Raw genomic sequence first — 55619 nt, 5'->3', positions numbered from 1 at the left:
TACAGCGACCGCATCATCGAAGGCAGCCCGCAGAACGCGGTGACCGCCATCCCGATCATGCCCTGGCCGACGAAATAAAAGCCTTTTGCTTTTCGTAGGAGCGAGCTTGCTCGCGAATCCGCCCGTCACTGGATTCCCGCGTTCGCGGGAATGACGGGGGATGGTTAGGCGTTTCAGGATGACTCCAAACTCCTCACCCACTCCGAACAGCCCCCTCTCCAGGGAGAGGGTTGGGGAGAGGGCGCTCTTAACTCCAGCACCTACGCCACCGGGAAGCACCGTTCGCGAGCAAGCTCGCTCCTACAGGTCCGGGGCCGGGTTTGGGCTTTTCGCGGGCAATAAAAAACCGGCCACCAGGGCCGGTTTTTCAAGAACGCAACGCTTACGCGGTGGCCAAGGCCTTCACGTGGGCGTTCAGGCGGCTCTTGTGGCGAGCGGCCTTGTTCTTGTGGATGATGCCTTTGTCAGCCATGCGGTCGATGACCGGTACGGCGGCAACCAGAGCGGCCTGGGCCTTGGGCAGGTCCTTGGCATCGACTGCCTTGACTACGTTCTTGATGTAGGTGCGGACCATGGAACGCAGGCTGGCGTTGTGGCTGCGACGCTTCTCAGCCTGTTTGGCGCGTTTTTTGGCGGAAGGTGTGTTGGCCACCGTCGAGCTCCTCGAGAAAAACTTGGGATGTAGCGAATAAATTAAGGCCGCGAATGATGCCGTCGAGTCCGTGCCTTGTCAAGGGTATGAGCGGCCGCCGACGAGCGGCATGGCCGGGGATTCGCGGTATGGGTGGGTGATTTATTCGACCGGCGGCCATACACTCGACGCCCTTTACTGGCCGCCGGGCGATCCGGCCGCCCCGCGGGCAGGGCCACCCTGCGCTGACAAGTCCCGGATGCAATGAACCTACTCAAATCGCTGGCCGCGGTCAGCTCCATGACCATGATCTCGCGGGTGCTCGGCTTCGTCCGGGACACCATAGTAGCGCGCATGTTCGGCGCCGGCATGGCCACCGACGCCTTCTTCGTCGCCTTCAAGCTGCCCAACCTGCTGCGCCGCATCTTCGCCGAGGGCGCCTTCTCCCAGGCCTTCGTGCCGATCCTCGCCGAATACAAGACGCAGCAGGGCGAGGAGGCCACCCGCACTTTCATCGCCTATATCTCCGGCCTGCTGACCCTGGTGCTGGCATTGGTCACCGTGCTGGGCATCCTCGCCGCGCCCTGGGTGATCTGGATCACCGCGCCGGGCTTCGCCGACACTCCGGAGAAGTTCGACCTGACCACAGCGCTGCTGCGCGTGACCTTCCCCTACATCCTGCTGATTTCCCTGGCCTCGCTGGCCGGGGCCATCCTCAATACCTGGAACCGCTTCTCGGTGCCGGCCTTCGTGCCGACCCTGCTGAACGTCAGCATGATCGTCTTCTCGCTGTTCCTCACGCCGTACTTCGACCCGCCGGTGATGGCCCTGGGCTGGGCGGTGCTGGCCGGCGGCCTGGCGCAGTTGCTCTACCAACTTCCGCACCTGAAGAAGATCGGCATGCTGGTGCTGCCGCGCCTGAACCTGCGCGACAGAGGCGTGTGGCGCGTGCTCAAGCAGATGGGCCCGGCGATCCTCGGCGTGTCGGTGAGCCAGATCTCGCTGATCATCAACACCATCTTCGCCTCCTTCCTGGCCGCAGGCTCGGTGTCCTGGATGTACTACGCCGACCGCCTGATGGAGCTGCCCTCCGGCGTGCTGGGCGTGGCCCTGGGCACCATCCTGCTGCCGTCCCTGGCCAAGACCTACGCCAGCGACGACCGCCATGAATACTCGCGCCTGATGGACTGGGGCCTGCGCCTGTGCTTCCTGCTGGTGCTGCCCTGCGCCCTGGCCCTGGTGCTGATCGCCGAGCCGCTGACCGTGTCGCTGTTCCAGTACGGCAAGTTCAGCGCCAACGACGCGCTCATGACCCAGCGCGCGCTCATCGCCTACGCCGTGGGCCTGCTCGGGATCATCCTGGTCAAGGTGCTGGCGCCGGGCTTCTACGCCCGGCAGAACATCCGCACGCCGGTGAAGATCGCACTCTTCACCCTGGTTTCCACCCAGGCGATGAACCTGGTGTTCATCGGCCCGCTCAAGCACGCGGGCCTGGCCCTGGCCATCAGCCTGGCGGCCTGCCTCAACGCCGGCCTGCTGTACTGGCAGCTGCGCAAGCACGACCTGTTCGAGCCGCAGCCGGGCTGGGCGAAGTTCCTCGGCAAGCTGGTGCTGGCGGTGCTGGTGATGTCCGCTGTGCTGCTGGGGCTGATGCATTTCATGCCGGCCTGGGACCTGGGCGGCATGCCGCTGCGCCTGGCGCGCCTGGGCGTGCTGGTGGTGGCCGGCATAGTGGCCTATTTCGGTATGCTGGCGCTGCTGGGCTTCCGCCTGCGCGACTTCTCGCGGCGGGCGGTGAGCTAGCCCGGCGCCGGCACTTGGGTGCATCCGTGACGCACGGCGGCTTTGTGCCTGTCGCGCGGCGGCGGGTGCAGGTATAATCGACCACTTTCTGAGCAATACGCGCGCTATGCAGCTGCTTCGAGGCCTCCACAACCTGCGGCCCCTGTCCGGGGGCTGCGTTGCCACCATCGGCAATTTCGACGGCGTCCACCTTGGCCACCAGGCGATCCTGGCGCGTCTGCGCGAGCGCTCGCAGGAGCTGGGCGTGCCTAGCTGCGTGGTGATCTTCGAGCCGCAGCCGCGCGAGTACTTCGCCCCGGATGCCGCGCCGGTGCGCCTGACGCGCCTGCGCGAGAAGCTCGAACTGCTGCGCGAGCAGGGCGTCGACTTCGTCCTGTGCCTGACCTTCAACCGCCGCCTGCGCGAGCTGTCGGCCGCCGAGTTCGTCCGCCAGGTGCTGGTGGACGGCCTGGCGGTGCGCCACCTGGAAGTGGGCGACGACTTCCGCTTCGGCTGCGACCGTTCCGGCGACTTCGCCTTCCTGGTCCGGGCCAGCGCCGAGCAGGGTTTCACCGTCGAGGCCGCCACCACGGTGGAAGTCGACGGCATGCGGGTGAGCAGTTCGCGCATCCGCAAGGTGCTCGCCGACGGCGACCTGCACCAGGCCGAGCGCCTGCTGGGCCGGCCGTTCCGCCTGAGCGGGCGGGTGCTGCACGGGCAGAAGCTCGGCCGCACCCTGGGTTCGCCCACCGCGAACATCCAGCTCAAGCGCCGCAAGGCGCCGCTGAGCGGCGTCTACCTGGTCAGCACGGAAGTGGCCGGCCAGCGCGTCAACGGGGTGGCCAACATCGGCACGCGGCCGTCGGTCAACGGCGACGGCCGGCCCCACCTGGAAGTGCATCTGCTGGACTTCGCCGGCGACCTCTACGGCCTGCACCTGGATGTGACCTTCCACCAGAAGCTGCGAGATGAGCAGCGCTTCGCCTCCCTCGAGGCACTGAAGGCGGCGATCCTCGCCGACATAGCCGCCGCCCGGGCCTACTGGCTGGGCCAACCGCTTGATTGAAGAGATTCCGAACAGGCCCTGAGATGACCGACTACAAAGCCACGCTGAACCTTCCCGATACCCAGTTCCCGATGAAAGCCGGCCTGCCCCAGCGCGAGCCGGAAACCCTGAAGTTCTGGAACGACATCGGCCTGTACCAGAAGCTGCGGAAGGCCGGCGAAGGTCGCCCGAAATTCATCCTGCACGATGGCCCGCCCTACGCCAACGGCAGCATCCACATCGGTCACGCGGTCAACAAGATCCTCAAGGACCTGATCGTCCGCTCGCGCACCCTGGCCGGCTACGACGCCCCCTACGTGCCGGGCTGGGACTGCCACGGCCTGCCCATCGAGCACAAGGTCGAGACCACCCACGGCAAGAACCTGCCGGCGGACAAGACCCGCGAGCTGTGCCGCGCCTACGCCACCGAGCAGATCGAGGGGCAGAAGGCCGACTTCATCCGCCTGGGCGTGCTCGGCGAGTGGGACAACCCCTACAAGACCATGAACTTCGCCAACGAGGCCGGCGAGATCCGCGCCCTGGCCGAGATGGTCAAGCAGGGCTTCGTGTTCAAGGGCCTGAAACCGGTGAACTGGTGCTTCGACTGCGGCTCGGCCCTGGCCGAGGCGGAAGTCGAGTACGCCGACAAGAAGTCCGACGCCATCGACGTCGCCTTCCCGGTGGAAGACGCCGACAAGCTGGCCGCCGCCTTCGGCCTGCCGAGCCTGGCCAAGCCCGCCGCCATCGTCATCTGGACCACCACCCCCTGGACCATCCCGGCCAACCAGGCGCTGAACGTCCACCCCGAATTCACCTACGCCCTGGTCGACACCGGCGCGCGCCTGCTGGTGCTGGCCGAGGAACTGGTCGAGTCCTGCCTGCAGCGCTACGGCCTGGAAGGCCAGGTCATCGCCACCGCCAAGGGCGAGGCGCTGGACCTGATCCGCTTCCGCCACCCGTTCTACGAGCGCTTCTCGCCGGTCTACCTGGCCGAGTACGTGGCCCTGGACGCCGGCACCGGCATCGTCCACTCCGCGCCGGCCTACGGCGAGGACGACTTCCGTACCTGCAAGCAGTACGGCATGAGCAACGACGACATCCTCAGCCCCGTGCAGAGCAACGGTGTGTATGTTCAGGACTTGCCGTTCTTCGGCGGCCAGTTCATCTGGAAGGCCAACCCGAACATCGTCGCCAAGCTCGAGGAAGTGGGCGCGCTGCTCAAGCACACCAGCATCAACCACAGCTACATGCACTGCTGGCGCCACAAGACGCCGCTGATCTACCGCGCCACCGCGCAGTGGTTCGTCGGCATGGACAAGCAGCCGGAGAGCGGCGCGACCCTGCGCGAGCGCGCGCTGGAAGCCATCACCCAGACCGAATTCGTGCCCAGCTGGGGCCAGGCGCGCCTGCACGGCATGATCGCCGGCCGTCCGGACTGGTGCATCTCGCGCCAGCGCAACTGGGGCGTGCCCATCCCGTTCTTCCTGCACAAGGCCACCGGCGAGCTGCACCCGCGCACCGTCGAGCTGATGGAAGCAGTCGCCCAGCGCGTGGAGAAGGAGGGCATCGAGGCCTGGTTCAAGCTCGACGCCGCCGAACTGCTCGGTGACGAAGCCGCGCAGTACGACAAGATCAACGACACCCTGGACGTCTGGTTCGACTCCGGCACCACCCACTGGCACGTGCTGCGCGGCTCCCACGCCGAGCTCGGCCACGCCAGCGGCCCGGCCGCCGACCTCTACCTGGAAGGTTCCGATCAGCACCGCGGCTGGTTCCACTCCTCGCTGCTGACCGGCTGCGCCATCGACGGCCACGCGCCGTACCGCCAGCTGCTGACCCACGGCTTCACCGTGGACGAGTCCGGCCGCAAGATGTCCAAGTCCCTGGGCAACACCGTGGTGCCGCAGACCGTGATCGACACCCTGGGCGCCGACATCCTGCGTCTGTGGGTCGCCTCGACCGACTACTCCGGCGAGATCGCGGTCTCCCAGACCATCCTGCAGCGCAGCGCCGACGCCTACCGGCGCATCCGCAACACCACGCGCTTCCTGCTCTCCAACCTGACCGGCTTCGACCCGGCCAAGGACCTGCTGCCCAACGACCAACTGCTGGCCCTGGACCGCTGGGCCGTGGACCGCGCCCTGCTGCTGCAGCGCGAACTGGAAGAGGCCTACCGCGACTACCGCTTCTGGAACGTCTACTCCAAGGTGCACAACTTCTGCGTGCAGGAGCTGGGCGGCTTCTACCTGGACATCATCAAGGACCGCCAGTACACCACCCAGGCCGACAGCGTCGCCCGCCGCTCCTGCCAGACCGCGCTGTTCCACATCGCCGAGGCGTTGGTGCGCTGGGTCGCGCCGATCCTCGCCTTTACCGCTGAGGAAGTGTGGAAGTTCCTGCCCGGCGAGCGCGCCGAGTCGGTCATGCTGACCACCTGGTACGACGGCCTGTCCGAACTGCCGGCCGACGCCGAGCTGGGCCGCGCCTACTGGGAGCAGGTCATGGCCGCCAAGGCCGCGGTCAACAAGGAACTGGAGAACCAGCGCACCGCCAAGGCCATCGGCGGCAACCTGCAGGCCGAGGTCACCCTCTACGCCGAGGACGACCTGGTCCGCAGCCTGGGCAAGCTGGGCAACGAGCTGCGCTTCGTGCTGATCACCTCCACCGCCACCCTCGCGCCCCTGGCCGAGGCCCCGGCCGATGCCGTGCAGAGCGAACTGCCCGGCCTCAAGCTGAAGGTGGTGAAGTCGGCCCACGCCAAGTGCGCCCGTTGCTGGCACCACCGCGAGGATGTCGGCAGCCACGCCGCGCATCCGGAAATCTGCGGCCGTTGCGTGGAGAACATCGAAGGCGCCGGCGAGGTTCGCCACTATGCCTAACCGCTTCGGCCGCCTTGGCTGGTTGTGGATAACCGTGCTGGTCCTGGTCCTCGACCAGGTCAGCAAGGCCTACTTCGAGGGCACACTGAGCCTGTACCAGCAGATCGTGGTCATCCCCGACCTGTTCAGCTGGACCCTGGCCTACAACACCGGCGCGGCCTTCAGTTTCCTGGCCGACAGCTCCGGCTGGCAGCGCTGGCTGTTCGCCCTGATCGCCATCGTGGTCAGCGCGGTGCTGGTCATCTGGCTCAAGCGCCTGAAGCCCAGCGACACCTGGCTGGCCATCGCCCTGGCCCTGGTGCTGGGCGGCGCGCTGGGCAACCTGTACGACCGTATCGTGCTCGGCCACGTGATCGACTTCATCCTGGTGCACTGGCAGAACCGCTGGTACTTCCCGGCGTTCAACCTGGCCGACAGCGCCATCACCGTAGGCGCCATCATGCTGGCGCTGGACATGTTCAAGACGAAGAAATCCGGAGAGACCGCCCATGGCTGACAGCAACAGTGATATCCAGCGCATCGGAGCGGATACCGAAGTCACCCTGCACTTCGCCCTCAAGCTGGAGGACGGCAACGTCGTCGACAGCACCTTCGACAAGCAGCCGGCCACCTTCAAGGTCGGCGACGGCAACCTGCTGCCGGGCTTCGAGCAGGCGCTGTTCGGCCTCAAGGCCGGCGACAAGCGCACCCTGAACATCGAGCCGGAGCAGGGTTTCGGCCAGCCGAACCCGGCCAACGTGCAGGTGATGCCGCGCGACCAGTTCCAGGACATGGAACTGGCCGAAGGCCTGCTGGTGATCTTCAACGACGCCGCCAAGACCGAGCTGCCCGGCGTGGTCAAGGCCTTCGACGAACAGCAGGTGACCATCGATTTCAACCACCCGCTGGCGGGCAAGAGCCTGACCTTCGAAGTGGAAATCATCGACGTAAGGGCGCTCTGAGGGCCCTTCGCAGGCGTAGGATGGGTATCGCGAAGCGATAGCCATCGCGCCATCCCCTCTGCGCGCCGAGACAGACCGACCATGCAAATCAAACTCGCCAACCCCCGCGGCTTCTGCGCCGGCGTCGACCGGGCGATCGAAATCGTCAACCGCGCCCTGGACGTGTTCGGCCCGCCGATCTACGTGCGCCATGAAGTGGTGCACAACAAGTTCGTGGTGGAGAACCTGCGCAACCGCGGCGCGGTGTTCGTCGAGGAACTCGACCAGGTGCCGGACGACACTATCGTCATCTTCAGCGCCCACGGTGTCTCCCAGGCCGTGCGCAAGGAGGCCGAGAACCGCGGCCTGAAGGTCTTCGACGCGACCTGCCCGCTGGTCACCAAGGTGCACATGGAAGTGGTGCGCTACAGCCGCGACGGCCAGGAGTGCATCCTCATCGGCCACGAAGGCCACCCCGAGGTGGAAGGCACCATGGGCCAGTACAACCGCGACAACGGCGGCGACATCTACCTGGTCGAGGACGAGGAAGATGTAGCGGCGCTGGAAGTGCGCAACCCCGAGGCCCTGCACTTCGTCACCCAGACCACCCTGTCGATGGACGACACCTCCAAGGTGATCGACGCCCTGCGCGCGAAATTCCCGCACATCAAGGGCCCGCGCAAGAACGACATCTGCTACGCCACCCAGAACCGCCAGGACGCGGTCAAGGAACTGGCCGACCAGTGCGACCTGGTGCTGGTGGTGGGCAGTCCGAACAGCTCCAACTCCAACCGCCTGCGCGAACTCGCCGAACGCATGGGCACCCCCGGCTACCTGATCGACGGCGCCGAAGACCTCAAGCGCGAATGGTTCGAAGGCAAGCAGCGCATCGGCATCACCGCCGGCGCCTCCGCCCCGGAAGTGCTGGTGCGCGGTGTGATCGAGCAACTGCGCAAATGGGGCGCGGAGCCCGAGGTGGAGCTGGATGGGCGGGAGGAGAACATTACCTTCTCGATGCCCAAGGAGTTGCGGGTGAAGGCGGTTTAACTCCGAACCGATACGTCTCTTCCAACGAAAAGGGCCGACAATGTCGGCCCTTTTCGTTTACCAGCAGGTGGCTAACGTTCCGCTGCCGCTTTCCGTCTTGATACCGGTGCTGTCGAGCGTCAAGGTGCCGCATTCGCTATCGTTGGCCTGACCTCCGACCGGCGCGGCGCTCAGGACCACGCAGCTGGCGATGGTCTTGTTCGCACAGGCGGCGGCAGTGATGTTGTACTTCCGGTTTTCGCTGGCCACGGCACCGTTGGCATCGGCCGAGTAGCCCAGGCCACCATTTCCCGTGCCGAGTGTTGCGGTATAGGTCTGGTTCTGGGAGAAGAAGCGTTCCTGGGCCTGCATGACTTCCATCAGCTTGGCTTTCCCGTCCGCGCGTCCGGAGCGCAACACGTACTGCTGATAGCTGGGATAGGCGATAGCGGCGAGGATGCCGACTATCGCCACTACTACCATCACCTCGATCAGGGTGAAGCCCTTTTGTCGCATCAGTTCTCTCTCCAGTAGGTGCCATTCACCGCATTGTTCGTCTTGCAGAACCCGGAACTGGTGAAGGTGCATTTCAGGTCGCCGCCTGCGCCATCAGCCGATGGCTTCTCCGAGCCCACCAGAACCGTGGTGCCATTGTCGCCGAGAATGATGGCCGGGGTAGGCGGAATACCGCCGCGTACCAGGTCGAAGCTGCGGCTCGGTGTTTCCGCGCCGTTCACCGTTTTGGTAAAGACGGCGGAGGCATCCACCAGGTTCATGGCATACAACCGTCCATGTCCGACGTCCGGGCCACAAGTGGTGACTGTCTGGCCGTTGGGGCTGAAGGTGGTGAATAGCACGGCGCCCTGGAAGCTGATCGAGGCCGACAGGACCTTTTCGCCCTGGGGGAAGCGTACGAACCAGCCGCTGCTGGCGTTCAGCAGGTCGGAGTTCACGGTATAGCTGTCACCCGGGCTCAGCTGCTGGTAGAGCGAGTTGATATCGCTGCGCAGGGTCGGAATCTGGGCCAGTGCATTGCTGCGGGCCTTGTTGCGCAGGTAGTCGTAGGCTTCGAATGTCGTCAGCGGCGGGCTGCTGTCCTGCTGCGTGGCTTCCTGCAGTTGCTCGGAAGTCAGCAGATTGCTCGCGGTATCGTACGCACTGTTGGACAGTGCATTCAGCTCGGCTTGCAGTGAAGACGCCTGCCCGGCCAGGGCGAGACGCTGGGTTTCCAGGGTATTGGCCAGTTGCACGAGGCCATTCTGGCTACTCGCCTGGTCGCTCAGGGTGGCAGCTTTGCCTGCCTCGTCCAGGCCGTTCAACGTGGGTACATCGACGCTGGCTGGAATATCCGTGAGCGCCAACTGCGTAGTGATCTGCTGGATGGCAGTGTTCGCAGCGGTGCTGTCGTTGGCTTGTATCGCCAGGTTCAGGTTGTTGATGGCTGTGCTGAGGTCGAGGCCACCGATGGTCATTCGCTGGGTATATGCCGCTGAAGCCTGGTAGTCGGTGCGGGCCTGGTCCAGATCCGTCTGCAGGGCCGCGACGGTTTCCTCCGATGCGCCGCTCGCTTTCGCATCCAGGAGCGCCTGCTCTTTCGCCGTGACGCCGGTAGCGGCATTTTCCAGTGTCTTCTGCACGATCATTACGCCGGCCATCTGCTGCCCCAGTGTCTGGGCGAGCTCCGGAGAGAAGGTGTAGAGCGGTTTCAAGGCGTTCTGCAGTGTCAGCAACTGGTTCTGCAGGGCGCTTTGCTGGGTGGATTCCGGGGCGTGCTCGTTGAGGTAGGGATTCTCCTTGTAGATGGCGTCTATCTGCGCCTGGCGTTGGTTGGCGTCGCTGTTGGCCTGGGTCATCTGGTTGAACTTCTGCGTGTAACCGATGCTGTTCTTGTACGCCTCGAAGTTGCTGTCAGCGGTACTGGTCGCGGTGTTCAACTGGTCGATCAGCCCCAGTTTGGTGTTGATCTGCTGCTGGATCTGCTGGGCCTGTTCGGTCGTCAGGTTGACGCTGGTGACGTCCACCAGGCTCGATTCGGTCAGGGTGGTATAGCTGCTGGGCTGCATATAGACATTGCTATCGCGCAGGACGTAGAAGCGATCGATGGTGTCTTCGTTGAGCGGATGCTCCCGATATCCGCTACCCAGGGCGATGGTGAAATAGGTCTTGCCGCCGCGTTCACGGATCAGGGATACGTCCGGAGCATTGTAGAAACGGCGGTTGCTTGCCGCAGTCGTGCCCCCAAGGGAGGCAATGCGCCCGCCCGTGGCAAAGCCTGTGGCGCCGGTGTTGCCCGAGTTGATGTCGATGCGGAAGACCTGGCCACGGGTATCGGCCATGAAAATGGTATCGATCAGGCCGTCGCCGGTGATGTCGACCAGCGTGGGGTCGGCCGGGATGCTATTGGTCAGGGTGGATATCTTCAGGTTCGCGGATTCTTCGCTGGTCACGCCAGCGTGCCAGAGCAGCGCACCGGTGTCGGCGTCGACCATGTACAGGGCGTTGCCGATGGTGTCGTCTGCTGGTGTATTGGGCGACTCGGTATCCTGCCGGGTGTCATAGCCGCCGGTGAAGAAGAGCACTTTCTTCACCGAGCCATTGAACTTCACTTTCGCCAGCTTTGGCGTGGACCAGGTCTGGCCAAGTTTTTCGAAGCCTGTCGAAGTGCCTCCCTTGATGATCCACTTCATCTTCGGCGTGATGGTCACCGAGCCAGAGGTTCCGGAAGGGCTGACATCCAGCGCGTAGTAATTGCGCCCGCCGCGCCGCATACCTGCATACAGGGTTGCCTGGCTAACCGTACGCGTCTGGGAAGTCGCGTTGAGGGCGCCATAAGTGATGCTCATGTCGAACTGGCCATCCATCCCGTAGCGCTTGTTGGCAGTGCCCTTGGGGTCGTTCATGTAGAAGTTGAGGTTGGGCAGCAACTCTCTGGGAATGAACGAGAAAATCTCATTGCCGGTGGCTGGGTCCACGGCGTTGATAAAGCCTTCGTTGGTGCCATAGAAGAGCACCAGTTTTTCCGTCGAGGTCGCGGTGGCTGGAGTGGCTTGAGAGTTGGCGACCCTTTGCAGGTCTTCGTCGGTGACGTAGGCGACCAGTCTGGGTTCGTTATGAAGCACGTCAGCCAGCGCGAGGCGAGCACTGTTGTCGCTGGGGTTGATTCCCCGTCCCCACTTGAGGGTATCGGTCCTGGACTGGTCGGTGGCATTGCTGGGCAGGCCCAGCATGGTCTTGGTAATCGCAGTGTTGTCAGGGGACAGGGCGGTCAGTGCGACCGTGCCGCTCGAGCCAGGTGCGCGTGCGTCTTGGTCCGTGTACGTCAGGACATTGCGGGTGGTGGGGGCGGTCAGGCGTCCGGCGGCACCGCCAAGCATCACGTCCTTGCCGTCGGTCACAGTGCTCCAGTAGCTCACCGAAGTTGAGTTGAAGAAGCCCGTGGTGCTATCCACGGCGTTGCGCCCGGCACTGTCCATGACGATCGAGTTGCCCGAGGAGTCCTTGCCGAGCTTGTATTTCTTGACGTTGCCAAACCAGCGGGCGCCTGCTGCCGGACGGAACAGGGCGTAGTAGAGGTCATTGCGGTAGCCGAGGTTGTTATAGGCGCTTACCGAGACACTGGGGGTGGCGAATGTGGTGTTCTCGGCCAGGATGTCCACCGCGATCGAGCGTAGGGCATCAGCCAGTTCCGAGGTATTGCTAGTAGTGAAGAAGCGGCCACCGCCCAAGCTGGCGGTATCCTGCAACAAGGTAGTGTCGCTGATATTGCCGAAGCCAATCGTGTAGGTGTTGACTGTTTGCTTGCCTGTCTGGCTCGAACTCATGTCCTGGTTGGCCATGTATTCGGCAAGACCCGGCAGCCAGCATCCGGAGTTGGAGTTGGAGGTGCCATCATCCGTCGGATATCTTTTGCAGGACTTGTAGACTTGGTTGGACGATGAGACCAGGCTGCTGATGGCGCTATTGCTCCCCGTGTCACTACTCGGGAGCCCGTCTGTCAGCAAAATGATGTTGCTTTTCTGACATGAGTATTGAATTGGGGATATGTATTTTCCTCCACTACGTGATGAAGGATCGCTTGACCAGGGGTTTTGGAGATCTGACGTGAATACTCTGTTGCCCCGCCTGTCATAGCCGTTGTCCTCAATATACCCACGCGAAGACAGACCCCAGGCTGGAGTGCCGCCTGACATATACAGATAGGTCTCGTATAGAGATTCCGATAGCGGGGTTCCGCCGTTGGCATAATAGCTGTTCAACGAGTTCTTGAAAGTGCTGGCAATATTGCCTGCTCGTTGAATTGGAATGTTGATAAATCCGCCATTGCTGGAGGAGTCAAAGCGCGCCAAGCCTATGTTCACGTCATTGCTAGTGGCAAGTTCGTCAACCAAGGAGTTTACGACCTCTTTCACCACCTGAATGCGGGTTTTCTGAGCGCTATTACTGTTCTTGTTACTATCGCTCGTGCACCAGTTTCGAGGAACCTCCTTGCTACCATCGAAGTCGAGCGATTTACAGTTGGTTCCAGGTACTCCATCGAGCATGGAACCGGAAGTATCAATCAAGAACAGAAGATTGGGGCGGATACGTTGATCGGCAGGTAAGTCGCGAGTTACATAGATTTCTGTATCGTCGGCCATGGCCGATTGCAGTCCACAGAATAGATAGGCGAAAGCAGAGACTCCAACAGCCAGACTGTGTTTAAGTTTCATTTTCTGGACTCCGGCTGATTCAGAAACACCTCGATGGCGTGGTTGGGATCGCTAGGAGAGAAGCTGATCATTCCGCGCCAGTCTATTTTCTGCCCAACTGCCTTCAGTTCGATGGAGGCTCCGTTCAGGTAGAACTTGGTGTTTCTATCGAAAGAGAATCGCCGGCTTTGGCATTCCGGACAGGGGAGGGCGAGAATGACGCCAGAGGTTCCGCTCGTGCCGGGTGTTGCATTGATTATCATCTGTGTGTCTTCGATATGGGCGCTGTTTTCGTCACCCTCGGCGTAGGCCGCGCCATGAAAGATGAGTACGCAGAAATAAAAGACCAATGTAAGTAAGCGTTTCATATTTCGGCCTATTTAAGATTGAGGAAGTAGATGCCCTGGGTCTGGTTGGACGAAGCACCGTTTTCCAGCTGTGATTTACTGTTTATCTCGTATGCCGAGCATTCGAACTTGCCGATACTGGCACCTTCACAAACCCCTCTGTTCATGAAGCGAATGGTGTCGGTTGTGATCTTGGCGTTGTCGCCCAGAGCTACTGTCAACGTCTGGGTCTGGCGCCGGTCTGGAAAACCAGTGATCGAATCGGCAGGCCTGTTCTCGGCATCCTGCAGGGCCTTGCGTCCCACTATGCCGGAGTTGTAGAGCGCCATTTGCGCCCGTATCTCGCTGTGGGCGTTCTGGTGGGTGATGCCACGGAACTGGATGTTGCTTGCCATCCGCTCTTCCATGCTGGTTAGGCGGGCAGCGGTAATCCCGGCGATGGTCAGTACCGCGAGGAACACCAGCGCCACGATCAGGCCTGCGCCCTTTTCGGCTTCAAGAGAGATGCGCTTGCGCATACGAACCTCAGTAAGTGTTCTTCAATTGGATGGTCGTGCTGAATATCTGCCTGGCGAGGCTGTCGTTCGGCGCCAGCGGCGGCGCATCCAGCAGGTAGTAATTGCGCTGCGGTGGCTTGGGAGTGACGTTGTTCTGCGAGTTGGCCAGGACGGCGACACGAACCGCTTTCACATCACTCCAGCGACTGACGCGGTTGGCGGAAACGTAGCGGGTCACACTGTCCGGATTACCGTCGGTGCTGATGCCGTAGAGGATCTGCATCGAGTCGATGCCCGGTACCAGATCCTGGTCCTGAGTCAGCCAGGCGGTTTCGCCCAGGAAATAGGAACTGCAGCTCAGGTTGCCGTTGTGAATGCGGAAGACGTTCACCAACACCTTGTTGGCGTTGGCAGTGGTAACTTCCGTGCCGGCGCAGTCCCTGCGTTTGTTCCCGTCGGAGCTGTCCTGTGGTGCTTGGTAAGCAACGGCCAGGGTATCGGAGGCAGTACCGGTCCCGTTGCTGGTGCAAGGGGTATCGTCCGGTCCCGGACAGTTCGGCCCTTGTATGGGCATGGGCTTGGGTAGGAGCGAGCCTGGTTCCAGGTAGCCTCCCAGGCGCACGCTATTGGAAATGAACGTCAGGGCGAAGCGTCCGCTTTCCTGCATGCGCGATGCCGCGTCATTGGTGCTGTAGGTTTGTCGCGCCGAGAGGAAGACCTGGATGACCCCGAGTATCAGCAGCAGGCTGAGTGTCATTGCGATCATGAGTTCGACCAGCGTCAGACCATCCTGTTTATGCCGCCAGAACCTTGCTCTGCTCATCGACGGATCTCCAAAGCACTGCTGAGGACCGACTCCGTGGATTGCTGCTTGGCATCGTCGCCCCTGCTGCGCCAACGGCTGGTCAGCGTCAGGAGATGGCTGCTGTTGGCCTGGACGCTGAGAGTGCTGCCCTGTGACGGGGGAATGAGGAAGTCAGAGCTTGTATAGCGACCGGCAGCTGCTGTGGCGTTGGCTGCATAAGTCGTGGTGGCTGCATATGAGCATTGTGCTTCCCAGCGATCGAAGGCAGCCATTTCGGCGCTGGTGCAGGTAGCCGCATTCACCTTGGCCCCGGAGATGGGGTTGTAATGGTCGGCACACCAGGGCGAAGGCAGGCTGGTACAAGTGGCTGCAGTGGTGTAGTTGGATTCGTTGGAGCCTATGTTGTTGGCTCTCATTCGTTCGGCCAGCTCCTGTAGTACCCAGGTTGCCTGGGAGCGTTGGGCGCTATCGGCGGTTCCCTTGAGTGCATTCAGTTGCAGGGCGGCGACGCCCAGCAGCCCCACGGTGAAAACCAGGAGCGTCACCAGGACCTCGATCATGGTCATACCGTGCTGACGTGTTGATGCCATGCTCGTTGTCTCCTCAGCACGATGTGTCGCGGGTGATGGAGCGGACCGCGGCGCGGCCGACGGCATTGATATCGATGCAGCGCGCATCTGGCACGCTCGAAGAGGCGGAGGCATTGATCTTGAAGGGGTTGGCGCTCAAGCCACTGAGCAAGCTCCCGTCGCGGCGGAAGGTCAGCTTGTTGGCGCTTAACTGGTAGGCGCTGGTGATCTGGATGCCGCTGGTTGCATCGTAGTGCTGTATGACATTGCCATCCTGGCAATTGGCGATCGACGAAGGGCCGACGCACCACCCGCTGCTCCAGCCGTCAGCGCCGCCCGCGGCGGGCAGAACCACGATATTGGCGTTGCGTTTTGCGGCTTCCGCGCGAGCCATGGCGAGGCTGGCCACGAGATCGGTGGTCTGGCCGGAGATCCGTTGTCGAGTGATGAAATCACCCATGGATGGGGCGGCGATGGAGATCAGGATGGCTAATACGGCAATCGTCACCATCAACTCGATCAACGTGAACCCCGCCATTTCCTTGGGGCGCGACATGGCGCATTCCTCCAGTTTGTCTTGAAGGAAATGCTGCCAATTTGTGTGGGAAATGTCCCTTTTTGTTGGATGGCCGATACAAATCGCGCGATGTCCGGTCATGTCCGCTGGTCTTCTGTGACCTCGGTCGCAGAGCGGTTGTGCGCTGGTCAGCGTGGGCAGAGGCTGGCGCTGGGGGCGCTTTCGTTGCGGATGCGGCCGCTGCGGTTGATCACGATCCGGTGGGCTGTGGCGTGTTGGGTACAGATCCTGAAATGGCCGGCGTGGAAGGCGCCGTTGGGGCGGATGGCCTGGCCCTGGGGGCGGTAGTGGATGTAGCTGCGGGAGGTTTCGTCTGGGTATATCTGCACGCCTTCCAGGGGTGGGTGGAGGCGCAGCCGGGGTTCGCCGGATTGCTGCTGGCCGTCGTTGTTGTCGTCGTGGAACAGCGCCCAGCCTTTGGCCCAATCGCCTTCGTGGGCCACGACGCTGACCGGGCGGCCGGTCAGTACCGCGGTTTGCCGGGCATGGCTCAGGGCGCCATGCAGGCTGTGCAGGGCGACAAGGGCGCGATTTGACTGGAGCAGGTTGTTGAAGGCCGGTACGGCCAGGCTGGCGAGCAGCGAGAGCAGGAGAATCGAGAGCAATGCTTCCAGCAGGCTGAATCCGCGATTCTTGGGCATGAGGAGCCGTCCCTGGCTTTGCCTTGCTGCCGCAGTATCTTTCTTCTGGTCCGTTATCTGGGCCTTGGGTGTTGTGCGTCGATTCTGTCGAGAGTGTAGGGCGATTCGCTTCGGTGGGGTTGGTATAGTGGTGCGCCGGATGACCGTCCGGTTTCCTGTCGGTTCGAGGTGCAGCGGTATGTCGGATGTTCTGCTTGTCGGTGGTGGCGTTGTCGGGCTGTTGAGCGCCTGGACCCTGGGGCGCGAGGGGCTGCGGGTGACTCTGGTCGAGCGTGGCGAGACCGGGCGCGAGGCCTCCTGGGCCGGCGGCGGCATCGTTTCCCCGCTCTACCCCTGGCGCTACAGCCGGGCGGTGGCGAACCTGGCGCACTGGTCGCAGGACTTCTATCCGGCGCTGGGCCAGCAACTGCTGGAGGACACCGGTGTTGACCCCGAGGTGCATGTCACTGGCCTCTATTGGCTGGACCTGGACGACCAGGCCGAGGCGCTGGCCTGGGCCCGTACCAACGGCCGGCCGCTACAGGAGGTAGACATTTCGGCGGTCCATGATGCCGTCCCCGCGCTGGGGGCCGGCTTCCAGAAAGCGGTCCACATGCCGGGCGTGGCCAATGTGCGCAACCCGCGCCTGGCGCGTTCGCTGCGCGAGGCGCTGCGGCGTATGCCGAACGTCGAGGTGCTTGAGGGTTGCGAGGTCAGCGGTTTCATCCAGGAGCAGGGCTCCATTCGCGGCGTGCGCTGCGCCGCCGGCGAGCTGCGGGCCGATGCGACCGTGCTGGCGGCCGGCGCCTGGAGCGGCGAGTTGCTGGCCAGCCTGGGCCTGGAGCTGCCGGTCGCGCCGGTGAAGGGGCAGATGATTCTCTACAAGTGCGCGGTGGATTTCCTGTCCAGCATGGTGCTGGCCAAGGGGCGCTACGCCATTCCGCGGCGCGACGGCCATATCCTGGTGGGCAGCACCCTGGAGCATGCCGGCTTCGACAAGACGCCCACGGACGAGGCCCTGGCCAGCCTGCGCGCCTCCGCCGAGGAACTGCTGCCGGCGCTCGCCGGGCTGGCGCCGGTGGGGCATTGGGCAGGGCTGCGGCCGGGTTCGCCCGAGGGTATTCCCTTCATCGGCCAGGTGTTGGGGTACGAAGGGCTTTGGCTGAACACCGGGCACTACCGCAACGGCCTGGTGTTGGCGCCGGCGTCCTGCCGGTTGCTGGCGGACCTGATGTTGAAGCGCGAGCCGATCATCGAGGCGCAACCCTATGCGCCGGAAGGGCGGTTGGTGGCGACGCCGTTGGTGTAGGGCGTGTGGGGCTGGTTGTATAAGTGAGGTGTGTTGGTTTGGTGGCGGAGTATTGGTGAAGTCCGTTGCCCTCACCCCGGCCCTCTCCCGGAGGGAGAGGGGGCTGTTCGGAGTGGCTGGAGAATCCTGAGTCATCCTGAAACGCCTAACCCCACCTCGTCATTCCCGCGAACGCGGGAATCCAGTGGCTGGTGGGTTCGCGAGCAAGCTCGCTCCTACGAAAAGCAAAAGCAAAAGCGCGTTTGCTTTTGGATTTCCAGAGAAACATCCGTGCACTCCGAAACGCCCCTTCAGAAGGCCGAGCGAAACCGGCGCTCAGGAGGTCATGCGACATGGATGTCGCGAGAGCCCCGTGGGCTACAGGGACGTACCCTCGGGGCGGGCCTCCGTGGCGGGGGAGTTCGTGAGGGTAGCCCGGCTTTATCGGGCCCGTATGTTGGGGCAAGCCTTTTTGGTTCCTTTTTGCGGGGGTGGCCTTCCACCGTTTGACAAAAGGGACTCTCCCGAGGGGGCGAAACAAGAAATCTCCGCAGACTCGGTGCGGCGCGTTACACCGAGCCCAACCCAAAAAGTCTCTGGGTTCCCGCGTTCGCGGGAATGACGGGGTTAAGGGTGGAGCGGAGGACAGGATTCGCGCGCGAAGCCCTAGCCCCACCCCATATGAAAAATGCCGTTTCTCTCATGGAGAGAAACGGCATTCGCTCTTCATTAAATAGCATTACGACCATGCCACGGGGCTCACGCCCTATGATCAATCGATACCCAGCTTCTTCAAGCGATAGCGCATCGAGCGGAACGTCAGACCCAATCGCTGGGCTGCGGCCGTGCGGTTCCAGCGGGTTTCCTCCAGCGCCTGCATGATCAGCTTGCGCTCGATCTCTTCGAGGTAATCCTCGAGATTGTCGATTTGCGCCAGGCTGGCCTCGCCGCTTTCACTGCCGCCCGTGGCCTCGGCGAAACGAAGGTCGTTGGGCTGGATGACGTCGTCTTCGCACAGGGTGTAGGCGCGCTCGAGCATGTTCTCCAGCTCGCGCACGTTGCCCGGGAAACGGTAGCTCTTGAGCTTTTCCAGGGCTTCGGGGCTGACCTGTGCCGCGGCCAGGCCGCTGTCGCTGGCCAGGCGCTTGAGCACGCGCTCGGTGAGCAACGGGATGTCCTCGCGGCGCTCGCGCAGCGGCGGCACGCGCAGTTCGATGACGTTCAGGCGGTAGTAGAGGTCCTGGCGGAAGCGGCCGGCGGCGACTTCCGCGGCCAGGTCCTTGTGGGTGGCGCAGAGCACGCGCACGTCCACCGCCACTTCCTGCTGGCCGCCCACTGCGCGCACGGCCTTTTCCTGGATGGCGCGCAGCAGTTTCACCTGCATCGGCAAGGGCAGGTCGGCCACTTCGTCGAGGAACAGGGTGCCGCCGTTGGCGGCCTGGAACAGGCCCTGCTTGTCTTCCACGGCGCCGGTGAAGCTGCCTTTCTTGTGCCCGAAGAATTCGCTTTCCATCAGCTCGGACGGAATGGCGCCGCAGTTCACCGGGACGAAGGCCACTTCGCTGCGCGGGCCCTGTTCGTGGATCAGCCGGGCCACCAGCTCCTTGCCGCTGCCGGATTCGCCGCTGATGTAGACCGGCGCCTGGCTGCGCGCCAGCTTGGCGATCTGGTTGCGCATCTGCCGCATGGGCGGCGAGTCGCCCAGCAGGCGGTTGTCCACCGGCGCGTCTTCCGCACCCGGCGAGCGCAGGCGCAGGGCCGTGGCCACCAGTTCGCGCAGGCGGCCGAGGTCCACCGGCTTGGTGAGGAAGTCGAAGGCGCCAGCCTTGAGCGCGTTGACCGCGGTGTCCAGGCTGCCGAAGGCGGTGATCATGGCCACCGGCACCTGCGGGTGGCGCTGCTGGATGTGCTGCACCAGGTCCATGCCGGTGCCGTCGGGCAGGCGCATGTCGGTCAGGCACAGGTCGAAGGGCTCGCGGGCCAGGTATTCCTTGGCCTCCTTGACGTTGCGGGCGCTGCGGGTGTCCAGCTTCATGCGGCCGAGGGTGATCTCCAGCAGCTCGCGGATATCCGGTTCGTCGTCGACGATCAGGGCTTTTTGCCGGCTCATGCTCTTTTCTGTCAGCTCTGCTTGCGCGGGTGGGCGAAGGTGATGCGGAAGCCGCCACCGCCTTCGTCGCGGTTCTTGAAGTCGATGCGGGCCTGGTTGCTTTCGCACAGCTCGCGGGAAATGTACAGGCCCAGCCCGGTGCCCTTGCTCTCGGTGGTGAAGAAGGGCTCGAACAGCTTGCCCAACTGCTCCGGGGCGATGCCGGGGCCGTCGTCGAGCACCTCCAGCACCGGCAGGTCGCTGTCCCGGTCGCGGAACAGGTTCAACCACACCTGGCCGCTGCCGTTCTGCCGGGCACTGTACCGTAACCCATTCTGCACCAGGTTACCCAGCACCTGGGTGAGTTGGCTGGGGTCCATGCGCGTCTGGATCTCGCCACCGCCCATTTGCAGGTGGATCTGCTGGTCACCGCGCAGGCCTTCGCGCTGCTCGTCGGTGAAGCGCTGCAGCCACTCCTTGAGGTCCAGCTGTTGCGGCTCGGCCTGGCGCCGCCGCGACAATTGCAGGACGTTCTCGATCACCAGGTTCATGCGCCGCGACTGGTCCTGGATGATCTGCGTCAGGCGCCGGTCGGGGGCGTCGAGCGCTTCGGACTCCTGCAGCAGCTGCGCGGCGTGGCTGATGGCGCCCAGCGGATTGCGGATTTCGTGGGCGATGCCGGCGGTCAGCCGGCCCAGGGCCGCCAGCTTGAGCTGCTGGGCCTGCTGGGCGATCTGCGAGATGTCTTCGAGGAAGACCAGGGTGTGCTGTTCCTCGCCGCGGCGCAGCGGGATGAAGCTCGGCTGCAGCATGGGGCCGCCTTCGGGCGCCTGCAGGCTGGGCGGGCGCAGCGAGGGGTTGCGTTCCCACTGCTGCAGGCTGTCGAGCAGCTCCGGGCAATGCTCGGTGGCGAGCTTGCCCGCCAGTTCCGGCTGGGCCAGCAGGCCCAGGGCGCTCTGGTTGGCCAGCAGCACTCGGTGCCGGCTGTCCAGCACCAGGATGCCGGTGCGCATGCGCTGCAGGATGAGGGCGTTGAGTTCTTCGAGGTTGGCCACGGTGGTGGCGCGTTCCTCGGCCAGGTGCTCGGTGAGTTGCTGGCGCCGCGCCAGGCCCTGCAGCAGCAGCGCGGCGGCGAAGCTCAGGGCGCCGAGGCTGCCGGCCTGGACGTAGTGGTTGATCGCCGTGGGCTGGCTGAGGCTGAGGTAGAAGGTCAGGTAGATCATGCCGATCGCGGCGACGGCGGCGATCAGCAGGCCGATGCGCCCGCGCAGCAGGATGTTGGCGATGCCCACCGCCACCACCAGCAGGTTGCCGATGCCGCTGGGCACGCCGCCGGCGGCGTAGAACAGGCCGCACAGCGCGAGGATGTCGAACAGCGCCAGGAGGAAGATCGGCAGCAACTGGCGCGGCGTCGGCATCAGCACGGCGATCAGGATGTTGACGATCAGGTAGCTCCAGCAACTGGCATGGAACAGCGCCGACTGGCCGACGTTGAGCACGCGGTCGTCGAGGTCGCTGGAAATCAGCAACACCAGCAGCAGGCCGATACTCAGGCGGTACAGGTGGTACAGGCGGAGGATGCGCTGCCCCTGCTGGCCGCTGATGGGGATGGCCTTAGCCATGCCGCTGGCTGTCCTGCTGCAGATGGGCCTGGCTGCAGTACCAGCGCTGCTCGTGCTGCAGCGCGTTGGCGCGCGGCACGTGCACGCCGCACTGGGCGCAGCGGACCATGGGCTCGGCCGGGTCGTCCGGCGGCGCCTGGGGCGGGCGTTGCGGGCGGGTAGCCTTGCGCCACAACCACCAGATCAGGGCGATGAGGAGGATCCAGAACAGCAGGCGGACCATGGCGTTCCCTTTTTTCGTGAAGAGCCGCAGTTTATCCGAGCCGCCACGTCGCACAAGTCGCGCGGGCCGGTACTGTGCGGAAGATTCGCGCGGGCATGAAAAAGGGAGGCCGGAGCCTCCCTCTGCATGGCGGGTCGATCAGTCGACCAGGCCGAAGGTCAGGTAGTGCCACCAGGAGTGGCTCTTCTTGCCGCTGGTGTCGGGCTTCTCGGTTTCCTCGTCCTGGTGCTCCGGCTGCAGCTCGCGCGGGATCTGCTGGCGCGCGTCCTCGTACTGGCGCATCACGTCCTTGCTCGCCTGGGTTTCCATCTGCGGCGGCGCGGTGTTGGAGTCGATCAGGCCGAGGGTGGCCTTGGCCAGCCAGGAGCGGCTGCTGTCGTCGTCCTCGCGGGGTACGAACTGGCCGTCCTTCAGGCTGGGGTTGTCCGGGTAGTTGAGCTTGAGGGTCTGCAGGCTGCTGTCGGCCAGGTCGTTCAGGCCCAGGCGCTGGTAGGCCTCGGTCATGATCGCCAGGCCATCGCCGACGGCCGGGGTCTCCTGGAAGTTCTCCACCACGTAGCGGCCACGGTTGGCGGCGGCCACGTAGGCCTTGCGCTTGAGGTAGTAGTGGCCGACGTGCACTTCGTAGGCCGCCAGCAGGTTGCGCAGGTAGACCATGCGCGCCTTGGCGTCCGGGGCGTAGCGGCTGTTGGGGAAGCGGCTGGTGAGCTGGGCGAACTCGTTGAAGGAGTCGCGCGCCGCGCCCGGGTCGCGCTTGGTCAGGTCCAGCGGCAGGAAGCGCGCCATCAGGCCGCGGTCCTGGTCGAAGGAGGCCAGGCCCTTCATATAGTAGGCGTAGTCGACGTTCGGGTGCTGCGGGTGCAGTCGGATGAAGCGCTCTGCCGCCGAACGCGCGGCTTCCGGCTCGGCGTTCTTGTAGTTGGCGTAGATCAGCTCCAGCTGCGCCTGTTCGGCGTAGCGGCCGAACGGGTAGCGTGACTCCAGCGCCTTCAGCTTGTTGATGGCGTTGGTGTAGCTGTTGTTGCCGAGGTCTTCCTGCGCCTGCTGGTACAGCTGGCTCTCGCTCAGGTTCTCGTCGACCTTGTCGCCCTTGGACGAGCAGGCGGAGACCAATACGAGGGTGGCGATCAGCAGCAGGTGTTTCACTTGCATGGCGGCTTGCGTCCCTGGACGGTCGGCTGTCGCGGCCGCATCCGTCTGTTATGATTGGCGCCCCAGGCGAACCCCTGGGACAAAGGCCCCGTATTTAACCACAGCGTGCCGCCCACCAAAAGGTGGCGCGCCCACTGCGTCCCATCATGTCCGATCTCATCCAACTGGCGGCAGAAGTGCCGTTCGACCTGGGAGGCCAACGCCTCGACCAGGTCGCCGCACAACTCTTCCCCGAACACTCCCGCTCGCGCCTGGCCGGCTGGATCAAGGACGGCCACCTGACCGTCGACGGCGCCGTGCTGCGCCCGAAGGACGTCGTCCACGCCGGCTCGCGCCTGGCGCTGGAGGTGCAGCTGGAGGCCCAGGGCGAGTGGAAGGCCCAGGACATCGAGCTGGACATCGTCTACGAGGACGAGCACATCCTGGTGATCGACAAGCCCGCGGGGCTGGTGGTCCACCCGGCCGCCGGGCACCAGGACGGCACCCTGCTCAACGCCCTGCTGCACCACGTGCCGCACCTGGCCAACGTGCCGCGCGCCGGCATCGTGCACCGCCTGGACAAGGACACCACCGGCCTGATGGTGGTGGCCAAGACCCTCGAAGCCCACACCAACCTGGTCGCCCAGTTGCAGGCGCGCTCGGTGAGCCGTATCTACGAGGCCATCGTGGTCGGGGTGATAGTCGCCGGCGGCAAGATCGACGCGCCCATCAGCCGCCACGGCGTGATGCGCCAGAAGATGGCGGTGGTGTCCACCGGCAAGCAGGCGATCAGCCATTACCGGGTGCTGGAGCGCTTCCGCTCGCACACCCACACCCGGGTGAAGCTGGAGACCGGCCGCACCCACCAGATCCGCGTACATATGTCGCACATCGGCTTCCCGCTGGTGGGCGACCCGGTCTACGGCGGGCGCTTCCGCATTCCGCCGGGAGCCAGCCCGACGCTGGTCGAGTCGCTGCGCGACTTCCCGCGCCAGGCGCTGCACGCGCGCTTCCTCGAACTGGACCACCCGGCCACCGGCGTGCGCATGAAGTGGGAGTCGCCGCTGCCTGACGACTTCACCTGGCTGCTCAGCCTGCTGCGTCAGGACAACGAGTCCTTCGTATGACCTCGCCCTGGCTCATCCCCGACTGGCCGGCGCCGGCCAACGTGCGCGCCTGCGTCAGCACCCGCGCCGGCGGGGTGAGCCAGGCGCCGTTCGACAGCTTCAACCTCGGTGACCACGTCGGCGACGAGCCGGCCGCGGTGGCCGAGAACCGCCGCCGCCTGGAACAGGCCCAGGGTTGCCGGCCGGCCTGGTTGAGCCAGGTGCACGGCATCGAGGTGGTGGAAGCCGATCCTTCCCGCGTCGCCACTGCCGACGCCAACTGGAGCGCCACGCCGGGCATCGCCTGCGCGGTGCTCACCGCCGATTGCCTGCCGGCGCTGTTCTGCGACCGCGCCGGCACCCGTGTTGCAGCGGCCCATGCCGGCTGGCGCGGGCTGGCCGGCGGCGTGCTGGAAGCCACGTTGGACAGGCTGGCGGTGCCGGCTGACGAGGTGCTGGTCTGGCTCGGCCCGGCCATCGGCCCGCAGGCCTTCGAGGTCGGCCCGGAAGTCCGTGAAGCCTTCCTCGCCGACCACGCCGAGGCCGAGGCGGCCTTCGTGCCCAGCATGAATGCCGGCCGCTACATGGCCGACATCTACCAGCTCGCACGTATCCGCCTGGCCGCGCGGGGTGTGACCGCCGTCTACGGTGGGGGGCTGTGCACCTTCAGCGACACCGAGCGCTTCTATTCCTACCGCCGCAACCCGCGCACCGGGCGCCAGGCCAGCCTGGTCTGGCTGGCCTGACTCTGTAGCTCCCGATCTTCGTAGGAGCGAGCTTGCTCGCGAACAGGTTCCGCAGCCCCGTAGGATGGGTTGAGCCTGCGAAACCCATGCGGTCGTGGTGATGGGTATCGCTTCGCTCAACCCATCCTACGAAGAGCGCCTCGGCGCAGTCGGCAACACCCTTCCCCTGCATTCGGATGCCTATGCCGTGGTGGCCTTGCGCCGGCACGAACTGACCGGCGTCATGGCGATTTGGCTTGAAGCGGCCAAAATCGTCCTTATCTAACTGGCATCCCGGCGGGTTGTTTCTTCATCAGGGGCAGGTATCGCCCCGACCCGCTATCTAGAAGGAAGGACGAACTCCATGCGAATCGACCGTTTGACCAGCAAGCTGCAACTGGCGCTGTCCGATGCCCAGTCCCTGGCCGTTGGCCACGATCACCCGGCCATCGAGCCAGTGCACTTGCTTTCCGCTCTGCTCGAACAGCAGGGCGGCTCCATCAAGCCCCTGTTGATGCAGGTCGGCTTCGATATCCCGGCCCTGCGCACTGCCCTGAATAAAGAGCTGGACGCGCTGCCGAAGATCCAGAATCCCACCGGCGACGTGAACCTCTCGCAGGACCTGGCGCGCCTGCTCAACCAGGCCGACCGCCTGGCCCAGCAGAAGGGCGACCAGTTCATTTCCAGCGAACTGGTGCTGCTCGCCGCCCTGGACGACAACGCCAAGCTCGGCAAGCTGCTGCTCGGCCAGGGCGTGAGCAAGAAGGCCCTGGAGAACGCGGTGAACAACCTGCGCGGCGGCGAGGCGGTCAACGACCCCAATGCCGAGGAGTCGCGCCAGGCCCTGGACAAGTACACCGTGGACATGACCAAGCGCGCCGAGGACGGCAAGCTCGACCCGGTGATTGGCCGTGACGACGAGATCCGCCGCACCATCCAGGTCCTGCAGCGGCGCACCAAGAACAACCCGGTGCTGATCGGCGAGCCTGGTGTGGGCAAGACTGCCATCGTCGAAGGCCTGGCCCAGCGCATCGTCAACGGCGAAGTACCCGACGGCCTCAAGGACAAGCGCCTGCTGGCCCTGGACATGGGCGCGCTGATCGCCGGCGCCAAGTTCCGCGGCGAGTTCGAGGAGCGCCTGAAGGCGGTGCTCAACGAGCTGTCCAAGCAGGAAGGGCGGATCATCCTGTTCATCGACGAACTGCACACCATGGTCGGCGCCGGCAAGGCCGAGGGCGCGATGGACGCCGGCAACATGCTCAAGCCGGCCCTGGCCCGCGGCGAGCTGCACTGCGTCGGCGCCACCACCCTGGACGAATACCGCCAGTACATCGAGAAGGACGCGGCCCTGGAGCGGCGCTTCCAGAAGGTGCTGGTGGACGAGCCCAGCGAGGAAGACACCATCGCCATCCTGCGTGGCCTCAAGGAGCGCTACGAGGTGCACCACGGGGTGACCATCACCGACGGCGCCATCATCGCCGCGGCCAAGTTGTCGCACCGCTACATCACCGACCGCCAGCTGCCGGACAAGGCCATCGACCTGATCGACGAGGCCGCCAGCCGCATCCGCATGGAGATCGACTCCAAGCCGGAGGAGCTGGACCGCCTGGACCGCCGGCTGATCCAGTTGAAGATCGAGCGCGAGGCGCTGAAGAAGGAAGACGACGAGGCCACCAAGAAGCGCCTGGCCAAGCTGGAAGAAGACATCGCCAAGCTCGAACGCGAATACGCCGACCTGGAAGAGATCTGGAAGTCGGAGAAGGCCGAGGTGCAAGGCTCGGCGCAGATCCAGCAGAAGATCGAGCAGGCCAGGACCGAGCTGGAACTGGCCCGCCGCAAGGGCGATCTGAACCGCATGGCCGAGCTGCAGTACGGGGTTATCCCGGACCTTGAGCGCAGCCTGCAGATGGTCGACCAGCACGGCAAGGCGGAGAACCAGCTGCTGCGCAACAAGGTGACCGACGAGGAGATCGCCGAGGTCGTGTCCAAGTGGACCGGCATCCCGGTGTCGAAGATGCTCGAAGGCGAGCGCGAGAAGCTGCTGCGCATGGAAGACGAGCTGCACAAGCGCGTCATCGGCCAGCACGAAGCGGTGGTGGCCGTGGCCAACGCCGTGCGCCGCTCCCGCGCCGGCCTGGCCGATCCGAACCGGCCCAGCGGTTCCTTCCTGTTCCTCGGCCCGACCGGGGTGGGCAAGACCGAGCTGTGCAAGGCCCTGGCCGAATTCCTCTTCGACACCGAAGAGGCGCTGGTGCGCATCGACATGTCGGAGTTCATGGAAAAACACTCGGTGGCCCGCCTGATCGGCGCCCCGCCGGGCTACGTCGGCTATGAGGAAGGCGGCTACCTGACCGAAGCCGTGCGCCGCAAGCCGTACTCGGTGGTGCTGCTGGACGAGGTGGAGAAAGCCCACCCGGACGTCTTCAACATCCTCCTGCAGGTGCTCGAAGACGGCCGCCTGACCGACAGCCATGGCCGCACCGTGGACTTCCGCAACACTGTGGTGGTGATGACCTCCAACCTCGGTTCGGCGCAGATCCAGGAACTGGTCGGCGACCAGGAGGCCCAGCGCGCGGCGGTGATGGACGCGGTGAACGCGCACTTCCGTCCGGAGTTCATCAACCGTATCGACGAGGTGGTGGTGTTCGAACCGCTGGCCCGCGAGCAGATCGCCGGCATCGCCGAGATCCAGATGGGCCGCCTGCGCAAGCGCCTGGCCGAACGCGAGCTGAGCCTGGAACTGAGCACGGAGGCGATGGACAAGCTGATCGCCGTCGGCTTCGACCCGGTGTACGGCGCGCGGCCGCTGAAGCGGGCGATCCAGCGCTGGATCGAGAACCCGCTGGCGCAGCTGATCCTGGCCGGCAAGTTCCTTCCCGGGGCGAAGATCCATGCCAAGGTGGAGGGCGACGAGATCGTGTTTGCCTGATCTTGGTGCCTCTGGAAAAGCCCCGCGTTGCGGGGCTTTTTCTTTTTTGTAGGCGCGTAGGGCGGATAACCGTTCGCGGTTATCCGCCGCCATCCGCGCCGCCGGGATGTCCGGCGTGGTCGGTGAATCCAATCGCGGACGGAGTCCGCTCCTACGCCCGTGCTTCCCTGTAATCGTAGGAGCAACTGTCTTGCCGACTGCGCCGAGATGCTCTTCATAGGATGGGTTGAGCTTGCGAAACCCATGCGGCCGCGGTGATGGGTATCGCTTCGCTCAACACCATCCTACGGGGTGGTTTGCCGGTGGGGGGAGGAGGACTCTGTCCGCGATTCGGCGGATAACGCCGTAGGCGTTATGGCCCTACGATGAAACATCCGCGCGCACTGGAGCGCCCCTTCGAAAGACCGGGCGAAACCAGCGCTCAGACGGTCGGAGCACTGCACAAGTGCTGCCCTTCAAAGATGCGCAATCAACTCCTCCAGCGCCTTCGCCTGGTCGTCCGCCAGGTCGATGATGTGGAAGCCCGCCCAGCCCAGCTGACCCTCGCCGCCACTGCGGCTCCACAGGCAGTCGGCGCCCAGGGTGATCTCGCCCACCTCGTGCAGCGGCGGCAGGGGCACCAGGCGGCATTCCAGCACCGAATCCGCTGCCGGCACGTCGACGCCGCAGAGCATGAAGCCTTCGACGGAGAGGTCGGCCAGGCGGCCGAGGCTGCGTCCGGTGTGGCGGTCGAAGACCTCGACCTTCAGGTCCGTGCTGTGCCGGTTGTGCTGGCGGCGTTCGTCCATCGCTTACTCCTCGGATGGGCTGTTGGGGCGCCCGGCAAAGCGCTGCAGCATGCGGTAGATGGCGCCGAGCGCGCGGTCGACCAGGGGCTGGGCCCCGGCTCCGGCCAGGCGCACCTTGCCCTGTTCCATCTCCAGCGCCAACTGGCCGATGGGTTTGACGGCGACGCGCTGCCCCAGGTGATCGACGAACATATAGTTGCGCGTGGTGGGGCTGAACCAGGACAGCTTCAGGCGCCGTGGCGGCGTGCTGTCGGTGAACTCGAACCAGGTGCCGAATTCGATGCGGCGCAGTTCCTCCATGATCGCCCGGGCGCGGATGGACAGGCTTTCCTCGGTCTGCCGCTCGGCCACGCTTTCGCCGTCGAGCATCGCCCCCAGCGGGCTTTCCGGCAGTTCGGGGTGCAGCCTGGCGGCGATTTCCGGCTGCTGCGCCTGGATCGCGTGCTGGCAGGCGACCAGGTCCTGCAGCAGGCGGCGGATGCCTTCCTCGTGGTAGCCGCCGAGCACTTCCAGGCCCTTGCGCAGGTCTTCCAGCAGCGCCGGGCGCATGGCTTGCAGGCGCTCGCGGCCGGCGCTGTCCTGCGGCGTGACGCTCCAGGCCAGTTGCTCGGCGATCTCGCAGGCGCGGCGCCATTCATCGCTGTCCTCGCCGTTGCGCAGGATGATGAAGGTCAGGGCATCGGCCCAGCTGAGGTCGAGAAAATTGCGCACCAGTTGCGGTAGTTCGCGTTCGGCGCAGGCGTTGCGGATGACCTCGATCGCCTGTTCGCGCGCGCCCAGCAGGCGGTCGCGGCCGCGGGCCGCCTCGGTGGCGCGGCGTTCGCGCAGTTCGGCCTTCTGGCGGATGTTGCCGATGTATTCGTTGAAGTCGCTGAGCAGCTCGTCGAACAGGCGCAGGTCGCCGGCGAAGTCCTGGATCACCCGCTCGACCACCCAGTGCATCTTCGCCAGCAGCCCGCGCTCCTCGCCGTCGCCGCCGTACAGCGAGCCGGCCTGGGCCATGGCGTTGAGCAGGCGGCGGGCCGGGTGGTGGTGCTGGGTGAACAGCGCCTTGTCCTGCAGGGCCACCTTGAGGAAGGGCGTGTGCAGGTGGGAGAGGGTGGTCTTGCAGCTGTCCGGCAGGCTTTCGTCGTCGAGGATGAAGTCGAAGACCATGCCGACCAGGTCGATGACGTCGGCTTCCTGGTCGGTCAGCTTGTTCTGCCCGGGGCGGTCGCTGCCGGCTTCCAGTTGCTGGTGCAGGTCCTCCTTGAACTGCTGGACCGCCTGGGGCTGGCGGATGCGCCGGGCGAGGTCCTGGGCGGAGATACGCTGCAGGCGATTGAGCGCGTCGAGCAGTTCCCCGGCGCTGTAGGTGCGGGTCGCCCCGCGTGGCGTCAGGCGGGCGATGCTGTCGCTATGGCCGAAGTTCTCCAGGCCGCGCCGCCGGTGTTCGGCGAGCAGGGCGTTGAGGCCGCCGTAGAGCGCCTGCTGGTCGCTGGGCGGGTAGGGCGGCAGCTCGCTGAAGTCCAGCGGCGGCGCTTCGGTGCTGGCGGATACGCCCGGGGCGCCGGGAGGCACCGCGGCGTTGCTGCCTCCGCTGCCGGTATCGGCCGGCGCCGCTGGCGTGGCTTGCCCGGGGGCCGCTGCACTCGGGCGTGGTGCCGGGCGCGAGCTCTGCTGGGCGCGGTAGCGCAGGTTGGGCAGGATGCCGGCCTCGGTCAGGCGTCGGTTCAGCTGTTCATATAGAGGTGGCAGGTTGCGCATCACCTGCTGGTCGAACAAGACATAGAGCACGGTCTTGATGCGCAGGGCGAAGCGGCTTTCCGAGAGCATCTCGCGGAAGCACTGGGCGATCGCCTGGGGGCCGAAGGGGTTGCTGTCCTCGGCCAGCTTGCTGCCGTTGTTGAGCAGGGCCAGGCGCTGGTCCAGGGCGAACAGGGATTGCGCGCACTGCGCCTTGACCTGGTTCACCATGTTGGTGATGAGCAGGGTTTCCTCGTATTCCTCGTTGCCGACCAGGGACAACTGCTCGACGTCCAGCTCCTCCAGGTGCGCCCGGGAGGGCAGGGTGCCCTGCATGAAGTCGCCAAGGCCCTTGGCGAAGCGCTGGTGATAAAGGCGCTCGAGGGTGGGGCGCTGGCGGCGGATCTCGCGCATGCTGTCGAAGAACAGCGCCTGCACCTGGTTGTTCTCGGCCTTCTCTGCGCATTCGAAGAGGGTGTCGTCGACTTGGGCGAAAACCGCCGCCAGGAGTTCCGCCAGGTGGTTCATCGCCAACTGCCGGCAGCCCTGTACCAGCTCGCCGAAGCGTGGCTGGATGGCCCGGCTGGCGACGTTGGAAGACGGCGGGGTGTCCTTCGAACTCATGGGCGATCCTGTCCGTGATCTCAGCGCCTGCAGGCGAGGGCAACTTTGTTTTATGCAGATATAGCAATCTGCCTGCCGGCCTGCAAAGAAAAAGAAGAAAAACTTTTTGGATCAGAGGGTTGACAGTCCGTTCGAGACCCGTAAAATGGCGCGCCTCTGATACGGGAAACGGCAACGCCGAAACGTAGAAGGGATTGGAAGGCTCGTCGTTCCGCGATAGCTCAGTCGGTAGAGCAAATGACTGTTAATCATTGGGTCCCTGGTTCGAGTCCAGGTCGCGGAGCCAACTTCCAAGCGGGGTATAGCGCAGTCCGGTAGCGCGCCTGCTTTGGGAGCAGGATGTCGGGAGTTCGAATCTCTCTACCCCGACCATATCGAGGGTCGTTAGCTCAGTCGGTAGAGCAGTTGGCTTTTAACCAATTGGTCGTAGGTTCGAATCCTACACGACCCACCATCTTCCAGCCGGTCGCCCAGGTGAACGGCAATCGAAAAGCCCGCAGTCTCGTTGAGATTGCGGGCTTTTTCGTTTTTCGGCATGGGGTTTGCCTGGTGCTGGGATTTGTAGGAGCGAGCTTGCTCGCGAACCGGCCGGTGACTTCTGCGCTCGGGTTCAACTCCGTCCCCTCTCCCTAACCCTCGGCTGCGCGCCCCGCCCTGAAGGGAGAGGGGACTGTTCGGAGTGCGTGGGTATTCCTGAGTTAGCCGGCAGCGCCGAAGGTTTCCAGCTGAAACCATTCCTCCTCTCGGCACGGACAAGCCCCCTCTCCCTTCAGGGAGAGGGCTGGGGAGAGGGGCTCTTGAGGATGTAACCGAGTCCACCCAGTATCTTCCCTTCGCGAGCAAGCTCGCTCCTACGAAAAGCCGGGCCATCCGTAATGAGGCTGTCATTTCGCCGAGCTAATGTTTTTCACCGTTTGTGCCCTTCGCGAAATCAGTCATATCCGGCCGGATTTTTCCCAGTCAAAAACGGCCTCGCCGTTAGAATCTGAAACGCTTTTCCCGCCCGAATCGCTTGCTGCGGCGATGTGTCGCACTCTGCGCAGGGCGTTTGCGACAGCTTTTTCGGCTCTCTTGATCGAGATCATTTCCAGCCTTGCGAGGTTGTTCTAAGGCACCTCGCCAAGGCACCTTCCGATGCGGCTGGATGCCGCGCCAGCCGGGACATTCAGCCCTCTTGGCGAGGGCTTTCGGAAGGCTCCGAAAAGCGCTTTTCCAACCTTGCGTTTTCTGTGGGAATTGCTCGTTTTTCGAGCAGCTGCGGCCACCACTCTTAACCCTGGCGAGATAATGTCTTGTTAAAAATGAGACCGTCAGGCCTTGCCAGTGGTTTCTGAAATGTCTTGTAATATCGCCCGCCCATTCCTGACCCCATAGCGCCTCGGTTCCAGCGTCGCAGAACCTTGGCAGGCACCCGCCGCAGGCGGTGCTGGAATAACAACGAGGGGCTGACTGTGGTGGGTTTCTGCTCAACAACGAGTAGGGCAATCCGCTCGTGAACAGGTGTCGGCCAGGCAGGCTTCCGAGGAAGCGGCAGGGCAGGCGCCAACACGCTGAATAACACGGAACGAATCAGCACACGGATCGGTTTCGCTACGCGAAAGCCGGGCTGGGTTCCTTTTGCCTTGTTTTCTTGCAGCGCCGATTCGCTACCCCATGGATCCACTAAGACGTCTCGCCTTGGAAGGCGCGGCGGGCAGTTCGTCGAGCATGAACCCTGCGTGGGTAAATCTCATGGGCGGTGTAGCTATGTTCATCCATTAAGGCCGCAAGATGAAAATAGACCAGTACTCTGGATACCTGAAGAGATTGTCCGTGCTGCTCCCCCTGCTCTCGCTGGGTGGTTGCAACATGGTCCTGTTCGACCCCAAGGGGCAGATCGGCGTCGACGAGAAGTCGCTGATCATCACCTGCACCCTGCTGATGCTGCTCGTGGTGGTGCCGGTCATCGTCATGACCCTGGCATTCGCCTGGAAATACCGCGCTTCCAACACCAAGGCCACCTACATGCCCGACTGGGCGCACTCCACCCGCATTGAGGTGGTGGTGTGGCTGGTGCCTTGCATCATCATCGCCATCCTCGGCTGGCTGACCTGGGAATCCACCCACAAGCTGGACCCCTATCGCCCGCTGGATTCCGACGTCAAGCCGATCACCATCCAGGCCGTCTCGCTGGACTGGAAATGGCTGTTCATCTATCCGGAACAGGGCATTGCGACCGTCAACGAGATCGCCTTCCCGAAAGACACCCCGGTGAACTTCCAGATCACCTCGGACACCGTGATGAACTCCTTCTTCATCCCGCAACTGGGTAGCCAGATCTACTCGATGACCGGGATGCTGACCAAGCTGCACCTGATCGCCAACGAAGAAGGCGTGTTCGACGGCATCTCCGCGAACTACAGCGGCAGCGGCTTCTCCGGCATGAAGTTCAAGGCCATCGCCACTTCCGAGCAGGGCTTCCAGGACTGGGTCGCCAAGGTCAAGTCCGCCCAGGCCGGCCTCACCGAGGAAGGCTTCCCCGAGCTGGCCAAGCCGAGCGAGAACGTTCCGGCTACCTACTTCTCCTCGGTCACCCCGGACCTGTTCCAGCACATCCTGACCAAGCACGAGCGTGCTGGCCTGGCGATGGGCAAGGGCAAGGCTGAACACGCCGAAGGCGAAGCAGAATCGCAATCCAATCCGAGTATCCAGGAGTAACCGCGCAGATGTTCGGGAAACTGACTCTGTCGGCCGTGCCCTACCACGAGCCGATCATCATGATCACGCTGGCGGTCGTTGCCCTGTTGGGCATCGGCGTCTTCGGCGCGGTCACCTACTACCGCAAGTGGACCTACCTGTGGACCGAATGGCTGACCTCCATCGACCACAAGAAGATCGGCGTGATGTACATCATCGTCGCCCTGATCATGCTGCTGCGCGGCTTCGCCGACGCCATCATGATGCGCGGCCAGCTGGCCCTGGCCGAAGGCTCGAACCACGGCTTCCTGCCGCCTGAGCACTACGACCAGATCTTCACCGCGCACGGCATGATCATGATCATCTTCATGGCCATGCCCTTCATGACCGGCCTGATGAACCTGGCCGTGCCGCTGCAGATCGGCGCCCGCGACGTGGCCTTCCCGTTCCTGAACTCCCTCAGCTTCTGGCTGCTGGTGGTCAGTGCGATGCTGGTCAACGTGTCCCTGGGCCTGGGCGAATTCGCCCGTACCGGCTGGGTGGCCTACCCGCCGCTGTCCGAGCTGGCCTACAGCCCGGGCGTGGGTGTGGACTACTACATCTGGGCCTTGCAGATATCCGGCATGGGTACGCTGCTGACCGGTATCAACTTCCTGGTCACCGTGTTCAAGATGCGCACCCCGGGCATGAAGCTGATGCAGATGCCGATCTTCACCTGGACCTGCACCTTCGCCAACATCCTGATCGTTGCGTCCTTCCCGATCCTGACCGCGGCCCTGGGCCTGCTGTCGCTGGATCGCTACCTGGACATGCACTTCTTCACCAACGAGCTCGGCGGCAACGCCATGATGTACATCAACCTCTTCTGGGCCTGGGGCCATCCTGAGGTGTACATCCTGATCCTGCCGGCTTTCGGTATCTTCTCCGAAGTCACCGCCACCTTCGCCGGCAAGCGCATGTTCGGCTACACCTCGATGGTGTGGGCGAGCGCCGCGATCACCTTCCTCGGCTTCACCGTGTGGCTGCACCACTTCTTCACCATGGGTTCGGGCGGCGACGTCAACGGCTTCTTCGGCGTTGCGACCATGCTCATCTCCATCCCGACCGGGGTGAAGCTGTTCAACTGGCTGTTCACCATCTACCGTGGCCGCCTGCGCTTCGACACCCCGATCCTGTGGACCCTGGGCTTCATGATCACCTTCACCATCGGTGGCATGACCGGCGTGCTGCTGGCGATCCCGGGTGCTGACTTCCTGCTGCACAACAGCCTGTTCCTGATCGCTCACTTCCACAACACCATCATCGGTGGCGCGGTGTTCGGCTACCTGGCCGGCTTCGTCTTCTGGTTCCCGAAAGCCTTCGGCTTCAAGCTGGACGAGAAGTGGGGCAAGCGTTCCTTCTGGTGCTGGCTGGTCGGCTTCTACATGGCCTTCATGCCGCTGTACATCCTCGGCTTCATGGGCATGACCCGTCGCCTGAACCACTACGACAACCCGCTGTGGAAGCCGTACCTGGTGGTGGCGTTCTTCGGCGCCGTGCTGATCCTGTTCGGCATCCTCAGCCAGCTGATCCAGCTGTTCGTCTCCATCAAGAACCGCAAGCAACTGGCCGACGTGACCGGCGACCCGTGGGGCGGCCGTACCCTGGAATGGTCCACTTCCTCGCCGCCGCCGTACTACAACTTCGCCGAGCTGCCGGTGGTGCGTGATGTCGACGCCTTCCACGAAATGAAGCAGAACGGCCGCGCCTACCAGGCCCCGGCCTCGTACAAGCCGATCCACATGCCGAAGAACACCGCCGCTGGCTTCTCCATCGCGCTGTTCGCCTTCATCTTCGGCTTCGCTGCGATCTGGCACATCTGGTGGCTCGCGGGCATCGGCTTCGTCGGCATGATCGCCTCCGTCATCGTGCGCAGCTACGTCACCGACCTGGACTACTACGTCCAGCCGGACGAGATCGAGCGCATCGAGAACCGCCACTTCCAGCAACTCGCCAAACAGGTCTGATCCATGTCTACGGCAGTATTGAGCAAACACTCGGTCGCCCACGAAGCGGGGCATGACCACGATCACGAACACCACGACTCGGGTGGCATGACGGTCTTCGGCTTCTGGCTGTACCTGATGACCGACTGCATCCTGTTCGCCAGTGTCTTCGCCACCTACGCTGTGCTCGTCGGCCATACGGCCGGCGGCCCCAGCGGCAAGGACATCTTCGAACTGCCCTACGTGGCCGTCGAAACCGCGATCCTGCTGATCTCCAGTTGCACCTACGGCCTGGCCATGCTGGCCGCGCACAAGGGCGCCAAGGCCAAGGCCATCGCCTGGCTGGGCGTGACCTTCCTCTGCGGCGCCGCGTTCATCGCGATGGAAGTCAACGAGTTCCATCACCTGATCGTCGAAGGCTTCGGCCCGAGCCGCAGCGCGTTCCTGTCGTCCTTCTTCACCCTGGTCGGCATGCACGGCCTGCACGTGACCGCCGGCCTGCTGTGGATGCTGGTGCTGATGGCGCAGATCGGCAGCCGTGGCCTGACCGCGCAGACCAACACCCGCATGATGTGCCTGAGCCTGTTCTGGCACTTCCTGGACATCGTCTGGATCTGCGTATTCACAGTCGTCTACCTGATGGGGGCCGTGTAATGAGCGCCGCTGCACACGACAACCACGGCGCCGGCCACGGCAGCCTGGGTTCCTACGCAATCGGTTTCGTGCTGTCGATCATCCTCACCGCGATTCCGTTCTACATGGTCATGGACGGCGGCTTCACCCGCCACGCGACCATCCTCACCATGGTCATCCTCGGCCTGGTGCAGGTGGTGGTGCATCTGGTGTGCTTCCTGCACATGAACATGTCCTCGGAAGGCCGCTGGAACGTGATGGCGTTCATCTTCACGGTGATCGTCATCCTGCTGGTGGTGGGCCTGTCGCTGTGGATCATCTTCAGCGCCGATGGCCTGATGATGCCGATGGTGAACTGAGGCTGACGACGTGAAGCTGAAGCGTTATCTCCTGGTGACCAAGCCGGGCATCATCTTCGGCAACCTGATCGCCGTGGCGGGGGGCTTCTTCCTCGCCGCGCGCGGCAGTGTCGACCCGATGCTGCTGCTGGCGACGGTGATCGGGCTGTCGCTGGTGGTGGCCAGTGGTTGCGTGCTGAACAACTGCATCGACCGCGACATCGACCGCCACATGGAGCGGACCCGCGGCCGCGTGACCGTGACCGGGCAGATCTCGCTGAAGGCCGCCCTGGCCCACGGCGTGGTGCTCGGCCTGGCCGGCTTCGGCCTGCTGCTGTGGAAGACCAACCTGCAGGCGACCCTGATGGCGGCGTTCGGCTTCGTGGTCTACGTCGGCTTCTACAGTCTGTGGCTCAAGCGCACCTCGATCTACGGCACCCTGGTGGGCAGCCTCTCCGGGGCCATGCCGCCGGTGGTGGGCTATTGCGCCGCGGCCGGTCATTTCGACATGGGCGCCGCGGTGCTGCTGCTGATCTTCTGCCTGTGGCAGATGCCGCACTCCTACGCCATCGCCATCTTCCGCCTGAACGACTACAAGGCGGCGGGTATCCCGGTGTGGCCGGTGGCGCGCGGCATCGAGGCGACCAAGCGGCAGATACTCTACTACGTGCTGGCCTTCGGCGCCGCCACCCTGCTGCTGACCGTGACCGGCTTCGCCGGCTACGGTTACCTGGTGGTGGCCCTGGCGGTCAGCGCCTGGTGGCTGTTCATCGCCGTGTCGGGCTTCCGCGCCGAAGACGATCGCCTGTGGGCACGCAAGCTGTTCGCGTTCTCCATCATCGCCATCAGCGTGCTGAGCCTGATGATGTCGATCGACTTCCAGGGTCTCCCGGCCCCGGCGCTGGTCGCCGCGCTCTAAGGCAAGCCAGTGGTACGAAAAAGCCGCCCCGAGGGGCGGCTTTTTCATGCCTGGAAAAACATCGCGGACGATACGGTGCGGACGGGCACGGCTTTTCGTAGGAGCGAGCTCGCTCGCGAACAATAGACCCACCGCCGAACCCTCCTGTAGGAGCGCGCCCTGCGCGCGAATCGCGGGCAGGGCCCGCTCCTACAGGGAGCACGGGGCGGATCGCGGATGAATCCGCTCCTACAGGCGTACGGGCCCCCTGGCGTAGGATGGCGTTGAGCGAAGCGATACCCATCACCACGACCGCATGGGTTTCGTAAACTCAACCCATCCTACGAAAGGCGCCTCTGCGTAGGGCGCATAACCGTTCGCGGTTATCCGCCGTTTCCCGGCGCGTCAATGCAACTTCAACCGCGGCTCGGTGCTACGCCCGATGCGGTCGCCGATCATCATCAGCGCCGTGCGGGTGAAGCCATACAGCGCCATCTGGTGCATGCGGTACAGCGAGATGTAGAACATCCGCGCCAGCCAGCCTTCCAGCTTCACGCTGCCCATCAGGTTGCCCATGAGATTGCCCACGGCGCTGAAGCGCGACAGCGAGATCAGCGAACCATAGTCGGTGTAGCGGTATTCCCCCAGCGGCTTGCCGTCCAGGCGCGCCACCAGCGACTTGGCCAGCAGCGAGGCCTGCTGGTGCGCGGCCTGGGCGCGGGGCGGCACGTTGCGTTCGCTGCCGTCGCCGAGCGGGCAAGCCGCGCAGTCGCCGAAGGCGAAGATGTCGTCGTCGCGGGTGGTCTGCAAGGTCGGGCGCACCACCAACTGGTTGATGCGGTTGCTCTCCAGGCCGTCCAGGTCCTTCAGCAGGCTGGAGGCGCGGATGCCGGCGGCCCAGACCTTGAGGCTGGCGGGGATGAACTCGCCGCTGGCGGTCTTCAGGCCCTCGGCGGTCACCTCGCTGACCGGCGAGCCGACCATCACCCGCACGCCGAGCTTCTCCAGGGTGCGGTGCACCGGCTGGCTGATGCGCTCGGGCAGCGCCGGCAGCACGCGCGGGCCGGCCTCGATCAGGGTGATGCGCATGTTCTCCGGCTGGATGCCGGTCAGCCCGTAGGCCGCCAGTTCCTGCGCGGCATGGTGCAGCTCGGCCGACAGCTCGACGCCGGTGGCGCCGGCGCCGACGATGGCCACGCTGATCTGGTCGTCCTCGCCCTGGCGGGCATGGGCACGCAGGTAGTGGGTGAGCAGTTGCTTGTGGAAGCGCTCGGCCTGCTCGCGGGTGTCCAGGAAGATGCAGTGCTGCGCGGCCCCGGCGGTGCCGAAGTCGTTGGTGGTGCTGCCGATGGCCAGGACCAGGGTGTCGTAGTCCAGGGTGCGCGCCGGCAACAGCTCGCGGCCGTCCTCGTCGAGGGTGGCGGCCAGCTGGATGCGCTTGGTCGCGCGGTCCAGCCCGCTCATCCGGCCGAGCTGGAACTGGAAGTGGTTCCATTTCGCCTGGGCGACGTAGTTCAGCTCATCCTCCGAGGAGTTGAGCGAACCGGCGGCCACTTCGTGCAGCAGGGGTTTCCAGATGTGGGTGAGGTTGGCGTCGACCAGGGTGACCTGGGCGCGGCCCTTCTTACCCAGGGTGCGGCCGAGACGGGTCGCGAGCTCCAGCCCGCCGGCGCCGCCGCCGACGATCACGATACGATGGGACATGGGACGTACTCATAGCTAGGGAATCCTGTGCGGGCCGGCGGCGCTGCTAATGCGCGAGGTAGGCCAGGAGGCGGCTGAGCAGTCCCAGGACGATGACCACGAGGGTGAGCCCGGCCATCATCAGCCAGGGCTTGAAAGGTGCACGCTCGACTTGGTGAACGGGCGAGCTGAGGTACTGCTCGACCTTCTGCTGGTCTTCGGGGCTCAAGCGACTGGGCATGGGCGGCCTCCGTTTCTAATGCCGAGCATTCTAGTCGGCTGTTGGCTCGCGCTCAATCCGACCCGGCGGTCAGAGCCCGACACCGTTGTCCAGCAGCACCACGCGGCCGAGCTGGTCGCGCAGGAAGTCCGGGGCGTCGTCGTGGGCGAAGATCACCCGGGCGAAGTTCGGCCCCACCAGCGACAGCGAACGCCAGCCCTGGCGCAGGAACTCGGTGGGCGGCGGAAAAGGGGTGTTGAAGTCCGGCGTTTCGCGCTTGAGGCTGACGAAGGCGAGCAGGTCCAGCTCGCCCGGGTCGATGCCGCGCTCGCTGTAGTTGTGCGCCTTCTTGCGCAGGGTCGGCGCCAGGCGCCGCTGCAGCTCGGCGCAGTTGATCCGCCTGGGCTTCTGCTCGCGACGGATCAGCTGGCGCAGGCTCTGGGCCAGGCGCCGGCGCTGCAGTTCGTCGCGCCATTCCTCGTTGAGCCGGCGGCCCTCGTCGAGGACGAAGAACACCTCGAAGCAGGCATCGCGAAACAGCACGTCCGGCGGCTGCTGTTCCGGCGCGATGAACTCGTCCTGGCGAAAGGGCACCTTGAGCGTCTGCAGCAGGCGCTCGCAGGCCCAGCACTCCCGGTCCCACTTGCGCGCGTTGGAGAGGAACTCATTGGCCAGTTCCGCCTGGCGCCGGAGCAGGTGCAGGTAATCGGCTTCATTCATATCAACAGCTTAGCCGCTGCTGGCGCATAGGTCCCACTGCGACATGGCGCCTCACCCCGCGGCGGGGCAAAAGCGGCGGAATCGGCGGCGCCCTGTGTACACTGTGGCGATCCTTCCCCGGAGCCCTTCAGCATGTTCCTGCGCAGCGCCTCGACCGCCGATCACCCGCGGCTCATCGCCCTCTGGGAACGTACGCCGGGCATCCAACTGCGCCGCGATGACGAATTCGAACCCTTCGCCGCCTACCTCGCCCGCAACCCCGACCTCAGCCTGGTGCTGGAGGCCGAGGGTGCGCTGATCGGCAGCCTGCTGGTCGGCCATGACGGCCGCCGCGGCTACCTGCAGCACCTGGTGGTGGACGCGCCCTACCGCGGCCGCGGGCTGGCCCGGCGGATGCTCGACGAGGCCCTGGCACGCCTGGCGCGGCTGGGCATCGGCAAGTCCCATGTCTTCGTCCTGCGCGACGCCCCCGAAGCGATGGCCTTCTGGGAGGGCCAGGCCGGCTGGGGGCGGCGCGACGACATCCTGATCTATTCCGCCGGAGTCTGAGTAATGAGAAGAGTCTGCGTCGCACTGTTGCTGTCCTTGGTCCCGCTGCTGGCCCTGGCCGCCGGCGAGGAGGGTGCCCCGACGGGCTGGACGCTGCTCGACCAGTACGACAAGTCCTACACCCAGAACGATGACCTGAAGGTCCTGCTGGTGGCGCGCGACATGGCCGGCGGCAAGTTGGTGAAGGCGGCATTGGAAGGGCGCCCGCAGGGTTACCTGGAGCAACGCCACGCGGTCTTCGTCGCCGACATCAGCCGCATGCCCTCGCTGATCTCCAAGATGTTCGCCGTGCCGGCCATGCGCGACTACAACTACCGCGTGCTGCTCGACCGCGAGCCGCGGGTGGCCAGCCACTTCCAGGTGCCGGAAGACAGCGTGCTGTGGATAAGCCTGCAGCAGGGCAGGGTGGTGGCCAGTCAGGCCTATTCCTCGGCGCCCACGCTGCGCGAGGCGCTGGAGCAGGTCGGCAAGTGATAGCCGCACAGTTGCTCTCGGAAGAGAGCCTGACCCTGGGCTGGGCGATCTACCTGCCCGTGCTGGCCCTCGCCGCATGGCGCGCGCCCTGGGTGGAAATGGTCAGCGATTTCCGCCGCCAGCACCTGGTGTTCGGCACCATGCTGGCGTTGTTCCTGCTGTGGCTGGTGCGCCGGGACTTCGCCTCGGGGCTGTCGTTCCATTTCATCGGCATGACCGCGGTGACCCTGCTGCTGGACTGGCCGCTGGCGATACTCGTCGGCCTGGTGGCGCAACTCGGCCTGTGCCTGCTGGGGCGCCAGGACTGGGTGGCGATCGGCGTCAACGGCGTGCTGCTGGTGCTGGTGCCGGTGTTCATCACCGAAATGGCGGCGCTGTTCGTCGAACGCCGCCAGCCGCGCAACCTGTTCGTCTACATCTTCTGCTCGGGCTTCTTCCCCGCGGCGCTGGCGGCGCTGTGCTGCATGCTGCTGGGCCTGGGCCTGCTGTGGGTCGACGGCATCTTCCCGATGCCGCCCTGGCTGGACGACTTCATTGGCTACCTGTGGCTGATCATGTTCCCCGAGGCCTTCATCAACGGCACCGTGGTCACCGGCCTGGTGGTGTTCTACCCGGACTGGCTGGAAACCTTCAACCGCACCCGCTACCTGCAGGCGCCCTGGAAGGAAGAGAAGAAGGAAGAGAACAAGGACGACGAGGATGAGCCGCATTGATGACAGCCAATTCGCCGCTGTCATCCCTTTCCTCGGATTGATCCAGGTCAGTTCGCCGTGATCGCCACGCCGGGACACTCTGCTGCCCCACAGCAATGGAGAACGGCATGAGCATTCACAGTTGGGCCGAACAACGCCTTCACGAACTGCTGCTGGAAGCCGAAGCGGCGGGCATGGACACGCAACTGGTGCTGCGCGCCCTGCTCAGCTCGGTGGTGCGGGCCAACGCCCAGGTCCGCACGGAAAAGGACCTGGCGCACGAACTACACTTCCTCGCCGACAACCTCGATGAGGATCGGGACTACGCGTTCATGCGGCCGTAAGCCGCCAGATTGCCTACGAATGGACTCCTTTCGGAACCATGCAAGCGCAGCTCCACGGGGGGAATAACCCAGGGCCCGCGCCGAGATGCTCTTCGTAGGAGCGAGCTTGCTCGCGAACAAACGCGCTGCCATGCGGTTCGCGAGCAAGCTCGCTCCTACGAAAATCGCCGCCAGCCAGTGACGTAGGAGCGGGTTTACCCGCGATGCCGGCCAACAGGCCGGCCCATCCCACCTCGCGAACCCTCAATGCCCCCGCAGTGGTGGGGCATCCAACTCCCCGGAGAACACATCGTCCTCCAGGTCATTGCCGGGAATCGCATGCTCCTCGGCGGCCCAGGCGCCCAGGTCGATGAGCTTGCAGCGCTCGGAACAGAAGGGGCGGTAGAGGCTCTTGGCGCTCCACTCCACCGGGGCGCCGCAGGTCGGGCATTCAACGGTCAGGGGCTGGCTCATGGGCGTTCTCCGCGCAGGCTGAGATAAAAGTCGTGCAGGCGCTCCACTTCGCGCTGCAGGTGGCCGAGATCGCGGTCGTTCAGCAGTATGTCATCGGCATGCTTGAGGCGGTCGTCGCGTTGCGCCTGCGCCTGGAGAATGGCGCGCACCTGTTCCTCGGAGACGTTGTCCCGGCGCACGGTGCGCTCCAACTGCAGGTGCTCAGGCGTATCCACCACCAGCACCCGCTGGGCCATGCGGTGCTGTCCGGATTCCACCAGCAACGGCGAAACCAGAATGGCATAGGGCGACTCGGCCTGCGCCAGGTTGCTGGCGATCTCCTGGCCGATCAGCGGGTGCAGCAACTGCTCCAGCCAGCGGCGCTCTTCCGCGGACAGGAAGATGCGCTCGCGCAGGGCGGCGCGGTTCAGGGTGCCGTCAGGCTGCAGCATGGCTTCGCCGAAGCGCTCCACTATGCTCGCCAGCGCCGGCCGGCCGGGCTCGACGACCCAGCGCGCGGCATGGTCGGCATCCACCATGTGCACGCCAAGGTTGGCGAAGTGGGCTGCGGCGGCGCTCTTGCCGCTGCCGATGCCGCCGGTGAGGCCAAGGATCCAGGGTTTCATCGTACTCCTCGCGCCAGGCTCCCCGTTGCCCCGCGAACGCGGGGCCCAGGCGAGCCAGCGTTCGAGCAGGGACTACCGGAAACCGGCGAACTGCAGATAGGTAGTGGTTATTTGATCACCCCAGAGCAGCGCAATCCAGCCGGCGATGGCCAGATAGGGCCCGAAGGGGATCGGCGTACCGCTCTCGGCATTGCGCAGGCGCAGCAGAATGACCCCCAGCACGGCCCCGACCAGGGACGAGAACAGAATGGTCAACGGCAACACCTGCCAGCCACCCCAGGCGCCGAGCATGGCCAGCAGCTTGAAGTCGCCATAGCCCATGCCTTCCTTGCCGGTCAGCAGCTTGAACAGCCAGTACACCGACCACAGGCTCAGGTAACCGAACACCGCGCCCCAGAGCGCATCGCCCAGGCTGGTGAAAAGCCCGAAGTAATTGACGATCAACCCCAGCCAGAGCAGCGGCAGCACCAGCGCATCCGGCAACAACTGGTGGTCGACGTCGATCATGCTCATGGCCAGCAGCCCCCAGGTCAGCAACAGCATGGCCCCGGCCTGCCAGGTAAAGCCGAAATGCCAGGCAACGAAACCGGAAAGCAGGGCGGTGGCCAGCTCGACCAGTGGATAACGCGCACTGATCGGCGCCTTGCAGGCCGAGCACTTGCCGCGTAGGGCAAGGTAGCTGACCACGGGGATATTTTCCCAAGCGTGGATTTCATGACCGCAATGCGGGCACTGGGAGTTGGGCAGGACCAGGTTGTAGGTGGGCTTCTGCTCAGGCTGAGGCAGAGAAAGAGCGTCACGCGCTTGTTGTTGCCATTCCAGCTCCATCATCTTCGGCAGGCGATGGATGACCACATTGAGGAAGCTGCCGACCAGAAGGCCGAGCAGGGTGGCGCATAAAACAAAGGCCAGCGCGTGGCTGGCCAGGAAGTCGAGTACAGGCATTTAGACAACGTTGCCGAGTTGGAAGATGGGAAGGTACATGGCGATGATCAAGCCACCGACCAGTACGCCGAGAACGGCCATGATCATCGGTTCCATCAATGTGGTTAGGTTGTCAACGGCGTTGTCGACTTCTTCTTCGTAATAACTCGCTACCTTATCCAGCATGGAGTCCAAGGAGCCAGACTCTTCACCGATTGCGGCCATCTGCACAGCCATGCTGGGAAATATCCCAGTGGTGCGCATGGAGAAATTAAGCTGGGTGCCGGAGGATACATCCTGCTTGATTTTGGTAACCGCGTTGCGGAATACCACATTACCTGTGGCGCCGGAAACTGAGTCCAATGCTTCCACGAGAGGAACACCTGCCGCGAATGTGGTGGAAAGAGTACGTGCGTAGCGAGCAACTGCGGATTTATAGATGATGCCTCCGATGATAGGAAGCTTGAGGGTCAGTCGATCCACTGAGTCGCGAAATTTTTCCGATCTCCGATGGGCTTCGCGGAGAGAGAAGGCTAGTGCAAACAAAGCGATCAAGACGATGAACCACCACTGTTGCAGTGCTTCCGACAAGCCGATAACCATTTGTGTGAAGGCAGGTAACTCTGCGCCAAAATTTGCAAAAACGGATTGGAACTGTGGTACTACCTTGATCAGTAAAATTGCTGAAACAATAACGGCCACAACAACTACTGCCACTGGATAGGTCATCGCCTTTTTGATTTTGGCTTTGAGGGACTCGGTCTTTTCCTTATATGTGGCCACCCGGTCCAGCAGTGTTTCTAGAGCACCCGACTGCTCGCCGGCATCGACTAAGTTGCAGTAAAGGTCATCGAAATACAGGGGTTTTTTGCGCAGTGAGTTGGCTAGGCTGTTGCCTGCAGCCACCTCTTGCTTGATGTCCTCGACGAGCTTTTTCATATTGGGATTGTCGAATCCCTCAGCAATGATATCGAAGGATTGCAGCAGAGGGACACCCGAGCCCATCATGGTCGCCATCTGTCTAGTGAACAGTGCGATATCCATGGGCTTGATTTTCTTGCCTTTGCTCAGCAGGGAAATGCCTTTCTTGCGCACTTTGGTCGGGTTGATACCCTGCTTGCGCAATTGCGCCTTGACCAATGCACTGTTGGTTCCTGAGAGCTCCCCTTTTACCTTTCCCCCCTTTCTGTCCGTGCCCTCAAAGAGAAAGGTACTGGTTTTCAAAGCTTTTTCCGCCATGGATTAATCCTTGGTCACGCGGTTGACTTCCTCGAGGCTGGTCACGCCTTGCATGGCCTTGAATAGGCCTGAGGTGCGAAGGTCATTGAAGCCTTCCTTGCGGGCCTGTTCCGCGATCTGAATGGAGTTGCCTTCTTCCATGATAATCCGTTGCAGTGCGGGAGTGATTTTAACCACTTCATAAATACCCACGCGGCCCTTGTAGCCATTCTTGCAATTTTCGCACCCTACGGGAGCGTAGAGCTTGAAGCTGCCGATCCTGTCCTTGGGAAAACCTTCGTGGAGCAGTGTTTCGTGAGGGATATCGTGCTCCTTCTTGCAGTGTGGGCAGAGCTTACGTGCCAGACGCTGGGCGATGATCAGATTGGTAGAGGTAGCTAGGTTGAAGGAGGCCACGCCCATGTTCAGCAGGCGGGTCAGGGTTTCCGCCGCGCTGTTGGTGTGCAGGGTAGACATTACCATATGGCCGGTCTGCGCAGCCTTGATGGCGATCTCGGCGGTTTCCAGGTCACGTATCTCACCGACCATGATTACGTCCGGATCCTGGCGCAGGAAGGCGCGCAACGCTTGGGCGAAGTCCATGCCCTGGCGAGGGTTGACGTTGACCTGGTTGATACCTTCGAGGTTGATCTCTACCGGGTCTTCGGCAGTGGAGATATTGATATCCGGAGTATTGAGGATATTCAGGCCGGTATAGAGGGAGACGGTCTTGCCGGACCCGGTCGGACCGGTTACCAGGATCATGCCCTGTGGTTGCTTAAGAGCTTCAAGATAGAGTTGTTTCTGTGCATCCTCGTAGCCAAGGGCATCAATGCCCATCTGTGCGCTGGCTGAGTCGAGAATCCGCATTACAATTTTTTCTCCCCATAGCGTGGGAAGCGTATTGACACGGAAGTCAATGGACTTGCTCTTGGATACACGCATCTTGATGCGGCCGTCCTGTGGTTTGCGTCGTTCAGAAATGTCCAGCCCTGCCATCACTTTGAGGCGTGCAGAAATGCGGCTGGCTAACTGAATCGGTGGTTTGGCGACCTCTTGAAGAATTCCATCGGTGCGGAAGCGAACACGATAAATTTTCTCGTAAGGCTCGAAGTGCAAGTCGGAAGAACCACCTTTTATGGCGTCTAGAAGCATCTTGTTCACGAAGCGAACAACTGGGGCATCGTCGGCATCCCCCCCAATGCTCTCTTCTTTACGTTCGGATTCACCGCTTTCAATGTCTAGACCATCTAGGTCGACATCACCCAAGTCGTCGAATCCACCTGTGACACTCTCAAAAAGCTTTTCAATAGCCTCGCCAAGTTTGTTATCTTCTACTAACAAGGCTTCAGTTGTGAGGCCAGTGCTGAACTGTACATCAGTAACTGATTGATGATTGGCTGGATCTGATATCCCGATGAAGAGTTTGTTGCCTCTTTTCCATAGGGGCAGGATTCTGTGCTGGCGAATCAGTTTTTCTGAAATTGCCTCTCTGGGTATTGAATCTTTGTCAAGGCTATTTAAGTCGAAATAGGCTATGCCGAACTGTTCGGCTGATATCTCGACAATTTTTAAGCTATCAACAATTTTATTTTGTGAAAGATAGGTGGTTAGTGAGATCTTATTTTTCTGTGCCTGGGTATAAGCTTGTGTGGCTGTCCTTTCGTCCAGAAGCCCAGCCAGCACTAGTTGCTTGGCGAGTCCTGTAAGGTTTACGATGTCATTCATAAAATGCTCTGGGCTGTCAGGCGTCTGGTGCTACAGACTAGTATGGTCGTTATTGCATTTCAATAAGTGTGATGTGTGATGCATTTTATGCTTCCGCATCGCTTCCTGAGTCTCAAGGTGTTTGCCAGGGGGGGATATGTTCTGGGGGTTGATTCGGTCCTTTTTTTCGGTCAGGAAGCCTCATGCCGTCAAGGGTGATGTCCAAAAAATGCTGGAGCGAGCTGCTGAGTTGCGTGATCAAGGGCGCTTGATCGAGGCGATCGGTGGCTTTGAGGCCGTGCTGAGAGCGGAGCCCTACAACAGTGCGGCGATGAATGATTTGGCAGCGTTGCTCAACACGATTGGGCGCGAGGAGGAGGCCAGGCGTCTGTTTGAGAATGCGGCTCTGCTAGATGACACCTTTGCTCCTGCGTTGGTCAACCATGCTGCGCAACTCAATGAAGCATTCCAGAGTGCTAGGGCGATGGAGTTGCTTGAGCGTGCGCGCGAATTGATGCCGGGGGCAGGATACATCGACTCCGCAATGGCCAGAATCAGAACTTTCTGGGGGCAGGCTGATGAGGCTCGTGAGCTGTATCTTTCGGCTTGGCTGAAACAGTTTGATGATAACAGGTTTGCCGAGAACTACCTATTTAATATATGTGCGGTAGAGGGGGTTTCAGCAGAAGAAATTTATTCTGAGCATGCGTTTTGGGCTGGTACTCTTTCTGCTGTAAATCGAGCTAAAGTGAAAAGCTTTGAGCAGCGGAGCCCAGGGAAGATTCGTATTGGGTATGTTTCTCCTGACTTGCGTCAGCATTCGGTTAGGTATTTTTTTAGGCCGCTGCTGGAATGGCATGATCGAGATAAATTTGAAATTTATGCGTATTATGAATTTCCCAGTGTGGATGAGCAGACCGAGTTGATTAGGTCGAAGTGTGACAGGTTCTACCATGTTCCAGGGATTACAGATGATGCTTTCGAAGAGTTGCTGATCAAAGATGATCTTGATATTTTGATAGAGTTGGCTGGTCATACATCTATAAATAGAACTGGGTTGCTGAGGAAAAAGTTGGCTCGTGTGCAGTTGACGGCCTTGGGATATCCTCCGACTACCGGGTTGCAAGAAATGGATTTTAAAGTCGTGGATAAATATGCGGCGCCGCCCGGAACTGAGCGATTTTATTCGGAACGTCTCTTACGCTTGCCTGGTACCTTCTGGTGTTTTGATCCAATGGAAATATCTCCGGATCCGTCTCCAGCTCCAAGTATAGACCGAGGCTTCACTACTTTTGGATGCTTCGGTAATACATCTAAGATTTCTATGAAGATGCTGGAGTGCTGGCAGAGAATACTTTGCGAGGTTCCTGGTGGTAGGTTGATAATCAAGTCAATTACTTTTCAGGATCCAACTGCCAAGAGTAAGTTTGAAGAAAGGCTGGTATTGGCTGGGATGGACTTGCAGCGAGTGCGTCTTGATCTGCCAGATAGTCCTGGTCAACTTTTTAATGCTTATGCAGATATCGATATAATTTTAGATACTTATCCGTTCAATGGGGGGACTACTACTGCCTTTGCCTTGTGGATGGGCGTGCCAGTTGTCACGTTGCAGGGGGAGATCCTGCTATCCCGCATGGGGAGCTCCATGTTGCATGAGCTGGGGCTGACAGAGCTGATAGCTAGCGACGGGGATGAGTATGTTTCTAAGGCGGTTTCCTTAGCCTTGAATCCGGCCAGGTTATCGGCCATTCGCGCTGATATGCGCCAAAAGCTTAAGGCGTCCCCTTTGGGGAATGGGCGGCTCTATGCCAAGGGCTTCGAGGTGGCTTGCCTGCAAGCGCTCGATGACGTCTCTATGCCGCATGTTGGCCCTGAAGAAAAAGGTGCACTGTCTGAGGAGGTCTTGAGCGCTAGAGCTCTGACTGTGTATGAAGCAGGAAATTTCGGTGCTGCGACAAGAATTGTCAGTTATTGCCTCAAACGTCATCCTGACAGCGCCCGATGCATCCTTCTGAAGGCTCGCTTGTTAGAGCGGTCAGAAGGGTGCGAAAGTGCCTACGGTTACCTTCTCAAGGCAAGCGAGCCGATGGGAGAGACACTACCGTCGGAAATCGCTGTATACCTAGCACGATTTCAGTTGCTGCTCGGAATGGATGGAGAGGCTCTTCGGCGTGTGGAGAGTCTTTCCGGCGACCTCCGGGTGCGCGAGCAGTATGGTTTACACTTGGATGTCTACAGGGCTGCCGCTTCTAGCCGATTACGCTCGGAGTTGCCTCAGGTCGTCGAGCCTGGAGAGCGATTCATCTCCATCTTGGTGCATTGCGATAGTGAAGAGAAATTTGCTCGAGTTTCGCACGGGCTTTCCCAATTGCTCCCCCCTCAGCGCTACGAATTGCTGCGCGGTGAAGGTCTGACCCGTATGCTCTCGTACTCGGATCTGCTGAGCCGCGTTAAGGGAGAGATAGTTGTGCTCCTGCATGAGGATGCTGAAATTGTCTCCCATGATTTTCATCGGGAAGTCTGCAGCGCCATGGAGAGGTTTGATGTTGTGGGAAGCGCAGGGACGAGGCGGTTGGCTTCTCCGCTCTGGTTTGATTCGGAGGATGGACAGGTGCACGGCGCATTGGTACTGCCAGCTGTACATGCTCGCAGCGGACTGGAGCTTTGCGTCTACTCCGGTGAACGATATGTAGATGATATTCAAGCCGTGGAGGGGTGTGTCGTCGTTGCGCGTCGGTCCTCCTTTGTGGAGGTTCCGCTGGATGGGGCACTGGACGATGTCGGGTGTCTGCCCGAGCTTGAGTGGAGCTATCGTGCATCGCGTGCTGGACTGCGCGTGGGGGTTGTGCCTGGTATTGGAGTGTTGAGACGGATCGCGGATCTTCCGGGGGATGAAATCTGGCGACAAGCTGCACAGGCATTTTGCGATCGCTATGAAGCACTAAGGGCTGCCAAATCTAGAGTGGTTCCTGGTGGTGTAGCCTTGCCGCTGAAGGACGGTTCTGATGGTTGGCTGCTTCTTCGCGAGCTTTATCGCGCAAGATGAGAGGCAGGGCCGGTGCTTGTAGGATTGTCGCTTTGCAACATGGCACTATCTTTGCTTGGGATGCGGGTAGCAGGTCAACTGCCTACATCTAATTCAAGGAGACGTGTATGAAATCGCTTCAGAAGGGGTTTACTCTGATTGAGCTGATGATTGTGGTGGCAATTATCGGCATCTTGGCGGCTATTGCCCTGCCTGCCTATCAAAACTATACCGTGAAGGCTCGCGTGTCCGAACTGATTCTCGCCGCTAGCAGTGGCCGAACCTGCATCACCGAAGTGTCCCAATCGCAAGGCACTCTTAGCGCTTCCGGATGTACCGTCAATGCTGTTGGGCGCGTAACTGCTGCTTCCGTCGCAACTGATACTGGCGTCATTACGGTGAATGGTTCGACAGCTACGACTTCCGTTGGTCGTGATGTGACTGTCAGCCTGACTCCGACCTGGGTTTCGAGTGCGGGTACTGTGACTTGGGTCTGCAGTGGTACTCCTGTTGACATTATGCCGGGTTCCTGCCGCGGCTAATTTCCTCAGAAAATGGTGCATGACGCCCTGGCGGGTTTTTTCCGCTGGGGCGTTTTCTTTTTCGTGGATGTCGACTTTCAGATAGCGTTGGATCTCCGAATTTCTATCGAGCTGATACCTATTTATCGCTTTTGGAAAGTGCCTGGATGTTTGCCTGACTTCTCGTTGCTGACCGGAAACACCAAGTCGGAGAGTTCCATAATAAAAACTCCAATGTCTGGGCTCGTGATTGGTCTGCTCGTCGTTTTGGCGTTATTTGAATGCACTCGTTCTTCTAGTTTTTTGGGTGATCAGTCCCGTTTGAGTCTGGCATCATGCTTGCTTTGTTGTGTGAAGGTGGCCTGTGCTGCCTGTAAAATTTCCCAAGGAGAATGAGTATGAAATCTCTTCAGAAGGGTTTCACCCTGATTGAGCTGATGATCGTGGTCGCGATTATCGGTATCTTGGCGGCTATCGCGCTGCCGGCGTACCAGAACTACACCGTTAAGGCTCGTGTGTCCGAGCTGATCCTTGCTGCCAGTAGCGCGCGTACTTGTGTGACAGAGGTGTCGCAATCTCTTAGCACGCTGAATGCCTCGGGCTGCACCGTCAATGCCGTTGGGCGCGTTACCTCTGCCACTGTGGGTACCAATGGCGTCATTACTGTCAATGGTTCCAGCGCCACCACCTCCGTCGGGCGTGATGTGACTGTTACCCTCACTCCGACTTGGGTCTCGAGTGCTGGCACTGTGACTTGGGTTTGCAGTGGCACTCCGGTTGACGTAATGCCTGGTTCTTGCCGCGGCTAAATTCTGAGACCGTGCTCAGCAGGGCGGAGGATGGGTGCCTGATGGCGTCCTCCGCCAATGTTGTGTCCGTTTCTCTCAGAATCTGCCGCTGGACTGGGATTCGAATGATGATGGGAGTGGTAGTGGAGTGAGCTTGATCGCTTTTTTTACCGGTTCAGATGCCCGAGAGTACGCTGTGGGGTTAGCTGAGGAGCTCGCTAAGGCGTTGCCGCCTAAGCTTCTTGATGGATCTACTAAGGTATTGTCGGCCAACAAAATTACTAAGATTCTTGAAGCCGTTTACGCCAAGGCGGCTGATTTTCGGGTTTCTTCTGGCATAGGGTTCATGCGTCAGGCTATGTTTGCCAATGCTTTTCGTTGGCGGCTTTCGGAGCTAGGGTACTCTGATCAGTTTGTCAAGCTGGCCACTGAAGGTCTTGTCTTGGCTATGACCAAGGCAGGAAAGCTTGGGTGATAGAATTTGGCGGTTGGTGACATTTTTTGTCAGGGCTTGGATGGCGGATGAATACAGTACTTCACATCGGATGTGGTCCGACAGATCTTAGCCATTTGCCGCCGCTATTCCATCAAGGTGAGTGGCAAGAGATCAGGCTGGATATTGATGAGTCCGTATATCCGGATATTGTTGCTTCTATGCTAGACATGTCTATCGTGGAGGATGGTACGGTGAGTGCCATTTATTCCTCGCATAATGTTGAGCATCTATTTCCTCACGAAGTGCCTATTGCTCTGGCAGAGTTTCGTAGAGTTTTACGACTTGATGGTGTCGCAGTAGTCAAGTGCCCTGATGTGTTGTCCGTTGCAAAGGCGATAGTTGAGTCTGAAAGTGTTGAAACGACACTGTACGACTCTCCCTCTGGGCCAATAGCCGCTCTGGATATTCTTTATGGCCACCGAGAGGCGCTTGCCGAAGGGAATCACTTTATGGCGCATAAAACTGCGTTCACCGCGCGGTCCTTGGCGCGAGCCTTGTTTGGTGCAGGATTTCAGCAGGTTGTGGTAACTAGGGATGTCGTGTTCGGTTTACACGCGTTGGCGTATCCTGAGTTGGTAAGCAATGAGCGCATTCAGAAAGACTGCGCGGGCACTATCTATAGCCGCGAATTCAATATCGAGACGGTGGTCTATACATCTAATGATTGATTCGAGCGAGCTGCAATGCTAGCTTACGCCCGCCCGCCGGTGTAGCTCAGTCGGTAGAGCAGCTCATTCGTAATGAGAAGGTCGGGGGTTCGATTCCTCTTACCGGCACCATCTTTGGCAAAGGCCCCGCTTCGGCGGGGCCTTTTGCTTTCTGGCTTCGAAGCCGACGTACTTGCCGCTCGGACGCTATCGAACTGCCATCATTCGCCGGACTATACTCCCGCTGCCCAGGGAAGCTTTCGGTGAGGAAGGGAGCGGTCTGTGAAGCAGTCGAGTGAGTCCGCCAGGTTCAGCCGTTCCTATGCCCAGCGCGTGCTTTTGCCGCGCGCGGTGGGCTTGGCTGTGGGGTTCTTCTGTGTCGCCGGCGTGCTCTGGGGGAAGGGGCATTCGGCGTGGTTGTGGGGGCTGCTGCTGTGGTTCTGCTACCTGTGGCCGCTGATGGCCTACCAGATCACTTCGCGTTCGCCGCGGCCCAAGGAACTGGAGCGGCGTTTCGTGCTCTTCGATTCGCTGATGGGCGGGTTCTGGATCGCCACCATCCAGTTCAACGTGCTGCCCTCGGTGATGATGCTTTCCATGCTGGCGATGAACAACACCGCCGCAGGCGGGGCGCGGTTCGTGGTCCAGGGGTTCGTGCTGCAGGCGCTCGGCATGTTGCTGTCCGGCTTGGTGCTGGGCTTCGGTTTCTCGCCTGATACGTCCCAGGCCGAGCTGTATGCCTGCATCCCCATGCTGGTCATCCACCCCATGACCATCGGCCTGGTGCTCTATCGCCTGGCCATCCAGCTGTCGCGGCACAAGAAGGCGCTGCGCGACCTGAGCCGCACCGACAGCTTGACCCAACTGTTCAACCGCGGCTACTGGAAGGAGCGTCTGCAGCAGGCCTTCGAGCACTGCCGGCAGGCGCAGCAGCCCGCTTCGCTGGCGTTGATCGACGTCGACCACTTCAAGACCACCAACGACCGCCACGGGCACGTGATCGGCGACCTGGTGTTGCGCCGGCTCAGCGAGTTCATGCGCAGCCACCTGCGCGCCGAGGACCTGGCCGGGCGCTATGGCGGCGATGAATTCTGTGTGCTCTTGCCGGGGCTGCGGCCGGAGGCGGCGCGGGAGGTTCTGGAGCGGCTGTCCCGCGAGCTGGCCGGGGAGGCCTGGGAGCGGGTGCCGGAATTGCGCGTCAGCCTCAGCATCGGTGTCGCCGGCTTCGATCCGGCCATGCCCGACGCCACCGAGTGGCTGCGCCGGGCCGACCAGGCGCTGTACGAGGCCAAAGGGCAGGGGCGCGACCGCATCGTCCTGGCTTCCGAGCTGGACGCCGCGGCGCGCCGGGCCTAGCCGAAGGCCCTGGCGCAGGGCGCGGACTGTATTGGCTATTGGTCGCAGGCTGGTATCCCCTGATTGCCGAGCAGCCCCATGCTGGCCCAGGGTAGAAACCGATGGCCATAGCGGATGATATAGTTGGACGTCGTTACCCTTTCAGCTGAGACAGAGCCATGGCGGATGAGTCGAGGATTACCCTGGAGCCCGGCAAGCGTGGCGGGAAGCCCTGTGTGCGTGGGCTGCGGATAACCGTGGAGGATGTCCTGAGCTGGCTGGCCGCCGGAATGAGCCCGGAAGAAATCATCGCTGACTACCCGGAGCTCGAGCGTGAAGACATTCTCGCTTGCCTGGCCTTCGCAGCGGCTCGCATGAAGCATTCGGCCTGGATCAAGGCGGCATGAAGCTGCTGCTGGACGAGAATCTTTCCCGGCGCATGTTGCCCTCCCTGGAAATGGACTTTCCCGGCTCTTCCCAGGTTGCCTTGCTCGGGCTCGAGCAGGTAAGCGACCGGCGGATATGGGAATACGCGAAGCAGCACGACTACGTGATCGTCACCAAGGACGAGGACTTTCATGATTTGCAGGCAGCTTGGGGATATCCACCCAAGGTGATCCTGCTGGCGATGGGCAACAGTTCGAACCAGGCGATCGTCCAGGCTCTTTGCAATTCGGCAGAGCAATTGAAAAGGAGCCTGGAAGACGAGCGTATCGGCCTGGTGGAGCTGATCTGACCCGCCGCGCCGTTACAGACTCAACCGCATCGACAAGTCCAGCGCCTTGACGTCCTTGGTCAGGGTGCCGATGGAGATGTAGTCCACGCCGGTTTCGGCGATGCCGCGCAGGGTGCTTTCGTTGATCCCGCCGGAGGCTTCCAGCTTGGCGCGGCCGGCGGTCACCCGCACGGCGGTGCGCATGTCTTCCAGGCTCAGTTCGTCGAGCATGACGATGTCGGCGCCGGCGGCCAGGGCCTGGTTCAGTTCGTCCAGGTCTTCCACTTCGATTTCCACCGGCTTGCCCGGGGCGATGCGCCGGGCCTCGGCGATGGCCTGGGCGATGCCGCCGCAGGCGGCGATGTGGTTTTCCTTGATCAGGAAGGCGTCGTACAAGCCGATGCGGTGGTTGTGGCAGCCGCCGCAGGTGATCGCGTACTTCTGCGCCAGGCGCAGGCCGGGCAGGGTCTTGCGGGTGTCCAGCAGCTTGACGCCGGTGCCTTCCACCAGGTCGGCGTAGTGGCGAGCGCGGGTGGCGGTGCCGGACAGCAGCTGGAAGAAGTTCAGAGCGCTGCGCTCGCCGCTGAGCAGGGCGCGGGCCGGGCCCTGCAGGCTGAACAGCGTCTGGTCGGCGCTGACCCGCTCGCCGTCGCGCACCTGCCATTGCACCTGCACGCGCGGGTCGATCTGCCGGAATACCTCGTCGACCCAGGCGCAGCCGGCGACGGTGGCATCTTCGCGGGTGATGACGCGGGCCTGGGCCTCGCGCTCGGCGGGGATCAGCTGCGCGGTGATGTCGCCGCTGCCGATGTCTTCGGCCAGGGCGGCGCGGACGTTGGCCTGGATTTCCCCGGAAAGGTCGGCAAGGGTGAGGTTCGGCATGGCGGACTCCTGATTCGCGGTGGCGGGATTATACGGGGCGCGGCGGCCGCCGTGTGCATCCGCGGCGGCCGGCGGGAGTCGGACGAACGGTGGCTGTTCTTGTGTGAATTTCATCAAGAATGCCTTCTAAGGACCCTGGTTGTGATTGATGCTTGTCTATAAGATAAGTCTGAATATTTCTATTTTGACGTCAGTCGATTGACGTTACGGACGACGCTCCCCTGATTGGTGCCATCGGGCCTTGGCAGGCCCGGCGGCAGGAGACTAGCAATGCAGAACGACGCGAACGTAGTGCCGCTGAACAAGGCGGCCCAGGGCCAGTCGCCGACTGCTATCCCCGGGCGCCTGCCCGCGGCGCTGGTCAACGTCCGTGACAAGGCTTCGGTGCAGCTGCGCCAGGCGCTGCAGGTGTTGTTCGACAATGCCGACGACACCCTCTTCGAGATGGCCGACCG

General features: G+C 62.5%; 54 protein-coding genes and 4 tRNA genes (2 of these 58 cut by a window edge). 34 read left to right on the top strand and 24 right to left on the bottom strand.

Annotated features, from left to right (window positions below; genetic code table 11):
- Positions 1-78, top strand: the end of a protein-coding gene (locus M8R19_RS11205) for a CreA family protein (protein WP_074977443.1). The gene continues 384 nt to the left of window position 1, outside the view; the window shows 78 of its 462 coding nt (coding positions 385-462); the start codon falls outside the window, past its left edge; its stop codon occupies positions 76-78.
- A gap of 304 nt (positions 79-382) precedes the next feature.
- Here M8R19_RS11205 and rpsT read toward each other — a convergent pair whose 3' ends face one another.
- Complete coding sequence (gene rpsT, locus M8R19_RS11200) at positions 383-652, bottom strand: 30S ribosomal protein S20 (RefSeq protein ID WP_009617555.1); 270 nt, start codon at positions 650-652, stop codon at positions 383-385.
- 243 nt (positions 653-895) lie between these two features.
- Here rpsT and murJ point away from each other — a divergent pair, with 243 nt between their 5' ends.
- The 6 genes from murJ (at position 896) to ispH (ending at position 8304) form a co-directional block, all read left to right on the top strand.
- Positions 896-2434: a murein biosynthesis integral membrane protein MurJ gene (gene murJ, locus M8R19_RS11195; RefSeq protein ID WP_249917826.1), complete on the top strand. Its 1539-nt coding sequence runs from the start codon at positions 896-898 to the stop codon at positions 2432-2434.
- A 106-nt stretch (positions 2435-2540) separates the two neighbouring features.
- Positions 2541-3479 (top strand): bifunctional riboflavin kinase/FAD synthetase, encoded by a 939-nt coding sequence (gene ribF, locus M8R19_RS11190; protein ID WP_074977447.1) that lies wholly within the window; start codon positions 2541-2543, stop codon positions 3477-3479.
- Between the two features lie 23 nt (positions 3480-3502).
- Complete coding sequence (ileS, locus tag M8R19_RS11185) at positions 3503-6337, top strand: isoleucine--tRNA ligase (protein WP_249917825.1); 2835 nt, start codon at positions 3503-3505, stop codon at positions 6335-6337.
- Positions 6330-6833 carry a signal peptidase II gene (lspA, locus tag M8R19_RS11180; protein WP_043318028.1) on the top strand — a complete coding sequence of 168 codons (504 nt, stop codon included), beginning with the start codon at positions 6330-6332 and terminating at the stop codon, positions 6831-6833. Before ileS ends, lspA begins: the two co-directional genes overlap by 8 nt.
- Positions 6826-7278, top strand: a complete 453-nt coding sequence (gene fkpB / locus M8R19_RS11175) for an FKBP-type peptidyl-prolyl cis-trans isomerase (RefSeq protein WP_043273639.1) — start codon at positions 6826-6828, stop codon at positions 7276-7278. Before lspA ends, fkpB begins: the two co-directional genes overlap by 8 nt.
- A gap of 81 nt (positions 7279-7359) precedes the next feature.
- The gene (gene ispH, locus M8R19_RS11170; protein WP_074977451.1) at positions 7360-8304 is read left to right on the top strand and encodes a 4-hydroxy-3-methylbut-2-enyl diphosphate reductase; all 945 of its coding nucleotides are present in this window, start codon (positions 7360-7362) and stop codon (positions 8302-8304) included.
- Positions 8305-8361: 57 nt separating this feature from the next.
- Here ispH and M8R19_RS11165 read toward each other — a convergent pair whose 3' ends face one another.
- The 8 genes from M8R19_RS11165 to M8R19_RS11130 all read right to left on the bottom strand — a co-directional run bounded on the left by M8R19_RS11165 (position 8362) and on the right by M8R19_RS11130 (position 16407).
- Positions 8362-8799 (bottom strand): type IV pilin protein, encoded by a 438-nt coding sequence (locus tag M8R19_RS11165; RefSeq protein WP_283939457.1) that lies wholly within the window; start codon positions 8797-8799, stop codon positions 8362-8364.
- Positions 8799-12992, bottom strand: coding sequence for a pilus assembly protein (locus M8R19_RS11160; protein ID WP_249917824.1), 4194 nt, complete (start codon positions 12990-12992; stop codon positions 8799-8801). The genes M8R19_RS11165 and M8R19_RS11160 overlap by 1 nt, the downstream gene beginning before the upstream one ends.
- Complete coding sequence (locus tag M8R19_RS11155) at positions 12989-13339, bottom strand: hypothetical protein (RefSeq protein ID WP_249917823.1); 351 nt, start codon at positions 13337-13339, stop codon at positions 12989-12991. Before M8R19_RS11155 ends, M8R19_RS11160 begins: the two co-directional genes overlap by 4 nt.
- An 8-nt stretch (positions 13340-13347) precedes the next feature.
- On the bottom strand, positions 13348-13836 hold the full coding sequence (locus M8R19_RS11150; RefSeq protein ID WP_249917822.1) for a pilus assembly PilX family protein: 489 nt from the start codon (positions 13834-13836) through the stop codon (positions 13348-13350).
- 7 nt (positions 13837-13843) lie between these two features.
- Positions 13844-14638, bottom strand: coding sequence for a PilW family protein (locus M8R19_RS11145; RefSeq protein ID WP_249917821.1), 795 nt, complete (start codon positions 14636-14638; stop codon positions 13844-13846).
- A complete protein-coding gene (gene pilV, locus M8R19_RS11140) occupies positions 14635-15180 on the bottom strand; it encodes a type IV pilus modification protein PilV (RefSeq protein ID WP_249917820.1) in 546 nt (181 codons plus the stop codon). The genes M8R19_RS11145 and pilV overlap by 4 nt, the downstream gene beginning before the upstream one ends.
- 43 nt (positions 15181-15223) lie before the next feature.
- A complete protein-coding gene (locus tag M8R19_RS11135) occupies positions 15224-15745 on the bottom strand; it encodes a GspH/FimT family pseudopilin (protein ID WP_249917819.1) in 522 nt (173 codons plus the stop codon).
- Between the two features lie 149 nt (positions 15746-15894).
- Positions 15895-16407, bottom strand: a complete 513-nt coding sequence (locus M8R19_RS11130; RefSeq protein WP_074977465.1) for a GspH/FimT family pseudopilin — start codon at positions 16405-16407, stop codon at positions 15895-15897.
- A gap of 178 nt (positions 16408-16585) precedes the next feature.
- Between M8R19_RS11130 and thiO the strand changes: the two genes are divergently transcribed.
- Positions 16586-17695 (top strand): glycine oxidase ThiO, encoded by a 1110-nt coding sequence (gene thiO / locus M8R19_RS11125; protein WP_249917818.1) that lies wholly within the window; start codon positions 16586-16588, stop codon positions 17693-17695.
- Positions 17696-18446: 751 nt separating this feature from the next.
- Here the strand turns inward: thiO and M8R19_RS11120 are convergent.
- The 4 genes from M8R19_RS11120 to M8R19_RS11105 all read right to left on the bottom strand — a co-directional run bounded on the left by M8R19_RS11120 (position 18447) and on the right by M8R19_RS11105 (position 22760).
- Positions 18447-19784: a sigma-54-dependent transcriptional regulator gene (locus M8R19_RS11120; RefSeq protein WP_116422680.1), complete on the bottom strand. Its 1338-nt coding sequence runs from the start codon at positions 19782-19784 to the stop codon at positions 18447-18449.
- An 11-nt stretch (positions 19785-19795) separates the two neighbouring features.
- Positions 19796-21385 (bottom strand): sensor histidine kinase, encoded by a 1590-nt coding sequence (locus tag M8R19_RS11115; protein ID WP_249917817.1) that lies wholly within the window; start codon positions 21383-21385, stop codon positions 19796-19798.
- Positions 21378-21608: a PP0621 family protein gene (locus M8R19_RS11110; protein WP_009617584.1), complete on the bottom strand. Its 231-nt coding sequence runs from the start codon at positions 21606-21608 to the stop codon at positions 21378-21380. The genes M8R19_RS11115 and M8R19_RS11110 overlap by 8 nt, the downstream gene beginning before the upstream one ends.
- A 138-nt stretch (positions 21609-21746) precedes the next feature.
- Positions 21747-22760: an outer membrane protein assembly factor BamD gene (locus M8R19_RS11105; RefSeq protein ID WP_074977475.1), complete on the bottom strand. Its 1014-nt coding sequence runs from the start codon at positions 22758-22760 to the stop codon at positions 21747-21749.
- Positions 22761-22906: 146 nt separating this feature from the next.
- On the opposite strand from M8R19_RS11105, the gene rluD reads away from it, so the two are divergent.
- The 4 genes from rluD (at position 22907) to clpB (ending at position 27499) form a co-directional block, all read left to right on the top strand.
- Entirely contained in the window at positions 22907-23866 is a 960-nt protein-coding gene (gene rluD, locus M8R19_RS11100) for a 23S rRNA pseudouridine(1911/1915/1917) synthase RluD (RefSeq protein ID WP_069861972.1), read from the top strand.
- Positions 23863-24591, top strand: coding sequence for a peptidoglycan editing factor PgeF (gene pgeF, locus M8R19_RS11095; RefSeq protein ID WP_074977477.1), 729 nt, complete (start codon positions 23863-23865; stop codon positions 24589-24591). The genes rluD and pgeF overlap by 4 nt, the downstream gene beginning before the upstream one ends.
- Positions 24592-24691: 100 nt before the next feature.
- On the top strand, positions 24692-24856 hold the full coding sequence (locus M8R19_RS11090; protein WP_159458809.1) for a hypothetical protein: 165 nt from the start codon (positions 24692-24694) through the stop codon (positions 24854-24856).
- A gap of 78 nt (positions 24857-24934) precedes the next feature.
- A complete protein-coding gene (clpB, locus tag M8R19_RS11085; RefSeq protein WP_249917816.1) occupies positions 24935-27499 on the top strand; it encodes an ATP-dependent chaperone ClpB in 2565 nt (854 codons plus the stop codon).
- Between the two features lie 455 nt (positions 27500-27954).
- Here clpB and M8R19_RS11080 read toward each other — a convergent pair whose 3' ends face one another.
- Both M8R19_RS11080 and M8R19_RS11075 read right to left on the bottom strand, forming a co-directional pair.
- Positions 27955-28287: a PilZ domain-containing protein gene (locus M8R19_RS11080; protein ID WP_043274046.1), complete on the bottom strand. Its 333-nt coding sequence runs from the start codon at positions 28285-28287 to the stop codon at positions 27955-27957.
- Positions 28288-28290: 3 nt separating this feature from the next.
- Positions 28291-30636: a DUF1631 domain-containing protein gene (locus tag M8R19_RS11075; protein WP_249917815.1), complete on the bottom strand. Its 2346-nt coding sequence runs from the start codon at positions 30634-30636 to the stop codon at positions 28291-28293.
- A 210-nt stretch (positions 30637-30846) separates the two neighbouring features.
- Here M8R19_RS11075 and M8R19_RS11070 point away from each other — a divergent pair.
- The 8 genes from M8R19_RS11070 (at position 30847) to cyoE (ending at position 37187) form a co-directional block, all read left to right on the top strand.
- Positions 30847-30922 (top strand) — tRNA-Asn (locus tag M8R19_RS11070).
- Positions 30923-30931: 9 nt separating this feature from the next.
- Positions 30932-31008, top strand: a tRNA-Pro gene (locus M8R19_RS11065).
- A gap of 6 nt (positions 31009-31014) precedes the next feature.
- Positions 31015-31090, top strand: a tRNA-Lys gene (locus tag M8R19_RS11060).
- Positions 31091-32406: 1316 nt separating this feature from the next.
- On the top strand, positions 32407-33333 hold the full coding sequence (cyoA, locus tag M8R19_RS11055) for a ubiquinol oxidase subunit II (RefSeq protein ID WP_009617601.1): 927 nt from the start codon (positions 32407-32409) through the stop codon (positions 33331-33333).
- 8 nt (positions 33334-33341) lie between these two features.
- Positions 33342-35318: a cytochrome o ubiquinol oxidase subunit I gene (gene cyoB / locus M8R19_RS11050; RefSeq protein WP_249917814.1), complete on the top strand. Its 1977-nt coding sequence runs from the start codon at positions 33342-33344 to the stop codon at positions 35316-35318.
- A 3-nt stretch (positions 35319-35321) separates the two neighbouring features.
- On the top strand, positions 35322-35951 hold the full coding sequence (gene cyoC / locus M8R19_RS11045; RefSeq protein ID WP_249917813.1) for a cytochrome o ubiquinol oxidase subunit III: 630 nt from the start codon (positions 35322-35324) through the stop codon (positions 35949-35951).
- On the top strand, positions 35951-36289 hold the full coding sequence (gene cyoD, locus M8R19_RS11040) for a cytochrome o ubiquinol oxidase subunit IV (protein ID WP_009617607.1): 339 nt from the start codon (positions 35951-35953) through the stop codon (positions 36287-36289). The genes cyoC and cyoD overlap by 1 nt, the downstream gene beginning before the upstream one ends.
- A gap of 10 nt (positions 36290-36299) precedes the next feature.
- Positions 36300-37187 (top strand): heme o synthase, encoded by an 888-nt coding sequence (cyoE, locus tag M8R19_RS11035; RefSeq protein WP_043272262.1) that lies wholly within the window; start codon positions 36300-36302, stop codon positions 37185-37187.
- Positions 37188-37571: 384 nt separating this feature from the next.
- Here the strand turns inward: cyoE and M8R19_RS11030 are convergent, their stop codons facing one another.
- The 3 genes from M8R19_RS11030 to M8R19_RS11020 form a co-directional block, all read right to left on the bottom strand.
- A complete protein-coding gene (locus M8R19_RS11030; RefSeq protein WP_249917812.1) occupies positions 37572-38870 on the bottom strand; it encodes an NAD(P)/FAD-dependent oxidoreductase in 1299 nt (432 codons plus the stop codon).
- A 46-nt stretch (positions 38871-38916) separates the two neighbouring features.
- Positions 38917-39090 carry a DUF3094 family protein gene (locus tag M8R19_RS11025; protein ID WP_009617611.1) on the bottom strand — a complete coding sequence of 58 codons (174 nt, stop codon included), beginning with the start codon at positions 39088-39090 and terminating at the stop codon, positions 38917-38919.
- Between the two features lie 69 nt (positions 39091-39159).
- Positions 39160-39789: a DUF1780 domain-containing protein gene (locus tag M8R19_RS11020; protein WP_009617612.1), complete on the bottom strand. Its 630-nt coding sequence runs from the start codon at positions 39787-39789 to the stop codon at positions 39160-39162.
- Positions 39790-39921: 132 nt separating this feature from the next.
- Between M8R19_RS11020 and M8R19_RS11015 the strand changes: the two genes are divergently transcribed.
- The 4 genes from M8R19_RS11015 to M8R19_RS11000 all read left to right on the top strand — a co-directional run bounded on the left by M8R19_RS11015 (position 39922) and on the right by M8R19_RS11000 (position 41848).
- Positions 39922-40338: a GNAT family N-acetyltransferase gene (locus M8R19_RS11015; RefSeq protein WP_249917811.1), complete on the top strand. Its 417-nt coding sequence runs from the start codon at positions 39922-39924 to the stop codon at positions 40336-40338.
- A gap of 3 nt (positions 40339-40341) precedes the next feature.
- Positions 40342-40812 carry an FAD/FMN-containing dehydrogenase gene (locus tag M8R19_RS11010; protein WP_249917810.1) on the top strand — a complete coding sequence of 157 codons (471 nt, stop codon included), beginning with the start codon at positions 40342-40344 and terminating at the stop codon, positions 40810-40812.
- Entirely contained in the window at positions 40809-41525 is a 717-nt protein-coding gene (locus M8R19_RS11005; protein WP_249917809.1) for an energy-coupling factor ABC transporter permease, read from the top strand. The genes M8R19_RS11010 and M8R19_RS11005 overlap by 4 nt, the downstream gene beginning before the upstream one ends.
- A gap of 107 nt (positions 41526-41632) precedes the next feature.
- A complete protein-coding gene (locus M8R19_RS11000; protein ID WP_116422668.1) occupies positions 41633-41848 on the top strand; it encodes a hypothetical protein in 216 nt (71 codons plus the stop codon).
- Between the two features lie 243 nt (positions 41849-42091).
- On the opposite strand, the gene yacG is transcribed toward M8R19_RS11000, so the two are convergent.
- The 5 genes from yacG to pilB all read right to left on the bottom strand — a co-directional run bounded on the left by yacG (position 42092) and on the right by pilB (position 46776).
- A complete protein-coding gene (gene yacG / locus M8R19_RS10995) occupies positions 42092-42301 on the bottom strand; it encodes a DNA gyrase inhibitor YacG (RefSeq protein WP_043272268.1) in 210 nt (69 codons plus the stop codon).
- Positions 42298-42906, bottom strand: coding sequence for a dephospho-CoA kinase (coaE, locus tag M8R19_RS10990; RefSeq protein ID WP_249917808.1), 609 nt, complete (start codon positions 42904-42906; stop codon positions 42298-42300). The genes yacG and coaE overlap by 4 nt, the downstream gene beginning before the upstream one ends.
- A gap of 72 nt (positions 42907-42978) precedes the next feature.
- On the bottom strand, positions 42979-43851 hold the full coding sequence (locus M8R19_RS10985) for a prepilin peptidase (RefSeq protein WP_249917807.1): 873 nt from the start codon (positions 43849-43851) through the stop codon (positions 42979-42981).
- On the bottom strand, positions 43852-45069 hold the full coding sequence (locus M8R19_RS10980) for a type II secretion system F family protein (protein WP_249917806.1): 1218 nt from the start codon (positions 45067-45069) through the stop codon (positions 43852-43854).
- A 3-nt stretch (positions 45070-45072) separates the two neighbouring features.
- Positions 45073-46776, bottom strand: a complete 1704-nt coding sequence (gene pilB, locus M8R19_RS10975) for a type IV-A pilus assembly ATPase PilB (protein WP_249917805.1) — start codon at positions 46774-46776, stop codon at positions 45073-45075.
- A gap of 136 nt (positions 46777-46912) precedes the next feature.
- Between pilB and M8R19_RS10970 the strand changes: the two genes are divergently transcribed.
- From M8R19_RS10970 to M8R19_RS10930, 9 genes are all read left to right on the top strand, one after another.
- A complete protein-coding gene (locus M8R19_RS10970) occupies positions 46913-49801 on the top strand; it encodes an O-linked N-acetylglucosamine transferase, SPINDLY family protein (RefSeq protein ID WP_249917804.1) in 2889 nt (962 codons plus the stop codon).
- 107 nt (positions 49802-49908) lie between these two features.
- The gene (locus tag M8R19_RS10965) at positions 49909-50322 is read left to right on the top strand and encodes a pilin (protein ID WP_249917803.1); all 414 of its coding nucleotides are present in this window, start codon (positions 49909-49911) and stop codon (positions 50320-50322) included.
- Between the two features lie 377 nt (positions 50323-50699).
- Positions 50700-51110: a pilin gene (locus tag M8R19_RS10960; RefSeq protein WP_249917802.1), complete on the top strand. Its 411-nt coding sequence runs from the start codon at positions 50700-50702 to the stop codon at positions 51108-51110.
- Between the two features lie 34 nt (positions 51111-51144).
- Positions 51145-51564 (top strand): hypothetical protein, encoded by a 420-nt coding sequence (locus M8R19_RS10955; protein WP_249917801.1) that lies wholly within the window; start codon positions 51145-51147, stop codon positions 51562-51564.
- Between the two features lie 47 nt (positions 51565-51611).
- Complete coding sequence (locus tag M8R19_RS10950; RefSeq protein WP_249917800.1) at positions 51612-52253, top strand: class I SAM-dependent methyltransferase; 642 nt, start codon at positions 51612-51614, stop codon at positions 52251-52253.
- A gap of 35 nt (positions 52254-52288) precedes the next feature.
- Positions 52289-52364, top strand: a tRNA-Thr gene (locus tag M8R19_RS10945).
- Positions 52365-52514: 150 nt separating this feature from the next.
- Positions 52515-53588: a diguanylate cyclase gene (locus M8R19_RS10940; RefSeq protein WP_249917799.1), complete on the top strand. Its 1074-nt coding sequence runs from the start codon at positions 52515-52517 to the stop codon at positions 53586-53588.
- Between the two features lie 158 nt (positions 53589-53746).
- Entirely contained in the window at positions 53747-53974 is a 228-nt protein-coding gene (locus M8R19_RS10935; protein WP_074977519.1) for a DUF433 domain-containing protein, read from the top strand.
- Positions 53971-54303, top strand: coding sequence for a DUF5615 family PIN-like protein (locus M8R19_RS10930; RefSeq protein ID WP_074977521.1), 333 nt, complete (start codon positions 53971-53973; stop codon positions 54301-54303). Before M8R19_RS10935 ends, M8R19_RS10930 begins: the two co-directional genes overlap by 4 nt.
- 12 nt (positions 54304-54315) lie before the next feature.
- Here M8R19_RS10930 and nadC read toward each other — a convergent pair whose 3' ends face one another.
- Positions 54316-55164: a carboxylating nicotinate-nucleotide diphosphorylase gene (gene nadC, locus M8R19_RS10925; RefSeq protein ID WP_249917798.1), complete on the bottom strand. Its 849-nt coding sequence runs from the start codon at positions 55162-55164 to the stop codon at positions 54316-54318.
- 270 nt (positions 55165-55434) lie between these two features.
- Between nadC and M8R19_RS10920 the strand changes: the two genes are divergently transcribed.
- Positions 55435-55619, top strand: partial view of a DUF1631 domain-containing protein gene (locus M8R19_RS10920; protein WP_249917797.1) — the 5' end (the start) only. It continues 2095 nt past the right edge of the window; only the first 185 of its 2280 coding nucleotides appear in the window; it begins with the start codon at positions 55435-55437; its stop codon lies beyond the right edge, outside the window.

The sequence above is a fragment of the Pseudomonas sp. R3.Fl genome, assembly GCF_023516765.1.
In the GTDB taxonomy this organism is placed as follows: Bacteria; Pseudomonadota; Gammaproteobacteria; order Pseudomonadales; family Pseudomonadaceae; genus Pseudomonas; species Pseudomonas citronellolis.
This window is presented reverse-complemented; position numbering and strand designations above follow the sequence as displayed.

Excerpts from the sequence above, each read along its gene's own strand:
- murJ (WP_249917826.1), top strand. The coding sequence starts at position 896 with ATGAACCTACTCAAATCGCTGGCCGCGGTCAGCTCCATGACCATGATC.
- ribF (WP_074977447.1), top strand. The coding sequence starts at position 2,541 with ATGCAGCTGCTTCGAGGCCTCCACAACCTGCGGCCCCTGTCCGGGGGC.
- ileS (WP_249917825.1), top strand. The coding sequence starts at position 3,503 with ATGACCGACTACAAAGCCACGCTGAACCTTCCCGATACCCAGTTCCCG.
- lspA (WP_043318028.1), top strand. The coding sequence starts at position 6,330 with ATGCCTAACCGCTTCGGCCGCCTTGGCTGGTTGTGGATAACCGTGCTG.
- fkpB (WP_043273639.1), top strand. The coding sequence starts at position 6,826 with ATGGCTGACAGCAACAGTGATATCCAGCGCATCGGAGCGGATACCGAA.
- ispH (WP_074977451.1), top strand. The coding sequence starts at position 7,360 with ATGCAAATCAAACTCGCCAACCCCCGCGGCTTCTGCGCCGGCGTCGAC.
- M8R19_RS11165 (WP_283939457.1), bottom strand. The coding sequence starts at position 8,799 with ATGCGACAAAAGGGCTTCACCCTGATCGAGGTGATGGTAGTAGTGGCG.
- M8R19_RS11160 (WP_249917824.1), bottom strand. The coding sequence starts at position 12,992 with ATGAAACTTAAACACAGTCTGGCTGTTGGAGTCTCTGCTTTCGCCTAT.
- M8R19_RS11155 (WP_249917823.1), bottom strand. The coding sequence starts at position 13,339 with ATGAAACGCTTACTTACATTGGTCTTTTATTTCTGCGTACTCATCTTT.
- M8R19_RS11150 (WP_249917822.1), bottom strand. The coding sequence starts at position 13,836 with ATGCGCAAGCGCATCTCTCTTGAAGCCGAAAAGGGCGCAGGCCTGATC.
- M8R19_RS11145 (WP_249917821.1), bottom strand. The coding sequence starts at position 14,638 with ATGAGCAGAGCAAGGTTCTGGCGGCATAAACAGGATGGTCTGACGCTG.
- pilV (WP_249917820.1), bottom strand. The coding sequence starts at position 15,180 with ATGATCGAGGTCCTGGTGACGCTCCTGGTTTTCACCGTGGGGCTGCTG.
- M8R19_RS11135 (WP_249917819.1), bottom strand. The coding sequence starts at position 15,745 with ATGTCGCGCCCCAAGGAAATGGCGGGGTTCACGTTGATCGAGTTGATG.
- M8R19_RS11130 (WP_074977465.1), bottom strand. The coding sequence starts at position 16,407 with ATGCCCAAGAATCGCGGATTCAGCCTGCTGGAAGCATTGCTCTCGATT.
- thiO (WP_249917818.1), top strand. The coding sequence starts at position 16,586 with ATGTCGGATGTTCTGCTTGTCGGTGGTGGCGTTGTCGGGCTGTTGAGC.
- M8R19_RS11120 (WP_116422680.1), bottom strand. The coding sequence starts at position 19,784 with ATGAGCCGGCAAAAAGCCCTGATCGTCGACGACGAACCGGATATCCGC.
- M8R19_RS11115 (WP_249917817.1), bottom strand. The coding sequence starts at position 21,385 with ATGGCTAAGGCCATCCCCATCAGCGGCCAGCAGGGGCAGCGCATCCTC.
- M8R19_RS11110 (WP_009617584.1), bottom strand. The coding sequence starts at position 21,608 with ATGGTCCGCCTGCTGTTCTGGATCCTCCTCATCGCCCTGATCTGGTGG.
- M8R19_RS11105 (WP_074977475.1), bottom strand. The coding sequence starts at position 22,760 with ATGCAAGTGAAACACCTGCTGCTGATCGCCACCCTCGTATTGGTCTCC.
- rluD (WP_069861972.1), top strand. The coding sequence starts at position 22,907 with ATGTCCGATCTCATCCAACTGGCGGCAGAAGTGCCGTTCGACCTGGGA.
- pgeF (WP_074977477.1), top strand. The coding sequence starts at position 23,863 with ATGACCTCGCCCTGGCTCATCCCCGACTGGCCGGCGCCGGCCAACGTG.
- M8R19_RS11090 (WP_159458809.1), top strand. The coding sequence starts at position 24,692 with ATGGGTATCGCTTCGCTCAACCCATCCTACGAAGAGCGCCTCGGCGCA.
- clpB (WP_249917816.1), top strand. The coding sequence starts at position 24,935 with ATGCGAATCGACCGTTTGACCAGCAAGCTGCAACTGGCGCTGTCCGAT.
- M8R19_RS11080 (WP_043274046.1), bottom strand. The coding sequence starts at position 28,287 with ATGGACGAACGCCGCCAGCACAACCGGCACAGCACGGACCTGAAGGTC.
- M8R19_RS11075 (WP_249917815.1), bottom strand. The coding sequence starts at position 30,636 with ATGAGTTCGAAGGACACCCCGCCGTCTTCCAACGTCGCCAGCCGGGCC.
- cyoA (WP_009617601.1), top strand. The coding sequence starts at position 32,407 with ATGAAAATAGACCAGTACTCTGGATACCTGAAGAGATTGTCCGTGCTG.
- cyoB (WP_249917814.1), top strand. The coding sequence starts at position 33,342 with ATGTTCGGGAAACTGACTCTGTCGGCCGTGCCCTACCACGAGCCGATC.
- cyoC (WP_249917813.1), top strand. The coding sequence starts at position 35,322 with ATGTCTACGGCAGTATTGAGCAAACACTCGGTCGCCCACGAAGCGGGG.
- cyoD (WP_009617607.1), top strand. The coding sequence starts at position 35,951 with ATGAGCGCCGCTGCACACGACAACCACGGCGCCGGCCACGGCAGCCTG.
- M8R19_RS11030 (WP_249917812.1), bottom strand. The coding sequence starts at position 38,870 with ATGTCCCATCGTATCGTGATCGTCGGCGGCGGCGCCGGCGGGCTGGAG.
- M8R19_RS11025 (WP_009617611.1), bottom strand. The coding sequence starts at position 39,090 with ATGCCCAGTCGCTTGAGCCCCGAAGACCAGCAGAAGGTCGAGCAGTAC.
- M8R19_RS11020 (WP_009617612.1), bottom strand. The coding sequence starts at position 39,789 with ATGAATGAAGCCGATTACCTGCACCTGCTCCGGCGCCAGGCGGAACTG.
- M8R19_RS11015 (WP_249917811.1), top strand. The coding sequence starts at position 39,922 with ATGTTCCTGCGCAGCGCCTCGACCGCCGATCACCCGCGGCTCATCGCC.
- M8R19_RS11010 (WP_249917810.1), top strand. The coding sequence starts at position 40,342 with ATGAGAAGAGTCTGCGTCGCACTGTTGCTGTCCTTGGTCCCGCTGCTG.
- M8R19_RS11000 (WP_116422668.1), top strand. The coding sequence starts at position 41,633 with ATGAGCATTCACAGTTGGGCCGAACAACGCCTTCACGAACTGCTGCTG.
- yacG (WP_043272268.1), bottom strand. The coding sequence starts at position 42,301 with ATGAGCCAGCCCCTGACCGTTGAATGCCCGACCTGCGGCGCCCCGGTG.
- coaE (WP_249917808.1), bottom strand. The coding sequence starts at position 42,906 with ATGAAACCCTGGATCCTTGGCCTCACCGGCGGCATCGGCAGCGGCAAG.
- M8R19_RS10985 (WP_249917807.1), bottom strand. The coding sequence starts at position 43,851 with ATGCCTGTACTCGACTTCCTGGCCAGCCACGCGCTGGCCTTTGTTTTA.
- M8R19_RS10980 (WP_249917806.1), bottom strand. The coding sequence starts at position 45,069 with ATGGCGGAAAAAGCTTTGAAAACCAGTACCTTTCTCTTTGAGGGCACG.
- pilB (WP_249917805.1), bottom strand. The coding sequence starts at position 46,776 with ATGAATGACATCGTAAACCTTACAGGACTCGCCAAGCAACTAGTGCTG.
- M8R19_RS10970 (WP_249917804.1), top strand. The coding sequence starts at position 46,913 with ATGTTCTGGGGGTTGATTCGGTCCTTTTTTTCGGTCAGGAAGCCTCAT.
- M8R19_RS10965 (WP_249917803.1), top strand. The coding sequence starts at position 49,909 with ATGAAATCGCTTCAGAAGGGGTTTACTCTGATTGAGCTGATGATTGTG.
- M8R19_RS10960 (WP_249917802.1), top strand. The coding sequence starts at position 50,700 with ATGAAATCTCTTCAGAAGGGTTTCACCCTGATTGAGCTGATGATCGTG.
- M8R19_RS10950 (WP_249917800.1), top strand. The coding sequence starts at position 51,612 with ATGAATACAGTACTTCACATCGGATGTGGTCCGACAGATCTTAGCCAT.
- M8R19_RS10935 (WP_074977519.1), top strand. The coding sequence starts at position 53,747 with ATGGCGGATGAGTCGAGGATTACCCTGGAGCCCGGCAAGCGTGGCGGG.
- M8R19_RS10930 (WP_074977521.1), top strand. The coding sequence starts at position 53,971 with ATGAAGCTGCTGCTGGACGAGAATCTTTCCCGGCGCATGTTGCCCTCC.
- nadC (WP_249917798.1), bottom strand. The coding sequence starts at position 55,164 with ATGCCGAACCTCACCCTTGCCGACCTTTCCGGGGAAATCCAGGCCAAC.